The organism is Actinomyces sp. HMT897 (genome assembly GCF_016626125.1).
Lineage (GTDB): Bacteria > Actinomycetota > Actinomycetes > Actinomycetales > Actinomycetaceae > Actinomyces.
The window spans coordinates 1,032,881-1,090,551 of sequence record NZ_CP067336.1; the positions used below are offsets into that span (position 1 = coordinate 1,032,881).

At 69.8% G+C, this 57,671-nt stretch carries 38 protein-coding genes (2 of these 38 running past the window's edge); 3 read left to right on the forward strand and 35 right to left on the reverse strand.

Annotation, left to right across the window (positions count from 1 at the left end; genetic code table 11):
• The 18 genes from rpsC to JJJ15_RS04400 all read right to left on the reverse strand — a co-directional run.
• Nucleotides 1–331 carry the 5' portion of a 30S ribosomal protein S3 gene (gene rpsC / locus JJJ15_RS04315; RefSeq protein ID WP_106109621.1) on the reverse strand. The gene continues 476 nt to the left of window position 1, outside the view, so the window shows 331 of its 807 coding nt (coding positions 1–331); it begins with the start codon at nucleotides 329–331; the stop codon falls past the left edge of the window.
• Nucleotides 331–708: a 50S ribosomal protein L22 gene (gene rplV / locus JJJ15_RS04320; RefSeq protein WP_106109622.1), complete on the reverse strand. Its 378-nt coding sequence runs from the start codon at nucleotides 706–708 to the stop codon at nucleotides 331–333. The genes rpsC and rplV overlap by 1 nt, the downstream gene beginning before the upstream one ends.
• A 31-nt stretch (nucleotides 709–739) precedes the next feature.
• The gene (rpsS, locus tag JJJ15_RS04325) at nucleotides 740–1,018 is read right to left on the reverse strand and encodes a 30S ribosomal protein S19 (protein ID WP_006548387.1); all 279 of its coding nucleotides are present in this window, start codon (nucleotides 1,016–1,018) and stop codon (nucleotides 740–742) included.
• A 12-nt stretch (nucleotides 1,019–1,030) separates the two neighbouring features.
• Nucleotides 1,031–1,867, reverse strand: a complete 837-nt coding sequence (gene rplB, locus JJJ15_RS04330; RefSeq protein ID WP_106109623.1) for a 50S ribosomal protein L2 — start codon at nucleotides 1,865–1,867, stop codon at nucleotides 1,031–1,033.
• 20 nt (nucleotides 1,868–1,887) lie between these two features.
• Nucleotides 1,888–2,193, reverse strand: coding sequence for a 50S ribosomal protein L23 (rplW, locus tag JJJ15_RS04335; RefSeq protein WP_106109624.1), 306 nt, complete (start codon nucleotides 2,191–2,193; stop codon nucleotides 1,888–1,890).
• Nucleotides 2,190–2,849 (reverse strand): 50S ribosomal protein L4, encoded by a 660-nt coding sequence (rplD, locus tag JJJ15_RS04340; RefSeq protein ID WP_106109625.1) that lies wholly within the window; start codon nucleotides 2,847–2,849, stop codon nucleotides 2,190–2,192. Before rplD ends, rplW begins: the two co-directional genes overlap by 4 nt.
• Nucleotides 2,850–2,853: 4 nt before the next feature.
• Nucleotides 2,854–3,522, reverse strand: coding sequence for a 50S ribosomal protein L3 (gene rplC, locus JJJ15_RS04345; RefSeq protein WP_106109626.1), 669 nt, complete (start codon nucleotides 3,520–3,522; stop codon nucleotides 2,854–2,856).
• An 8-nt stretch (nucleotides 3,523–3,530) separates the two neighbouring features.
• Nucleotides 3,531–3,839, reverse strand: coding sequence for a 30S ribosomal protein S10 (gene rpsJ / locus JJJ15_RS04350; RefSeq protein WP_005987219.1), 309 nt, complete (start codon nucleotides 3,837–3,839; stop codon nucleotides 3,531–3,533).
• Nucleotides 3,840–4,155: 316 nt separating this feature from the next.
• Nucleotides 4,156–5,106, reverse strand: a complete 951-nt coding sequence (locus tag JJJ15_RS04355) for a class C sortase (protein ID WP_200511551.1) — start codon at nucleotides 5,104–5,106, stop codon at nucleotides 4,156–4,158.
• 99 nt (nucleotides 5,107–5,205) lie between these two features.
• Nucleotides 5,206–6,816 carry a SpaH/EbpB family LPXTG-anchored major pilin gene (locus JJJ15_RS04360; protein ID WP_200511552.1) on the reverse strand — a complete coding sequence of 537 codons (1,611 nt, stop codon included), beginning with the start codon at nucleotides 6,814–6,816 and terminating at the stop codon, nucleotides 5,206–5,208.
• Between the two features lie 69 nt (nucleotides 6,817–6,885).
• A complete protein-coding gene (locus JJJ15_RS04365; RefSeq protein ID WP_106109629.1) occupies nucleotides 6,886–9,879 on the reverse strand; it encodes a CshA/CshB family fibrillar adhesin-related protein in 2,994 nt (997 codons plus the stop codon).
• A gap of 608 nt (nucleotides 9,880–10,487) precedes the next feature.
• Nucleotides 10,488–11,678 (reverse strand): elongation factor Tu, encoded by a 1,191-nt coding sequence (gene tuf, locus JJJ15_RS04370; protein WP_106109630.1) that lies wholly within the window; start codon nucleotides 11,676–11,678, stop codon nucleotides 10,488–10,490.
• 279 nt (nucleotides 11,679–11,957) lie between these two features.
• Nucleotides 11,958–14,093, reverse strand: a complete 2,136-nt coding sequence (gene fusA, locus JJJ15_RS04375) for an elongation factor G (RefSeq protein ID WP_200511553.1) — start codon at nucleotides 14,091–14,093, stop codon at nucleotides 11,958–11,960.
• An 86-nt stretch (nucleotides 14,094–14,179) separates the two neighbouring features.
• Nucleotides 14,180–14,650, reverse strand: a complete 471-nt coding sequence (rpsG, locus tag JJJ15_RS04380) for a 30S ribosomal protein S7 (RefSeq protein ID WP_106109632.1) — start codon at nucleotides 14,648–14,650, stop codon at nucleotides 14,180–14,182.
• Nucleotides 14,650–15,024: a 30S ribosomal protein S12 gene (gene rpsL / locus JJJ15_RS04385; RefSeq protein ID WP_106109633.1), complete on the reverse strand. Its 375-nt coding sequence runs from the start codon at nucleotides 15,022–15,024 to the stop codon at nucleotides 14,650–14,652. The genes rpsG and rpsL overlap by 1 nt, the downstream gene beginning before the upstream one ends.
• A gap of 607 nt (nucleotides 15,025–15,631) precedes the next feature.
• Nucleotides 15,632–17,155 carry a hypothetical protein gene (locus JJJ15_RS04390; protein WP_200511554.1) on the reverse strand — a complete coding sequence of 508 codons (1,524 nt, stop codon included), beginning with the start codon at nucleotides 17,153–17,155 and terminating at the stop codon, nucleotides 15,632–15,634.
• A 1,258-nt stretch (nucleotides 17,156–18,413) separates the two neighbouring features.
• A complete protein-coding gene (locus JJJ15_RS04395; RefSeq protein WP_200511555.1) occupies nucleotides 18,414–19,850 on the reverse strand; it encodes a hypothetical protein in 1,437 nt (478 codons plus the stop codon).
• Between the two features lie 1,463 nt (nucleotides 19,851–21,313).
• Nucleotides 21,314–22,411 (reverse strand): hypothetical protein, encoded by a 1,098-nt coding sequence (locus JJJ15_RS04400; protein WP_200511556.1) that lies wholly within the window; start codon nucleotides 22,409–22,411, stop codon nucleotides 21,314–21,316.
• 724 nt (nucleotides 22,412–23,135) lie between these two features.
• Here JJJ15_RS04400 and JJJ15_RS04405 point away from each other — a divergent pair.
• From JJJ15_RS04405 to JJJ15_RS04415, 3 genes are all read left to right on the forward strand, one after another.
• Entirely contained in the window at nucleotides 23,136–23,522 is a 387-nt protein-coding gene (locus JJJ15_RS04405; RefSeq protein WP_200511557.1) for a hypothetical protein, read from the forward strand.
• 76 nt (nucleotides 23,523–23,598) lie between these two features.
• Nucleotides 23,599–23,886 carry a hypothetical protein gene (locus tag JJJ15_RS04410; RefSeq protein ID WP_200511558.1) on the forward strand — a complete coding sequence of 96 codons (288 nt, stop codon included), beginning with the start codon at nucleotides 23,599–23,601 and terminating at the stop codon, nucleotides 23,884–23,886.
• 82 nt (nucleotides 23,887–23,968) lie between these two features.
• Complete coding sequence (locus JJJ15_RS04415; RefSeq protein ID WP_200511559.1) at nucleotides 23,969–24,283, forward strand: hypothetical protein; 315 nt, start codon at nucleotides 23,969–23,971, stop codon at nucleotides 24,281–24,283.
• A gap of 214 nt (nucleotides 24,284–24,497) precedes the next feature.
• On the opposite strand, the gene JJJ15_RS04420 is transcribed toward JJJ15_RS04415, so the two are convergent.
• The 17 genes from JJJ15_RS04420 to JJJ15_RS04500 all read right to left on the reverse strand — a co-directional run.
• A complete protein-coding gene (locus tag JJJ15_RS04420) occupies nucleotides 24,498–24,791 on the reverse strand; it encodes a WXG100 family type VII secretion target (protein WP_200511560.1) in 294 nt (97 codons plus the stop codon).
• 126 nt (nucleotides 24,792–24,917) lie between these two features.
• Nucleotides 24,918–25,376, reverse strand: a complete 459-nt coding sequence (locus tag JJJ15_RS04425; RefSeq protein WP_200511561.1) for a hypothetical protein — start codon at nucleotides 25,374–25,376, stop codon at nucleotides 24,918–24,920.
• 3 nt (nucleotides 25,377–25,379) lie between these two features.
• Nucleotides 25,380–26,015 (reverse strand): hypothetical protein, encoded by a 636-nt coding sequence (locus JJJ15_RS04430; RefSeq protein WP_200511562.1) that lies wholly within the window; start codon nucleotides 26,013–26,015, stop codon nucleotides 25,380–25,382.
• 45 nt (nucleotides 26,016–26,060) lie between these two features.
• Nucleotides 26,061–27,392, reverse strand: coding sequence for a putative T7SS-secreted protein (locus JJJ15_RS04435; RefSeq protein ID WP_200511563.1), 1,332 nt, complete (start codon nucleotides 27,390–27,392; stop codon nucleotides 26,061–26,063).
• A gap of 38 nt (nucleotides 27,393–27,430) precedes the next feature.
• Nucleotides 27,431–28,954: a hypothetical protein gene (locus tag JJJ15_RS04440; RefSeq protein WP_200511564.1), complete on the reverse strand. Its 1,524-nt coding sequence runs from the start codon at nucleotides 28,952–28,954 to the stop codon at nucleotides 27,431–27,433.
• A gap of 161 nt (nucleotides 28,955–29,115) precedes the next feature.
• Nucleotides 29,116–33,567 carry an FtsK/SpoIIIE domain-containing protein gene (locus JJJ15_RS04445; protein ID WP_200511565.1) on the reverse strand — a complete coding sequence of 1,484 codons (4,452 nt, stop codon included), beginning with the start codon at nucleotides 33,565–33,567 and terminating at the stop codon, nucleotides 29,116–29,118.
• The gene (locus JJJ15_RS04450; RefSeq protein ID WP_246742149.1) at nucleotides 33,564–34,400 is read right to left on the reverse strand and encodes a hypothetical protein; all 837 of its coding nucleotides are present in this window, start codon (nucleotides 34,398–34,400) and stop codon (nucleotides 33,564–33,566) included. Before JJJ15_RS04450 ends, JJJ15_RS04445 begins: the two co-directional genes overlap by 4 nt.
• Nucleotides 34,397–36,043, reverse strand: a complete 1,647-nt coding sequence (locus tag JJJ15_RS04455) for a serine/threonine-protein kinase (protein WP_200511566.1) — start codon at nucleotides 36,041–36,043, stop codon at nucleotides 34,397–34,399. The genes JJJ15_RS04450 and JJJ15_RS04455 overlap by 4 nt, the downstream gene beginning before the upstream one ends.
• Nucleotides 36,040–38,370, reverse strand: a complete 2,331-nt coding sequence (locus JJJ15_RS13390; protein ID WP_281433033.1) for an FHA domain-containing protein — start codon at nucleotides 38,368–38,370, stop codon at nucleotides 36,040–36,042. The genes JJJ15_RS04455 and JJJ15_RS13390 overlap by 4 nt, the downstream gene beginning before the upstream one ends.
• Entirely contained in the window at nucleotides 38,367–39,308 is a 942-nt protein-coding gene (locus tag JJJ15_RS04465; protein ID WP_200511567.1) for a protein phosphatase 2C domain-containing protein, read from the reverse strand. The genes JJJ15_RS13390 and JJJ15_RS04465 overlap by 4 nt, the downstream gene beginning before the upstream one ends.
• Nucleotides 39,305–40,765, reverse strand: coding sequence for an RDD family protein (locus JJJ15_RS13395; protein ID WP_200511568.1), 1,461 nt, complete (start codon nucleotides 40,763–40,765; stop codon nucleotides 39,305–39,307). Before JJJ15_RS13395 ends, JJJ15_RS04465 begins: the two co-directional genes overlap by 4 nt.
• The gene (locus tag JJJ15_RS04475; RefSeq protein ID WP_200511569.1) at nucleotides 40,762–43,485 is read right to left on the reverse strand and encodes a transglutaminase-like domain-containing protein; all 2,724 of its coding nucleotides are present in this window, start codon (nucleotides 43,483–43,485) and stop codon (nucleotides 40,762–40,764) included. Before JJJ15_RS04475 ends, JJJ15_RS13395 begins: the two co-directional genes overlap by 4 nt.
• Complete coding sequence (locus tag JJJ15_RS04480; RefSeq protein WP_200511570.1) at nucleotides 43,482–45,044, reverse strand: DUF58 domain-containing protein; 1,563 nt, start codon at nucleotides 45,042–45,044, stop codon at nucleotides 43,482–43,484. Before JJJ15_RS04480 ends, JJJ15_RS04475 begins: the two co-directional genes overlap by 4 nt.
• Before the next feature lie 9 nt (nucleotides 45,045–45,053).
• Nucleotides 45,054–46,016 carry a MoxR family ATPase gene (locus tag JJJ15_RS04485; RefSeq protein ID WP_106109649.1) on the reverse strand — a complete coding sequence of 321 codons (963 nt, stop codon included), beginning with the start codon at nucleotides 46,014–46,016 and terminating at the stop codon, nucleotides 45,054–45,056.
• Nucleotides 46,017–46,048: 32 nt separating this feature from the next.
• Nucleotides 46,049–52,048, reverse strand: a complete 6,000-nt coding sequence (locus tag JJJ15_RS04490; protein ID WP_200511571.1) for an Ig-like domain-containing protein — start codon at nucleotides 52,046–52,048, stop codon at nucleotides 46,049–46,051.
• Between the two features lie 270 nt (nucleotides 52,049–52,318).
• Nucleotides 52,319–55,378, reverse strand: coding sequence for a tetratricopeptide repeat protein (locus JJJ15_RS04495; protein WP_200511572.1), 3,060 nt, complete (start codon nucleotides 55,376–55,378; stop codon nucleotides 52,319–52,321).
• 85 nt (nucleotides 55,379–55,463) lie between these two features.
• On the reverse strand, nucleotides 55,464–57,671 hold the 3' portion of the coding sequence (locus tag JJJ15_RS04500) for a tetratricopeptide repeat protein (RefSeq protein ID WP_200511573.1). It continues 1,890 nt past the right edge of the window; 2,208 of the gene's 4,098 nt are visible here — the last part of the coding sequence; the start codon falls outside the window, past its right edge; its stop codon occupies nucleotides 55,464–55,466.

Below are 57,671 nucleotides of genomic sequence, written 5' to 3' on the forward strand. Positions count from 1 at the left end.
GCACCTCGAGGATATTGAGCTGGACCTGCTTGCCGGTCAGCTTCTCCAGCGAGGCGCGCAGGCGCTCGGCCTCGGCGCCGCGCCGGCCGATGACGATACCGGGGCGGGCGGTGTGCAGGTCCACGCGCACCCGGTCGCGGGTGCGCTCAATGTCGACCTTGGAGATGCCGGCGCGCTCCATGCCGTCGCCCATGAGACGGCGGATCTTGACGTCCTCGGCCACGAAGTCGCGGTAGCGCTGGCCGGGCTTGGTGGAGTCGGCGAACCAGCGCGAGCGGTGGTCCGTCGTAATGCCCAGGCGGAACCCGGTCGGGTTGACCTTCTGCCCCATTACCGGGCTCCTTCCTTCTTGGCGGAGTCGGCCTTCTCGCCGACGACGATCGTAATGTGGCTGGTGCGCTTGAGGATCCGGCTGGCGCGCCCCTGGGCGCGGGGCCGGAACCGCTTGAGGGTGGGGCCCTCGTCGGCGTACGCCTCGACAATGAACAGGTCGTGCTCGTCGAACTGCTCCCCGTCCCGCTCCGCCTTGAACCTGGCGTTGGCGATGGCGGACTCAATGACCTTGCGCACCGGCACCGCAGCGGCCTGCGGGGCGAACCGGAGCACGTTGACGGCCTCCAGGGCGCGCTTGCCGCGGACCACGTCCACGATTCGGCGGGCCTTCATGGGCGTGGTGCGCACGTACTTGGCCTGCGCCTTAGCTTCCATAGTTCCTAAGCCTCTCTACTTCCGGCGCTCGTCAGCGGCGCGACTTGCGGTCGTCCTTGACGTGCCCGCGGAAGGTGCGGGTCGGAGCGAACTCGCCGAGCTTGTGGCCCACCATGGACTCGGTGACGAAGACCGGGACGTGCTTGCGGCCGTCGTGGACGGCGAAGGTGTGTCCGAGGAAGTCCGGGGTGATGACCGAACGGCGGGACCAGGTCTTGATGACGTTCTTGGTGCCCTTCTCGTTCTGGGCGTCCACCTTCTTCATGAGGTGGTCGTCGACGAAGGGACCCTTCTTCAGGCTGCGCGGCATATCAGGCTCCTATCAGCGCTTCTTGCCGGTCCGACGACGACGCACGATGAGGCGGTCGCTGGACTTGTTGGGACGACGGGTACGGCCCTCGGGCTTGCCCCACGGGGACACGGGGTGACGGCCGCCGGAGGTCTTGCCCTCACCACCGCCGTGGGGGTGGTCCACCGGGTTCATGACCACGCCGCGGACGGTCGGGCGCACGCCCTTCCACCGCATGCGGCCGGCCTTGCCCCAGTTGATGTTGGACTGCTCGGCGTTGCCGACCTCACCGACGGTGGCGCGGCAGGCGGCCTCCACGTTGCGGATCTCCCCGGAGGGCATGCGCAGCTGCGCGTACTTGCCCTCCTTGGCGACCAGCTGGACGGAGGTGCCGGCGCTCCGGGCGATCTTGGCCCCGCCCCCGGGACGCAGCTCCACGGCGTGGACCACGGTGCCGGTGGGGATGTTGCGCAGGGGCAGGTTGTTGCCGGGCTTGATGTCGGCGCTGGGACCGGCCTCGACGATGTCACCCTGGGCAAGGTTGTTGGGGGCGATAATGTAGCGCTTCTCGCCGTCCGCGTAGTGCAGGAGGGCGATGCGGGCGGTACGGTTGGGGTCGTACTCGATGTGGGCGACCCGCGCGGGCACGCCGTCCTTGTCCGCGCGACGGAAGTCGATGAGACGGTAGGCGCGCTTGTGGCCGCCGCCCTTGTGACGGGTGGTGATGCGGCCCGAGGAGTTGCGCCCACCGGTCTTGTGCAGGGGGCGGACCAGAGACTTCTCCGGCTTGGAGCGCGTGATCTCCACGAAGTCGGCTACGGAGGCGCCGCGTCGGCCCGGTGTCGTGGGCTTGTACTTACGGATTCCCATGTCAGTGTCCTACCTTCCGGTCACTGGGCCACGTTGCCGAAGATGTCGATGGTCCCCTCGCGCAGCGTGACGATCGCGCGCTTGGTGTCCTTGGACTTCCCGATGCCCGTGCGGGTGCGGCGCGTCTTGCCCTTGCGGTTCTGGGTGTTCACCGAGGCGACCTTGACCCCGAAGATGGCCTCGACGGCCTGCTTGATCTCGGTCTTGTTGGAGCCCGGAGCCACGATGAACGTGTACTGGCCGCGGTCCATGCAGGCGTAGGACTTCTCGGAGACCACCGGGGCGATAATGACGTCGCGGGGGTTCTTGGACTTCTCAAGGCTCACTTGGACTCCTCCTTGCCCCTGCCCAGGAAGTCCTCCAGGGCGCTGGCGGTGAAGACGACGTCGTCGGACTTCAGGACGTCGTAGGTGTTGAGCTGGTTGGCGCTGAGCAGGTGCACCTCGGGGACGTTGCGCAGGCTGAGCCGGGTCAGGTCGTCCTCGTGGGAGACCACGACCAGGGCCCTCTTGCGGCTCGTGAGGTGGCGCAGCGCGGCCAGCGCGGACTTGGTGGAGGGCACCTGGGAGGTGACGAACTCGGTAATGACGTGGACGCGGGCGTTGCGGGCGCGGTCGGACAGGGCGCAGCGCAGCGCGGCGGCCTTCATCTTCTTGGGGGTCCGCTGGGAGTAGTCGCGCGGCTGGGGGCCGTGGACCGTGCCGCCGCCCACGAACTGGGGGGCGCGGGTGGAGCCCTGGCGGGCGCGGCCGGTGCCCTTCTGGCGGTAGGGCTTGCGGCCGCCGCCGCGGACCATGCCGCGGGTCTTGGTGGCGTGGGTGCCCTGGCGGGCCGCGGCCAGCTGGGCCACGACGACCTGGTGCATGAGGGGGATGTTGGGCTCGACGTCGAAGATCTCGGCGGGCAGCTCGACCGTGCCGGTCTTGGCGCCCGTGGGGTCCACGACGTCGATCGTCAGCGCCGAGGTGGTGGTCTCGGTCATGGTGTCAGGCTCCCTTCACCGCGGTACGGACGACGACGACCGCGCCCTTGGGGCCCGGGACGGCGCCGTTCACGAGGAGAACGCCCTTGTCGGCGTCGACGCCGCGGACCTTGAGGTTCTGGACCGTCGTGGTGGCGTGGCCCATGCGGCCAGCCATACGCAGTCCCTTGAAGATGCGGCCGGGGGTGGCGCAGGCGCCGACCGACCCGGGCTTACGGTGGTTACGGTGCGCACCGTGGGAGGCCGAGACACCCTTGAAGCCGTGACGCTTCATGACGCCGGCGAACCCCTTGCCCTTGGAGGTACCGGTGACGTCGACCATCTGGCCGACCTCGAAGATCCCGGCGTCCAGCTCCTGGCCGAGGACGAGCCCACCGGTCAGGGGGGTGCGGATCTCGGCGACGTGGCGGCGGGGGGCCACCCCGGCCTTGGCGAAGTGGCCGGCCATGGGCTTGGTCACCTTGCGCTCGTCGATCTGCCCGAAGGCCAGCTGGACGGCCTCGTAGCCGTCGTTCTCAACGGTCCGGATCTGGGTGACGACGTTGGTGTCCACGCGCACCACGGTGACGGGGCGCAGGACGCCGTCCTCGTCCCAGATCTGCGTCATGCCGAGCTTGGTGCCGAGCAGCGCCCTGACGGGCGCGCCGGCAGCCGGCTGGTTAAGCGTAGTCATGGCAGTCCTCAGAGCTTGATCTCGATGTTGACGTCCGCCGGGAGGTCGAGACGCATGAGCGAGTCGACGGCCTTGGGCGTCGGGTCGATAATGTCGATCAGCCGCTTGTGTGTGCGCATCTCGAAGTGCTCACGGCTGTCCTTGTACTTGTGCGGCGACCGGATGACGCAGAACACGTTCTTCTCGGTCGGCAGCGGCACCGGGCCCACGACCGTCGCACCAGCGCGGGTCACGACATCGACGATCTTGCGCGCCGAAGAGTCAATGACCTCGTGGTCGTAGGACTTGAGCCGGATGCGGATCTTCTGTCCCGCCATGGCGCCAAACCTCTCTCGTACTTGCTTTGACTGGTCCACGCACTCGGGCGTGTCGCCGCGCGACAGCGTCGAGAACTCCACTGTGAAGAAGAATCGGGACCGGTCCTGGCACATGGAAGCCCACGGCAGTGGGTCCATCAGACTGGTTCCTGGGACGACCCCAGGAGGTGGCCGACCCTGGCCCCGTGACACCTGGTGCGCCCCGGTTCAGGCCGACCTGCACTAAGGTACCAGCCCCTCCACGCACCCAAAACCCCAGTGGGTGTGAGTCCTCCCACCAGCCCCCGCGCTCGGGCGTGTCGCGCCTCCCGGCCGCTCAGGAGCCGGGAGCGGACCTCCTGCGGTGGGCCCCGGCGCGGTGGGCCCCGGCGCGGCGGCCCGTCCGGCCCCGGGAGGGAGGGTAGCCGGCCCGCCAGAGGTACAGGCCGACCAGGAGGGTGCCGCCCCCCAGCCACACGGCCCACCACGGGAAGCGGGGGAGCTGGGAGACCCCTCCGGCGGCCTCCAGGTCCGCGACGGGGGTGGGCGTCACGCGCTCGGCGGTGACCAGGATGCGGTGGGTGTTAATGCCCAGAGGGGTGCAGGTCACCAGGGTGACCAGGTCGCGCCCGGGCTCGGCGCGCAGCGCCTCGGTCTCGTCGGGCTCCACGACCCGGCTCTCGGTGACCCGGTAGGTCAGGACCTCGCCGAAGACCTCCAGGGTCAGGGTGTCCCCGGTACGGACCCGGTCGAGGTCGGTGAACATGGTGGCCTCGGCCAGGCCCCGGTGGCCGGTGATGACCGAGCGCGTGCCCGCCCCGCCCACCGGCAGGCTGGTGCCCTGCAGGTGCCCGAGCCCGGCCAGGAGCACCGAGTCGGAGGTGCCGTGGTAGACGGGCAGGTCGAGGTCGATGCTGGGGATGCGCAGGCGGGCCATGAGCCCGGCGGGGTTGACGCTCAGGATGCTCTCGTAGTCCAGGGCCTGGTCCCCGGTGCCCGAGCCGGTGGGGACGTTGGTGTTGGCCTCCAGCACGGCGCCCACGGACAGGGCGTCGTTGTAGGCGTGGGCGGCGGCGAGCTGGGCCGCGGCCTCGGGCTGGGCCTGGTCCACCTGGGCGTGGTAGTCCGAGACGATCCGGGACTGGTTGTACTGGGAGACCCAGGCCGCCACGGCGGGGTAGGAGAAGACGAGCATCCCCGCCAGGGCCAGGACGGCGGGGAGCGCGGACAGGGCCGAGAGCCGCCAGCGCCGGGCGGGCTCGGCGCGGTGGCGCCTGGTGTGCGGCATCGGTTCTCTCCTGCTTCTACGGGGTGGGGACACGCCGGTGGCGGGGAGGCTGACCTCCCCGCCACCGGCGGACGTGGTCGGCGTCGGGCCGTCGCCCGCTCAGCCGTGCCGACGGCGGGAGCGGACCACCAGGGCCGTGCCCGCGCCCAGGAGCACCAGGGCGCTACCACCGAGCATCATGAGGACCTTGCCGGCGGCACCGGTCAGCGGCAGCCCCGGGACCCCCTGCTTGGTGTTGTTGACGGTGATGTCGGTGCCCACGGTCTGGCCGGCGTTGACCTTGACGGCGGTCAGGGCCTGGTCGCCGGTGGGCAGGACGAAGCCGGCGGGGGCCTGGACCTCCTCCAGGACGTAGCAGCGTGCGCTGTGGTCCAGGGACGTGGTCGGCTTGGGGTCGCCCACGTTGTACTTCTGGCCGACCTTGGAGTCCACGAACAGGCCCTCGATGTTCACCACGCCCGAGGCGTCGGACTCGAACTCGGTGACGTCGTTGACGGCAATGGGGTCACCGGTCTTGGTGGAGGCGTCGCAGGTGGCGGCGAAGGGGTCGGAGGAGGCGTAGACCTTGAACTTGGCGCCCGTAAGGCCGGTGTCGGCATTGTCCGCGTCGGCCTTGAGGACCTTGAGGTCACCCCAGCCGGTGACGACCTCGTTGGTGGGGACCTTCTTGCCGTCGTCGGGCTGGTCGGGCTCACCGGGCACCGTGCGGGTGTCCACGTTGAAGTAGCCGGTGTTGGGGATCTGGCCCGTGGCCGGGACCTGGTCCACGGTGGCGGTGAAGGTCACCGTGACGGTGGCGTTGGGCTGGCCCTTGAGCGCGGTCAGGCCCTCGGCGGTGAAGGACACCGTCGGGTTCTGCCCCTCGGTCGTCGTGTACTGGCTGGCGGGCACGTCCTGGGTGGCGCCGCCCGCGGTGATCGTCACGGACTTGACCTTGCCGTCCTTGAGCGCGCTGTCCAGCGGGTCGGAGATGACGAAGTAGGAGAAGTACTGCTCCTGGGGCGTGCTGGCCAGGCTGGGCACCTTAGCGCTCACCGGGAAGTCGACCTGGTCCCCGGTCTTGATACCCGCCTTGTTGAGGACGAAGTCCTTGGTCGGGGCCTGGACCACGGTGTTCTTGGGGTAGACGTTGACGTCGTAGAGCCAGGTCCCGTCGCCGTTAGCGGCCTCGGCGGCGGTGTTGGGGAAGGGGACCGTCACCAGGAAGGGGGCCGCCTTGCGGATGACGCTGGCGGGAGAGGTCGTCTCGCACACCAGGTAGGCGGCTACGGGCAGGTCGGCCAGGGTGGTGGAGCCGTCGGCACCGGTCATCCCGGCCGTCCCTGTGTCGAAGGTGGCGGCCAGGCCACCGGGCAGGGTCAGCTGGGGGCTGGCCCAGTCAGCGCCGCAGGCGTCCTCGGGGACCGTCAGGGTGTCCAGGCCGTTCCAGGAGGCCTGGGCGGTCAGGTCCAGGTTGGTGACCCGGTAGGCGGTGAAGGTGACGTCGGGCACGGGGGTGCCGGTGACGTTGGTCTTGCCGTCAGGCGTGCCCTCCGGGGTCTGGGAGCCGGTCTCGTGCTTGTGCACGGTCAGGGAGCCCTTGGCGGCGGGGTCGATATTGCCGAAGCTGGGCTCGGTGGCCTGGGCCACGGAGCCCAGGCCGATCAGGCCCAGGCTGATCGCCATGGCGGCGCCCAGGAGACTGTTGCGCCTGGAGTGGGTCCGTGTCATAAAGCAGTCCTTTCGTATGCGCGTCGAACGCGGAACGTGGTGGTAATTCATTGCCGGTGCTACTGGTGGTCAGTGTGTGTGAGAGCGGTACCTCCTGATAAGGCCGGCGGCCAGGGCCACGCAGAGGAGGACCCCTCCCGCCGCGAGGAACAGGTAGGCTCCGCGCCCTCCGGTCAGGGGGATAGAGGGGACCCCCGACTTGGTGTTGGTAAAGGGCGTGTCAAAGGAGTAGTCCAGCGCGTCGGCCCGGATGGCGAAGGTGTGCACGGTGGCATCGAGGCTGTACCCGGCGGGGGGCCGGGCCTCCACCAGCGTGTAGTCGCCGTCGCCCCAGGGCAGGTCGGTCACCTTCAGGAAGCCCGCACGCGGGTCGCTGTCCCGGTAGGTGCCCTGGGCGGAGGCCGGGCACCGGTCGGCGGAGTCGGCCACGCAGTCCTCGACCACGGCCTGCAGTCCGGTGCCGGACGGGCCGGTGAGGGTCCACGCCGAGCCCGTCAGGGGCGCGCCGCCCTCGTCCGCCTTCCCCCAGGTCACCGAGCCGGGCAGACGGGTGTTCCTCACGTTCCCGTCACGCACCACGTCCGTGGGGCTGCCGTCGTCGCCATAGGTGTCCTGGAGGCCCACCTCCAGCGACGTCCGCGTACCCGCGCCCGGGGCCCGGCACCCGGGGTGGGCGGACCAGTCCACGCCCTTGGGACCGGTGCCGGGGGCGGCCAGGTCGAGGCACAGGGTCTGCGTCAGGACCTGGTAGCCGGCGGGGGCCGCGGACTCGGTGACGGTGTACAGCCCCCAGCTCAGGCCGGTGAGCCTGAAGGCGCCCGGGGCCGGGTCGGTGTCCGCGAAGGTCCCGGTGGCGCAGGGGGCGCCGGTGCAGTCCGCCACGACGGTCCCACCGGGCACGCCCGGGCCGGTCAGGGTCCAGCTTGTACCGCCCAGCGGCGTCGTCCCGTCCTGGTCCACCTTGTGCCAGGTGAGCGTGGCTGGCTTGCTCGTGTTGACGACGCGGCAGGTCACCCGGTCCTGGTTGGCCACGGTCAGGGTGGTGCCGCTCACGGTGGAGCTGTAGGGGACGCCGGGGGCGTCGAGAGTGCCGGGGGTCTGCGCGCACTCCCACGCCCCGGCCTGGTAGCCGTCGGCCTCGGGTGAGGCGGAGGACTCCGACAGGGTGTAGCCGCCGGGGCGGACCACCGTGACCGGGGCGGCGCCGGACCCACGCACGAGGCCGGGCGGGGCGGTGGAGCCGTCGCTGGCCTGGAGCGACCACTGGCTGGCGTCCAAGGCGGGGACCTCGGCGGTGGCGTAGTGGGCCTCCACGGTCTTGACCAGCTCGATGGTGGGCACCCGCACGGCGACCTTGTAGTCCTCGACCTCCCCGCTCATGGTGACGCCCTGGGGGCGCAGGGGCTGGCCGTCGTCGCTAATGCGCACCCGCAGGTAGGTGTCCGGCTGGCTGCCGGTCTCCCCGTCCACGGAGCGCACGACGTCGTCGGGCACGGTCCAGTGCAGGGTGGCGCCGCCCGCGGAGCAGGGCTGCTCGTCGCTCTTCTCGGCGTCGTCGAAGACCTGGTTGTGGTTCCAGTCCACCCACCCGGCGACGACGCCCTGGCTCTGGCAGGTCACCGCCTGCTCGACCACGGCCCCGGGGGCGGTGCTGTAGCCGTCCGGGGGCGGGCTCACGCCGTCCTCGTCACTGACCACGGGGTCGGTCGGGCCGTTGACGTCGTCACCGTCGGCGCCCGTGGAGTAGAACTGGTAGCCCTCGGAGTCCAGCAGGGAGCCCAGGCGCGGCCCGGAGACGCTCATACGGGTGCGCTCAATGGCGCTGGAGTCGAACAGGTCCGCGCTGTTGGAGTGGGTGATCTGCCCGCCCTCCCAGGTGGGCTGGATGAGGGCGGAGGCGCTGCCGTAGCTGGCGGGGGCGTCACCGTAGTCGGTGGCGATGACCAGGCCCAGTGCGACGGCGGAGTAGCCGGAGCCCTGCATGGTAATGGTCGCCTTGGTGGCACCCTGCATGAAGACGGACACCGCGGGGCCGCCCAGGCCGTTGGGCCGCGAGTAGCTGCCGCCGTCCTGGTAGACGCACTCGCTGCCGGTGTTGTCCAGGCGCAGCGTCCGGTCGTTGTCGGACAGCGTGCCCACGGTGGTCACCTGGGTGCTCTTACCCGCCCGGGTGTCCTTGCAGTGCTCCGAGCGCATGCCGTCCAGGAGGCGCCAGGTGACGTCCTGGTCGGCGGGGACCGTCGCCTGGATCCACTCCCCCGCGTAGGGGTCCGTCACGCCCTTGGGCGCCGGGTTGGAGGCCTCGGCGTCGGCGAGGACGAGCCCGTGGAGCGCCACCGGGGTCTCGGTGCCGTCAGAGGCGACGATCTTGGCCGAGCAGGACATGTCGAAGCTAATGCGCGAGTACCCGCCGGTGGGGGTGCGGTCCGCGTTCGCGTCGTTCTTGTCCTTGCCGTCCCAGGTCTTGTCACCGTTGTAGGCGTAGCCGTTGGCCAGGCCGATCACCATCTGGTTGTTGTTGCGGTAGTCGGCGGGGTACCTCAGGCCCGTGTGCCACACCTTGCTGCCGTCGGACCAGTCGGCGGCGCCGCCGATGTTGTACAGGTTGTCCAGGACGTCGCCCGCCCAGGTCCCCGGGCGGGTGGCCACCAGGGGCCCCTTGGCCAGGTCGGCGGGGAAGTTGGAGGCGTGCCCCAGGTGCTGGAGGTCGGAGAGCGTGCAGGTGGTAAAGAGGTAGCCCGCGTCGCCCATGTCGCGGTAGTTGACGAAGACCTTGCTCTGGCCGTAGTCGAGGACCGGGACGTTGGGCCGGTCCCGCCCCTTGAAGTCCTTGTCGTAGCTGGCCCACTGGAGCCACTGGATCGTGTCCCGGTAGTGGCTCGTGCCGCCGGTTGCGAACACGGCGGGCAGGGCGTCGTCGGAGAGGCTGGCGGGCAGTGCGGCTGCGGGCGGGAGGGAGGGCGCCCCGGCACCCGCCAGGGTGAGGAGGACGGCAGCCAGAAGAGCACAGACGCCTGCGCCAGCCCTCCGTACGGAGGAGAAGCGCGGAACAGAGAGCATCATGGGACTCCGGTAAGAAAATAGGGGAAGAAAGAATACGTGGCGAGTCCGCCTAAGGCACGGGATGCCAGGCGGTCGCGATACCGGATACCACCCTAACCAGGGCCCCCCGCCCCGGCGCAAGCCAGAAGCGGTTTCTTTACGGAATTGCAACCAGGAGGGAGGTGAATTGTCTCGACGTGATTACAACGGGCACCGGGCCGTAACGACCCAGTTGCACGCCAGTAACGATAAAGGCGTGAATGAGAATAGCGTCATACAACGGGTCGGCACTGGGGCGGCTGCCGGGCTGGGGCGGCGCCGGGCCGGGCTGGGGCGGCCAGGCTAGTGGCAAGCCGCCACTCCCCCACGCCGCCCCGCCCCGCAGCCGCCAGGCCCGCCCAGTAACCGTCCACAGCCAGCAGGCCAGCCGACAGCTGTCCACCCCCCGCAGCCGCCCTACAAGCCCCGCCCACCGGCGCGCAAGGCCCCACGGGCCCATGACGGCCCGCCCCCGGCCCCGCGAAGGTGAGAAAAAAGGTCTGCCCCGGATCGTGGGTACGATCCGGGGCAGACCCTCGGGCTGAGCTGCTGCTCAGTCAGGTAGGCGGAGAGACCCGCCGGTCAGGACCTCACTTGAGGACCTTGGTGACGCGGCCGGAGCCAACGGTGCGGCCACCCTCACGGATGGCGAAGCCGAGGCCCTCCTCCATGGCGATGGGCTGGATGAGCTCGACGGTCATCTCGGTGGTGTCGCCGGGCATGACCATCTCGGTGCCCTCGGGCAGGGTGATGACGCCGGTGACGTCGGTGGTCCGGAAGTAGAACTGCGGACGGTAGTTGGAGTAGAAGGGGTTGTGGCGGCCGCCCTCGTCCTTGGTCAGGATGTAGACGTGGCCCTCGAACTGGGTGTGCGGGGTGATGGAGCCGGGCTTGCAGACGACCTGCCCGCGCTCGACGTCCTCACGCTTGGTGCCGCGCAGGAGCAGACCGCAGTTCTCGCCGGCCCACGCCTCGTCCATGGACTTGTGGAACATCTCGATACCGGTGACCGTGGTCTTCTGGGGCTCACGGATACCCAGGATCTCGACCTCGGAGTTGATCGGGAGCTTGCCGCGCTCCACACGGCCGGTGACGACGGTGCCGCGACCGGTAATGGTGAAGACGTCCTCAATGGGCATGAGGAAGGGCTTGTCCATGTCACGGACCGGGGTCGGGATGTACTCGTCGACCGCGTCCATGAGCTCCTTGATCTTGCCGGCCCACTCGGCGTCGCCCTCCAGGGCCTTGAGAGCGGAGACACGGATCACAGGGGCGTTGTCGCCGTCGTAGTCCTGGCTGGAGAGCAGCTCACGGACCTCCATCTCGACCAGGTCGAGGAGCTCCTCGTCGTCCACGGCGTCGGCCTTGTTGAGGGCCACCAGCAGGGCGGGCACGCCGACCTGGCGGGCGAGCAGCACGTGCTCGCGGGTCTGGGCCATGGGGCCGTCGGTGGCGGCCACCACGAGGATGGCACCGTCCATCTGGGCCGCGCCGGTGATCATGTTCTTGATGTAGTCGGCGTGACCGGGGGCGTCCACGTGCGCGTAGTGGCGCTTGGCCGTCTGGTACTCGACGTGCGCGATGTTGATGGTGATGCCGCGCTGGCGCTCCTCGGGAGCCTTGTCGATCTCGTCGAAGGGAGTGAAGGGGTTGAGGTCCGGGTACTCGTCGTGCAGGACCTTGGAGATCGCGGCGGTCAGCGTCGTCTTGCCGTGGTCGACGTGACCGATCGTTCCGATGTTGACGTGCGGCTTGGTCCGCTCGAACTTGGCCTTGGCCACTGGTGTCCTCCTGGGACTCGGGTAGTGCTCTTCGTCGGGTCTCGACCAGCCTATGCTATCGCTGGTCTCCGCGCGGAGCACACACTAATGGATTGTCGGGAATCTTACTGGACATGGCACCCACTGGCCTAACCCAGTGGGGTGGTGCGACGGCCGGAGCCGTACTGGTGGCCAGCCGTCGCGTGAGGGGCGAGGTGCCCGGGCACCGCCCCGGAGGCGCGGGCGGGCCGGATGCGGGGCCCGCTGTGGGCCAGGCCGGACCGCCCGCGGCCGGGCGCCTCAGAGGCCCTTGGCCTTGGCGATGATCTCCTCGGCCACGTTCCTGGGCACCTCGGCGTAGGAGTCGAAGCTCATGGAGTACACGGCGCGGCCCTGGGTCTTGGAGCGCAGGTCACCGACGTAGCCGAACATCTCGCTCAGCGGGACGGCGGCCTTGACGACCTTGACGCCCACGGCGTCCTCCATGGACTGGATCATGCCACGGCGGGCGTTGAGGTCGCCGATGACGTCACCCATGTACTCCTCGGGGGTACGCACCTCCACGGCCATGACGGGCTCCAGGAGCACCGGGGAGGCCCTCCTGGCACCCTCCTTGAAGGCCATGGACCCGGCGATCTTGAAGGCCATCTCGGAAGAGTCGACCTCGTGGTAGCCGCCGTCGACGAGGGTGGCCTTGACGTCCACCACGGGGTAGCCCGCCAGGACGCCGGTGAGCATGGCGTCCCGCACGCCGGCGTCGACGCTGGGGATGTACTCGCGGGGCACGCGGCCGCCGGTGACGGCGTTGACGAACTCGTAGTGCTCCTTCTCCTCGCCCTCGGCGGCCTCCTCGGCGACCAGGGGCTCGAAGGACATGAGCACCTTGGCGAACTGGCCGGACCCACCGGTCTGCTTCTTGTGGGTGTACTCGACCTTGTCGACCTTCTTGCGGATGGTCTCGCGGTAGGCGACCATCGGGTTGCCCACGTTGGCCTCGACCTTGAACTCACGGCGCATACGGTCCACGAGGATGTCCAGGTGGAGCTCGCCCATCCCGCCGATGACGGTCTGGCCGGTCTCGCTGTCGAGCTCGACGGTGAAGGTCGGGTCCTCCTCGGAGAGCTTCTGGATGGCCGTGCCCAGCTTCTCCTGGTCGCCCTTGGTCTTGGGCTCGATGGCGACGTGGATGACCGGGTCGGGGAAGGTCATGGACTCCAGGACGATCGGGGCGCCCTGGGCGCACAGGGTGTCACCGGTGGTGACGTCCTTGAGGCCGATGAAGGCGTAGATGTGCCCGGCGTGGGCCACGTCCACCGGGTTCTCCTTGTTGGAGTGCATCTGGAAGAGCTTGCCGATGCGCTCCTTCTTGCCCTTGGTGGCGTTGAGGACCATCTCGCCCTGGGAGACCTTGCCCGAGTAGATGCGCACGTAGGTGAGCTTGCCGTAGAAGGGGTGGGCCGCGATCTTGAAGGCCAGGGCGGAGAAGGGCTCGTCCTCGCTGGGACGGCGCACCAGGACCTCGTCCTCGTGACCGGGCTTGTGGCCCTCGGTGGCCGGCACGTCCAGCGGGCTGGGCAGGTAGTCCAGGACGGCGTCGAGCATGGGCTGGACGCCCTTGTTCTTGAAGGCGGAGCCGGCCAGGACCGGGAAGGCCTTGCCGGCGATGGTCAGCATGCGGATGCCGGCCTTGAGCTCGGCGACGGTCAGCTCCTCGCCCTCCAGGTACTTCTCGGTGAGCTCGTCGTCGGCCTCGGCGACCGTCTCGACCAGCTGGGCGCGCAGCTCCTCGGCCTTGGCCACCAAGTCGGCGGGGATCTCCTCGTACTCCACCACCGAGCCGCGGGTGTCCTTGCCGTCGGCGTCCTTCTCGGGGAAGCGCACGGCACGCATCTCCAGCAGGTCCACGACGCCGGAGAACTCGCTCTCGGAGCCGATGGGGAAGTTCAGGACGATCGGGGTGGCGTGGAGCCGGTCACGGATCGTCTGGACGGAGAACTCGAAGTTGGCGCCCAGCTTGTCCATCTTGTTAATGAAGCAGATGCGCGGGACGTTGTACTTGTCGGCCTGGCGCCACACGGTCTCGGACTGGGGCTCCACACCCTCCTTGCCGTCGAAGACCGCGACGGCGCCGTCGAGCACGCGCAGGCTCCGCTCGACCTCCACCGTGAAGTCCACGTGGCCGGGGGTGTCGATAATGTTGATCTGGTTGTCGTTCCAGAAGCAGGTGGTGGCGGCGGAGGTGATGGTGATCCCGCGCTCGGCCTCCTGCTCCATCCAGTCCATCGTGGAGGCGCCGTCGTGGGTCTCACCGATCTTGTAGTTGATGCCGGTGTAGAACAGGATGCGCTCGGTGACGGTGGTCTTGCCGGCATCGATGTGGGCCATAATGCCGATATTGCGGACCTTGGTGAGGTCGGTCAGCACGTCGAGTGCCACTAGAGGTGTCCTTCTTTCGGAGTGTGAGCAGAGGTGTCGGCCGGGTCCCGCGGGGACGGTCCCCGACCGACGTGCCTACCGGGGGATTACCAGCGGTAGTGGGCGAAGGCCTTGTTGGACTCGGCCATGCGGTGCATGTCCTCACGGCGCTTGACCGCGGCACCCAGGCCGTTGGAGGCGTCGAGGATCTCGTTCATGAGGCGCTCGGTCATGGTGTTCTCGCGGCGCTTGCGGGAGAAGTCCACCAGCCAGCGCAGGGCCAGGGTGGTGGCGCGGCCGGGGCGGACCTCGACGGGCACCTGGTAGGTGGCCCCGCCCACGCGGCGGGAGCGGACCTCCAGGGCGGGGCGGATATTGTCCAGGGCGCGCTTGAGCACGGAGACCGGGTCCTGGTCCGTCTTGGCGCGCACCCCCTCCAGGGCGCCGTAGACAATGCGCTCGGCGGTGGACTTCTTGCCGTCCAGCAGGACGCGGTTGACGAGCTGGGTGACGACCGGGGAGCCGTAGACAGGGTCGACGGCGAGCGGGCGCCTGGGTGCGGGACCCTTACGAGGCATTACTTCTTCTCCTTCTTGGCGCCGTACTTCGAGCGGGCCTGCTGGCGGCCCTTGACGCCCTGGGTGTCCAGGGCACCGCGCACGATGTGGTAGCGGACACCGGGAAGGTCCTTCACACGGCCACCACGCACGAGCACGATGGAGTGCTCCTGGAGGTTGTGGCCCTCACCGGGGATGTAGGCGGTGACCTCAATGCCGCTGGACAGGCGGACACGGGCGACCTTACGCAGGGCGGAGTTGGGCTTCTTGGGGGTGGTGGTGTACACGCGGGTGCACACGCCGCGTCGCTGCGGGCTGCCCTTGAGCGCGGGCGTCTTGGACGACGTGCGCTTCGTCGAGCGGCCCTTGCGGACCAGCTGCTGAATGGTTGGCACTGAGACTCTCCATCTTGACGTGCATCGAGAACTGTCGCTGCTCTCACGCTGACCCCACCCCCGGGGCGCACGGCACCGCGGTGAGGGCCGGCCCGCCTGCGTCGGCCGGGGGCGCGACTGATGACGTCCGGAGCCCCGCGGATGGGGCCCGTCGGTTCCCGCTGCGGCAGACCCGCATCACGAGGGGGTCGCGTGAGGCCCGGCCTCGCTGGGAACGGAGAAGTGGCGGCCCGCGCTCGGGCACCGCAGGCCAGGGTACGTGCTCGACGCCGTCGCCCGCCATCCCAGGGCGGCCACGGTTTCAGTGGTCCTCACCACTGGAACGGTTTCAGTGGTCCTCGCTGCTGGAGGCGTCCCGGCGCACCGGCCGCCCTGCACCCGGGCGGACCTACCCACCATGTGCCGCACCCCTGACGGTCCCACGGGCCGCCCTGCACCCGGGCGGCCCCGGGCGCGCTGGCCGCCCGCCCGGGGCCGCACCCAACCCGTGAGAACGGTACTTGTTGGCCGTGAGAACGGTACTTGTTCGTCACGAGAACGGGCTTGCCAGGCCTCGCGCACCTGGCCGGCGGCGCGATCGGGACGAGCCTCGCTCCCCCGCACGCTCTCAGGAGCTGCCCCCACTCGGCCGCCGGGGCTGCACAGCGGGGATGTAGTCGTTGTCGCCCATGATGGAGACATCCACCACCATGAGGTCCTTTCGAACTGGAACGAGGGACACAGCAGCGACCCAGAGGTTGTAGGTCATCGTCTGCTTTCCCGTCCCGAGGTCGTAGGCGATGATCGTCATGTAGTCGTTCACCCCTTTCCAGGAGCCGAGCAGCGTCCTACCGTCGGACAATAGGTAGAAACTGTCGAGGACTGGCACGCCCCCCTTGGTGGGGCCGTCAAGATGCTTGCCATCAAGATACACATCCGGGAGAGTCTCCATACACATCGAGCCCTCCGTATCGCAGCTGAAGTCAAGGACGTGTATCTTGCCTCCCGGGCCGACGAGATTCACATCCCACTCACCCTGGCTCATCTGGGGCAGTGCCTGGTGAATATCGTCAGCGGATACCTCCGCCTGAACACTGAACAGCCAGCGGCCCGTCTCAGACCACAGCTCCTTGCCCCGGCTGTCGAAAGCGCTCATGGTACCACCGGTGAGATCGGAGTCGTAGAACGTCGACACGACGACACCTCCACCGGAGAGCGGCCCGATATTGAATTTGTCACCATAGGTCAGCATGGTCCCAGTCGTCGCGCTGAGCAGCGCCGCAGCGGGAGAGTCCTTGACCGCGCCATCGCGTGGAATCACCACATTATTGTCGAACTTCAGCCCCGCCAGCGCCATCACGACAGGAGCCTTGGAAGAGCAATTAACAATACCAAGATACGTGTCATTACTTCCGTCAGCATTCCACAGCCGTGTACCATCGGCAGAGTACCCCTCGATATCGTCGGCATTCTCAGAATCCGTCGGGGGCGAGAAGATGCCGACATCACCGGCAACACAGTGCAGCTGCATATTCGCTGTCCAAGCAAGGGGCGTGACGTCGCCGCTGGTCCCATCAACTAGTTTGTAGGACGCGACCGACATACGGTCCGCTGTCGGAACCGCGCACATGACGTTGTTTCCCCAGAACACAGCCTGGATCTGGATACCACAGTCCCCGGACCAGATCTCCCGCGGCTCAGCTCCGGAGATGTTATAGAGGTGGTGCTTGTCATAGTCGTGGGCCAGCAACATGGAACCGTCATCGGAGACCTTATCGAACTGGATGTTCTTGCTCTCAATCTGCCATGTCACGCTTGCCGCCTCCCGGTAGTCGGCGCTCAGGTCGCTCGGCATGAAGCGGTGCGACCCGGAGTCGCCGTCGGCCCCGTGCGAGCCATCCTGCTCACTGGCGACCGGGCTGATTCCCAGCCAGCCCTGCGTGAAGGCCAGGGCGGTGACCGCGGCCAGACTGACGACCAGTGCCGCGATGGTCGGTACGATCCACCGCCGCGAGGCGCGGGACCGCCTGCTGTTGGCGGGCCCGGTTCCTGGCCCTGCCGCAGGGCCGCCGACGCCGGGTGCGGGCGGAGGCGGAGGAGGAGGAGGGGGCATCGCAGGCTCGTGAGGTGTTAAAGAAGAGGAGCTAGTCATGAGCTGACCGTAGATCGTGCGGAGCCCTACCGTCTGCCTGTCACAGGGGCAAGTTCTGGTACATCTTCAGGCCCCTGAGTACGAGTGCACCGACCCCGCGCTCCCGCCCGGCGTGCAAGCTGACCGTGACCGTGCCCCTGACGAGGTGCTAGGGAGCGGCCGTAGCCCAAGGCGCAGCTGCCGATGGCGGAGTCGTTCGATGGCGGTCTTGATCTTCTCGTCACCCAGGTCGGCCCGCGAGGATGACCACGGTGCCCTACTTATTCGTCGTGAGAACGGTACTTGTTGGCCGTGAGAACGGTACTTATAACGTGGACAGGGCAAGGACCTGGTTGCGGGAGTCAGGCCGTCAGGTTCAGCCTCCCTGTCGGGGTGTCCGCCAGCTGCGTAGGAGTCGGCCCCTCATCGGCTGGTCCCCGTGCCGCTACGTGGGGGTGTCTGCTGGTGGTGCGGGGGCCGGGACCAGGGCCGGAGGTGGCCGGGGAGGCCGTGGTGGCTGCCAGTGGTGTGTTCATCGGGGGCCTGGGTGGCGGTGTTGCACATTCATCCCGGGGTGCTGGTCGGGGTGGTGGCGTCATTCCAACGTTTTCCCGCCCCGGGAGGCGGAGGTGAGCAGGATGAATGTGCAACGCGGGCGCCGTTGCACATTCATCCTGGTTCCCAGGCCCAGGCCGTCAAGCAGATCCGCATGATCCCGCCGTTTACTGATCGCGGTTTGTAAAAAGAATGTGCAACTCCGCCAGTTGAGCCGGTTGACGGCCTGCCCGTAACCGTCAGCAGGCCCGGCTGGCGCCAGCCGCCCGAGACCGCCAGCTGGCCCGCCACCAGACCGCCAGCTGGCCTGCCACCGGGCCGCTAGCCACCACACCCAGACACGCGACACGACCAGAACAACCCCACAATCAGGTTCTGCTCCGTTAGCGCCACGCCTGCCAGGCCCCAGCTCCCGGTCGCGCCCGGCACCGGGCCGACAAGGGCGGCTGCAGGCGCCTCTGTCTCCTACCGCACCTGGCCGCGGTCCCGGCAGTCACCCACACGGCGTGGGTCCCACACACCTCCTGAGTCAGGCCTGGCAATGCCCATTGTGCGGACCATCACACCAACTCACGCCCTGCACCTCCTGCGGTGGGCCGGTGGGCCGGTGAGCCTGGCCCTACCGTCCGAGTCACGGTCACGAGGCCCGTACCCTGTACCTCCTGCGCCGGGCCCAGCACCTCAGCTGGGCCCGACTGCAATCCGTACCAGCTTGCCGCATCGCTTACTGCGACTCCCCCCGGAGGATCTCCATGAGCTCCCCGCGCCAGGGGACGTTGATCCCCAGGTCCTCGACCTGGCCAATGAGGGCATCGACGTCATCCGGGTTGACCGTCCCCGCCATCTGGCGCGCCTCGGCGAGGGTGTTCTCCTTGAGCACGGGCCACCCGTAGTGGACACCTGCGGCACAGGCCCCCAGGGGCAGGAAGAAGGCGCCCAGCATGAACGTGAGGGCCGCCGTCTTGGGCTTGGCGCGGGCCACAGCGACGAAGCTCACGATTACCGTGAAGAAGGCGAGGACGGCGCCACCTATGACCGCACCTCCTGCCGTCCAGATGGTTTTGTCAACGGTGCCCTGGACGAGGTCGAGGATGTGGAGGGAGGTGAGGAAGGTGTAGGTCCCCCAGCCCAGGAGCCCGATCGTGACGACCAGCATGAGGGTCCCCAGCGGTAGGGCGGCGGTGTGCCGTCTGGCCGGGGGCGGGGGCAGGACGGGTCGGGGGCTCTCGACGGGCCCTCCCCACGGGGCGGGCTGGGGCTCGGCTTGAGGGCGGGCAGCTGGCTGGTAGGCCTCCTGGGGTCGGGGCGTCGGCTGGGGGGCTCGCCAGCTTGGAGACTGGGACGCAGGCTGTGCCGCCTGGGACCACCTGCCCGCCGAGGACTGCGTACCCGTCTGGGGCCGGGGCACTGCTGGTGGCAGAGGCGACTCGACGGGCTCTCCCCACCGGGCGGGTGGGGGTGCCGCCTGGGAGCGGGGCCGGGATGCTGGCGGGGGCGCCGCCTGGGACCACGTACCCGCTGGGGACCGCGCCCCCGCCTGGGCCCGGTGGTCGGGCATGATCGGGGTCCGCACCGGTCCGCCGCCCGCAGGCGCGCCCCGGCTCGGGAAGACGGTGGTCGGGTCGGGGGTGGACATGACTGTGGTGCGGTCGCCTGAGGAGGGGAAGCCCTCGTCGTAGTCGCCTGCGGGCAGGGCGGTGGTTGGTGAGGTGCCTGCGGGGAAGGCGGTGGTGGGGTCCGGCGAGGGGTAGGCCTGCGTGGCCGGACCAGGGGCGGGCACGACCGTGGTGCGGTCCCCCGAGGAGGGGAAGCCCTCGTCGTAGTCGCCTGCGGGCAGGGCGGTGGTTGGTGAGGCGCCTGCGGGGAAGGCGGTGGTGGGGTCCGGCGAGGGGTAGGCCTGCGTGGCCGGACCAGGGGCGGGTACGACCGTGGTGCGGTCCCCCGAGGAGGGGAAGCCTTCGTCGTAGTCGTCCTGCCACTCCTCCCTCCACTCCTCCAGCTCCTCGGCCGGGATGGAGGTCGTCGGCTCGTTTGAGCCGGGAAGGTCACCAGAGGAGGTGGCGTGCCGGTGCGGCCTCGCGCCCGCGGGCGGGGTGCCCTGGGCGCCCTGGCTGAGGGACTGCGTGGGTTGTGATCCTGGATCGCGGGAAGGCAGGCGCACGGCGATTAGCTCCTCATGTGGCGACGGCCTGTCAGCCTGTGCAGGCTCCAGGCCGTCTACTGGTCCTCGGTCCCCAAAGCCTACGCGCCCGAGCAGGCCGGGAGAAGACACGCCGCCCCGCCCGGGGCCCGGCCATGGCGCTGGTGCGGCCAGGAGACGCCCCGCCCTGGGGCCGGATCAGGCTCTATACACGGTCCCGGTGAGGCCAGGTACCTGGTTTTGTCGCAATCTGAGGATCAGAGCCGGACCCACCCCGTTCCCAGCTTTGTACACCTAATGTCCACGCAGCTCAGAGGCCTGAGCTCTGATGAGGTCGGGAGTGCCCGCCGCTCTGATCCTCAGATTGCGACACGTGCGCAGAACACGGCCAGCAGACAGGCGGCAGGGTACTCAGGGCATCGCATAAACCATTAAGGTTCGCGTCCACGAGACAACTCGCCACCCAAACAGAATCTATTCACAACCTGACGAGGGCAGTACCCGGCCACAATCTGAGACCACAGGGCAGGGCAGCGCGCTTCATCTGCCAGCAGCCAGACGCGCACAAGAGGGGTTGGGCGAGACTCGCGGCCTCGCCCAACCCACGTCATGAAAACCCTGAACCTGCCTCGTCTCAACTACCGAGCGCAAGGGCTGGTCGCCAGCGTGCGGACTGCACCCGATAGCGGAGGGCGGTACGACGAGCCCAGGTCTTCAGTCAGTTATCCCTGCAGGTCAGAGCATATCCGACTAGCAGGGCGGTAGTCACCCCTGCTTGACGTTGCAATGGGGGCACCTGTAGTTCTGGGCATTGAACGTGACGTAGAAGACGCCACTGCGGTTCCCGCATACTCGATGGATGTTGACGTTCCCGTGGGGCGAGGCGTCTGCGACATAGGTGAACATGAGATCTCTTTACTGAGAATGAGTCCCGATACATTTTGGTCTTAGTCGGCATTGGGAATCTCGGCTCTTGCCGACCCACTCGCGCTATCACGCTCCTATAGGCGAACGTTGATCTCAGAAGGACAAGAAGTTGTACTGATTGACGCTTGACACCAACACCGTTCAGAGCAAGTCCTGTTCGTAGCCAGGGGCCTCTGGAGCGACGCGGAATCCCGACGGATAAGGCAAAATGGAACCTACGCGCAAGCATCAGGCCGCTGGCGGCAGCATCCCTGACCGATGAGATGAGACACCAGATCTGGTCAGCCACGGCCCGCGGCCGCGCCAATGCGCCTCAGTAGCTGCCAACTTCAACCTCACGTGGCCGCGCCCACGGCCACGCCGACCTGTACAGGCCAGCACCGCTGGTTACCCAGGCGGGTGTCCGCGCACAGGACCAAGGTCTCTGTTCACTTTGCGGACGACGCCGGTCCGTAGAGCCAGTGAGCAGATCCCCAAGCCCATTCAGAGCCGCGCGACCTGTCAGGCCGATCTGTCAACGTACCCGACGACATACCCACCGCAGGTGAATGACACTCTCAGTACCCACTCGACATAATGAGCACAAAGACCAGGACGTAGCACGCGATCCACGCGGCCATGCCAATGAGCCAGCCCTTGAGGAAGGCGTGGTTGTACTGATTGGTCACAGCACCGAGCCTGGCCGCCATGGAGTTCGCCATTGACATGGGAATGAGTCCGAACAGACCGAAGAAGAAGCTTATCCAGAACGTCGGTGCGGTGGACGGCAACAGGGCGGCAACCTGCGGGCTCACCGGCGCCCCCACAACGGGAGCAGGCTGCCCACCCGCGTACTGCCCGGCGTACTGCCCGGCCACAGGGACGGCGACAAACGCAACCTGGTGCGACACAGGCTGCCGGACTCTCGGCTCCCACCTCCCAGCGAACCATTCCGCGCCCGAACGCCTCAACGGCATGAGCGCCAGAGCAAGGAAAATGACGATACCAGCGACTGTTATCATCACAAAACCCCACACGTCTGCAAAACCAGCCAATATCGCGCAATAAAAATTCGCCATAAAAACAGGGAACACTGCTCCGATCGTAGTCATTAGCATAAGTACGCGACTTCGCTTCCGCAGCCCTGCCAGCACCGACAGGATCGACGCGACAACCATAATAATGAGAAGAAGCAGACCAATAAAATAATTAATAGTTGGCACACCTTCCAGACAGTTATAATGAACCGGTGTAAGCCATTCGATATAATTGACACAGAGATCCTCTCGATTCGGAAAAATCGCGATCTGGACGAACGTTCTAATTATCTGCCTCAACGCATACACCCCGAACGCCTCAGCGACAGCCAGACTGCAGGATACGGATACCGGCCTTCCATTAAACATCCTAGCACCAGCGAAGCAGGTAATAATGCCAATAGGACAACACAAGATCGTAAACAACAAACTAACAGGATCCACAACAACCTGTCCCACACTCACCATCATAAACAATGACGACAACGCTACTGCCAGAACGATGGAGGTCGGCCGACGTCTCACAAGGATAGCGAATCCAATGACGAAGAGAAGAATAGGCGTAGGATCATAGAAATCATATCCATAACTTTGCCAGTAAAAAACAACTGTGAGCGCAACCTCGATAATGAGCGCCACAATCGTTAGGACAATGGAAGCAATCTCAAGGCCTGACCTCTTCACGCGGTGTGCTGGGGACGGCGGTTGGCCAGCTGCCGCCCCCTGAAATACATACGGGACAGGAGCCATCGGGACGGGAACCTGCGAGGTGAGAGTCGGAGGCAGCCCAGGCTCAGGCGGAGGAGCAGGAAACCCACCAGGAGGGGGAGGGAAAGAAGAGGTCATGCATCTATCCTACAGCCGGGTCCAGCATGGTCTGTACGAGCACGGCACTACCACTTCCTGCCCTCCTCTCCTGTTGCACGCCGAGTCCACATGATGCTATAGGAGCCAGCAGCACCACAGCCACCCAGACGCTACCTTCACCACCTCAGCCGCCAACTCTCCCCCGGGAACTGGTGCGGCAACCTTCTACTGCATGCCGGAAGACACGGAGTGCCTCCAGGCCACCTGGGCACACAGGCCGCACCGGAACGTCAAACCTCCTTTAACACATAAGAAGACCTGATGCGGTTGCAGGACAGGAACTTGTCACGGAATCTTTCTGCCCCACCTCAACGGGACATAGGTCCCGGAAATGCTCGTCTTAGCTGCGGATATACCCGAGGAGCACCTGCCCGGACAGGGCGGTAAAGCTCAGTTCCTGTCATACCGCCAGAAGCCGCGCCCACAGCAGGCAGGCACCTCTACACTAGTGGCGTCCCACCCAATCACAGTCTCCTGCCAAGATTTTGGAGCCGTAATGACTAACATCCTGACACCTCGTCGTGCAGTCCTCACCCTGCCCCTGGTCGTGGCCGCAGCAGCCAGCCTGGCATCCTGCGGATCCTCCGACAAGTCCGGCAAGTCCGACGTCTTCGACATCACCGGCACCTGGAAGGTCAGCTCCGGGTCCTACGGAATCGTCAGCAAGGGCGACGTCGTGTCGTTCAACGGGTCGAAGACCGCGCTGTTCAGCCCGTCGGACACCTACGCCTTCTACCAGGAGAGCGGCACCTACCACCTGGACCTGACCGGCTTGCTGGGATCCGGGAACAAGTTCACCGTGGAGGTAGTCAACAACGACACGATCAAGCTGTACCTCAGCAAGAGCTCCGAACCAAAGCTGAGCCTGTCCCGGGTGAGCTGAAGCCAACGGTGCGAGGCCTTGACAGGCCCTCTGGACAGGCACTCCCTATCATCCTCTCAACGTAAGAAAGGACCTCATGAAAACGCCAACCAAGATTCTGACGGCATCAGTGATCGCCGCTCTGTGCCTGCCTCTGAGTGGTTGTGCCAGCGCAGGCGACACCACCTGCTCGGAGTTTAAGAAGCTGGACCGCGAGGAGAAGAACGACCTCTTGGAGTCACTTCTGAGGCAGCACGATCTCAGCACCTCCTCAATGAGCAACGTCCTGGGCGTCAGCGCGGCCGTTGAGAGCTACTGCTCAAGGTCCTCACATGCCGCTGACCCCGTTGACAAAGCCGTGAACTGGGAATCCTCGACGTGGTGAGCGCTAAGATCACAGGTAGCAGTCCGGGCACCCACTCAACCTGCTTCCTATTATCCACACATATCTTCTGTAAGGAGTCAAGATGACAACGTTCCTCTCCGTCCTTATTTTTGTCAGCGTGTTCACCCTGATCTGGAACTGGGACAGCATCAAGTCGCGCCGGGGAGCCACTGGGGCGACGGCCCGGGGGATCTCTGCCGTCGGACACGGGATCCGCTTCCTGTACATCAAGGGACTGGGTATCCTGTGTACCTGCGGCGGGATCATGCTCCTCGTGAACAGCTTCCAGCCCACGTTCTTTGATTGGAAGCTCTTCTTCACCGGGCTGCTCGGAGGGGTCTACGGCATCTACCTGCTGGCCCCTGGCGAGAGCAAGTGGGTGTGGATTCCCTTCTAGAACCTCACCACCGGTGACATAGCACGTGCGGGCGGGTGCCCCGAGGACTCCCTCAGGGCACCCGCCCGCATGGTGCAAGTCAGCTGACCCTGCCACGAACAAGCTTCTTCCCGGCACCCATTGCGGGTGCCGGGAAGAAGCTTTGCACAGACCTCCAGGCCAGGAGGCGCCTGTCACTGCCACAGACCCGGGAGCCTGGTGGCCAGGACAGGAGTCAGCGCAGCTGAGCGGCCAGAGACTTGTCCGTATCCTCCAGGGTGCGGACGACCTGGTCCAGGTTCTGGGAGATCGTGGTCAGCGCGTCAATCGTCTTGGTAGCGCTGGTAGTGAACTCCTGGTAGGAGGTCTGGAATGCGCCCGAGGCCGAGTCCGTCACGAACCCGGAGGACACCAGGTTGTCTACCTGCATGCGGGCACGCTGCAGCTCCTGGGTAATCTGGTCGCGCGTGTTGCGCAGCGCCTGGGCCTGCTGACGCATCTCCTCGTACGAAGCGCTGATGTTAGCCATAGTGGCATCCTTTCGTGTGGCGAGGTTGTTCCTCGAGTTATCTTTGGTCAGAGTCTGCCCCAGAATCCACCCACTTGTCAATGGGGATCGCCTCATCGACGCCACAGGAGGTACTGGTAAGCAGAATCAGGAGACCCCGTCTTCGACCGTAATCGAGTCCAGGAGCTCCTCGATGGGATCAATAAGTGCAGGCAACAAGTTTGGGCTCAGGCCGAGCCAGGTACGGGCGACTACATCGACATCCCCCATGCGCACGGCATGGCAGCAGAAGTACACGGCTGGGGACTGAGGAGCAGCCGGATCCGAGGGAAAAGATCCTAGTGAACGATGCGCAGTAAGTCCACTGGCGAGCTGGACGGTATCGGGCTCATGCGGGCCACGCTCATTTTTCCCTACGGTAATAAGAGCAGGGAGGGTCTCAGCCTCTTCCCCCTGAGCCTCAAAGACAAGCAGATCCACGGTTACCACCGGCCCGTTCTCCCCTAGAATGCCGAGAGTCGCCGTAGGAGTCGGACCATCATCGTTCTCCGCCTCAACGGGGAGATCTACCCAGAGGTCCCCCAGATCCATCGTCAGCTGCTTCATCGGTCACACCAGCCTCATCGTCTCGATGATGGAGTCGCATACACCGATAATGGCATTCATGAGCTCACGGCTCTCTGCGTCATCCCTGCTGGTGACGGCGCCGACGACAATCCTCCAGTTCTCGGCGCTATCTGGGTCCCCTAGCAGGTACTGGATATTGACGCGACGGACGCCAGTACGCGGCGGTACGTAAGAAATGTCTAGATCGTACTCTTCCTGAGCCGCAGCAACGTCCTGAGCTATCCCAGTGCTTACGTCGTCAACCGTCGTGGTACGCAGTGCGACCAGGCCGTTGGCCTCCAAGACCACCGCGTCTGGCGTAGACGAGGCGACAGCAAGGAGCCTGTCCATGGGATCCGTCCTATCCTCGGTCTCCAATGGCAGGATCATGAGGAAAGTACCCGTTCGGACACCTCCCACAGGGTCAGCCTCCATGAGAAGGAACTCCGCCCCGGCCTCGGCAGCACTGCGCAGCTGAGCCAGTACCTGACCTTCCACGGCGGCACGGATTCGCGCCGCCGAGTCATTGGTGGTAGGGCCTGCAGTCAGGCGCTTAGCTACCTCTCGTGCCTGGGCAGGCAGATCCCCGCCCATGTCAACAGCAGCCCAAAAGTTAGGTACAATGAAGTTAATTGACATTGTTAAGTCCTTCCGGACAGTCAAGGTCAAGCATGTCAGGCCACATCACCGACCCCTCGTTCCAGCAATTCGCTCACCCACCCCTGTGACATATTTGGCCCCAATGTTCAACGGGTCGATTACCCCCCGCCGGAACTCCTTTTTGAACTCATCTTTAGCGTCGTTGAAGCCCCCCTTGGTGATGTCGGTAACTGGCTTCAGATATGGTTTGGCGAGCGCCCCCACGCCCTTCGTGTAGACACGCTTCTGAGCTTCAAGCAACGCCGACTTCCCAAGCTTGTCGATTCCGAAACGCTTGCCGTAAGCATTAAAATCTCTGACAAACTGCGACTTTGCGGCGCTCTTCACTCCCTCGCCTGCGGGATCCTTCAGCCACTTAAAGGATTTTACGGTCTTACTAACTACATCCTTCGCCTTGCCCAGAAGACCCTTCTTAGCAGCCCCTCCAACCTTCTCTGCCGCCTCAACAGCCCCCTTGAGGCCCTTGCCAGCACCAACAGCCTGTTTGGCAGCCTTAGCCACCTTAAAGGCCTTGCCAGCAGCGACAACCTCCGCAGCGGCCCCAATGACGTCCTTCGCTGTTTCAAACAGGAAACTGCCTACGTCCATTTTCCCGTCGGCACATTTGTCTGCGTTGCTAATAATATTGCAAGCAGCTGTGGCAACAGCCAAGCCAGCACCGATGGCCAGCATGGCTGGAGCAGCCACAGGGAATACTGCGCAGACCACTAGCGAGACAACCGCGAACACGGTACTGATCTTCTCCAGGATCGGCTTGAACGCCTCGGCCACCTTGGCCAGTTGATGGAGTGCGTCCTTGCACTTATCCCAGAAAGAGTCCTTGAGCTCGCTGCTGGCATTGGCGTCCTTGAGGATGACAATAGCTCTCTCAGCAGCCTCGTCGCGTGAACGCTCAGCAGCTTCAAGCATACGGATGGCTGCCTGCTGGTCATTATTTGCTCCAGCCAGCCTGCCCTTAACAGCCTTCAGCTCCTCATTGAGGTGCTTAAGGCGCCTTGGGTCCTTGACGCACATTGCTTCCATGGCAATCTGACTGATGCGAGAAGCACAAGCTTTTTTCCGCTTAGCTGCCGGCTTAGCCCTTTCCAAGGCAACAAGCGACCGCCTTTGCGCGTCTTCAAGCGCCGGATGATAGACCTCAAGGGCCTCAGCGGCCTTCTCACAACGACCCTGCGCCTTCTTGACCTCCGTAGCAATCTCGCGGGCACGCTCCTGTATCTTCTTAACCGCCTCGCCTTTAGACTGGTAGGAAAGCCTGTTGAGAGAAGCGTGAGCACGCTCAATATCTTGAGCAGCCTGACGGTAGCGTCGCGCGGCTGCGCTGACCGCGGAGGGATCACCCGGGATCGGGTCCACGCTTCGCAAGAGTGGCATCCAGTTCTGCGCACGTGCCATCAGTTCGTCTCCTTCTTCGCGCTGGCGGCCAGTCGTTCACGCAGACGTCGTGCCAGGCTGGCTCGTTCCTCATCCCGCCGCGTCGAGCTCTGCCCGGCGCCAGCACCAATACCGGCAGCCATTCCCATACCGCCGTACATCATACTGCTATCACGACGCTCCTCGGCAGAGCTGGTTCCCTCCGTCGAGGTGGTAGTCGTGTCCGTGCTGTCGTCTGACGCCGTCGTACCATCGTCAGAGGACGGGTCGACCATGCCGTCCGTGGGGTTGGGGATCAGTGGGTTATCCGCGCTGCCCGGCAGGGAGCCTCCCGATCCGACGTCGAGCCCACCAACACCATCGTCATCACTGACGCCCTGACCGAGCGCTGTCCTCAGGGCAGCAGTCGCAGAGAGGTCCGCCGCCCCGCTACCTGGCGACGCACCACCCTGTCCTGCCCCAGCGTCACCACTGGCATCAGCCCCCAGGACCTTACGAAGGTGGTCCTGGGCGTCACTACCACCGACCTCACGGCCCTCCTCCGCGCCATCACTCCCCTCGGCGGAGCTGACAATGCCACTGGCCCCACCACGGTCTGCCCCGACCTCACTGGCACCGTCCCTGTCCGGCTGAGAGTCAGAACCGGTAGGAGCGTCCTGAACCTGCCCGTGCGGCACTCCTTCCACGGCGCCGGGAGCAGTCTTTCCGGTACCGGTCACCAGGCCCAACGCCTTCCTCAGGGCACCGGCCGCACCGGTCTCGGCGTCAGCGGCATTGACAGCCCCGTCTCCCGCCTCGGCCTTCCCTCGACGTGCCATGAGGGCAGTCAGCGCGATAAGGCTCAGACCGGAGACGGAGCCGACTCTGAGAGTGACCCCGCCGTCAGGATGGGACTCCAGGACCACGTCCACAGCCTGGCCCAGGAGTTCCTTGAGCTTAGCGACCTCAGGGTACTTCGTCGGGTCGAGGTCAGGATTCGCCGTAGTGTCAGTGACCTCAGGAGTCTGGCCTGGATCGACAACGTCCGTGGGATTAATGGTCGCGGTAGGGCCAGCCGTACCGGTCACCGCACCAGGATCCTTGGCAGGTTCAGTACGCGGATCCGAAATCCCTCCCCCGGAAGAAGAGCCTCCACCTACCGGAGAAGCATTGTAGTCATCCGTGAACCAGTTACGCCCTCCACCGGAGGTGCCGCCACCAGGGCTGGGAGCCGGGCTCGGACTGGGTGCAGGATCTTTATTGTCCTGCCCCCCATTATTGCCAGGATCCATACTGTCGCCTATGCCCTTGTCCACTTTTTCAAAAGTGTCGCGGACGGCTTCCAACGACTTGGCGTGAGCTTCGATACCCTCGCTTAGCTGCTTACGCTTGACCCGCCATCCCTCATTGAACAGCACGATCTGAACACCGAGAGCAGCATGACCGACACTAAATCCCAGACCAGCGTCGTCGTACCGCATGGACTCAAACATTGCGTGGACCGATTTCAACGACGAGATCGCAGCGTCGAAGTCCTCGTTGACGATCTTCAGATCTGCCGTCATCGGGCTTCTCCTCTCATTGACCAGAAGGACAGGAAACAGGTCCTAGCGTCTACCAGGCACGAGGCTAGAGCAGCAGGCCCGTGGTGTCGATGGGGAGAGATCCCCATCGAGCCCACCGCGGCGGTCGGCCCGAGCGAACCGGTACCGGCTGCGAGCGCGCCTCACTCCACGAGCGGGATCTGGACCTTCACGGCCTTGCCCGCACTCACCCAGTAGCCCCGCCCGGGGGGCATCTCGCCGCGGCGGACCTTGGGGATGTCGGTGCGCAGGAGCATCTCCCCGTCCATGGAGTCGGGCTGGAGGAGCAGGCCGGTGCGGGCGTTACGGACCTCCTGGAGCAGAGGCCAGGAGGAGTTCCACTGGAAGGTCTCCCCCTCGGCCACCACCAGGTGGCCGTTGCGCTTGGCCTTCTTGACCGCGTCTATGAGCGGCATCTCCACCGGGGTCTGGAGGAACTCGGGGTAGCCCTCAATAAAGAGGGCCACCTGCGGGTGCCCCTCAGGGGCCTCGGCGGACAGGACCTCACTGGCGGCGGTCAGGGCGTCACGGATCCGCTCATCGCCTGTGACAGAGGTGTCCCACAGGCCCTCGACGCGGGCCAGGGACGAGCGGCGGCCGGAGATGTGGATACGTACCACGTCCGGATCCCAGGCCCTGAGGGTGGTGGCCAGCCAGCGCAGGGCGGTAACGCCACCGGACTCGGCCTGCCCGGCCACCAGGACCGCCCCCACCGGGGTGTAGCCCCACGGCCCCAGCGTGTCAGAGGACATTCCCAGGGTCGGCAGGCCTGCCACGGTCTTGGGCAGCGCGGAGGCCGAGAGCTCGTCGGGCAGCTTGCCCACCCCTGTCGGCCTGGTCCGTCCCCGGCGCTCCAGGTAGTGGCCAAAGGACTCCACCAGGCGCGACTGCGCCAGGACATTGACATTGTCGCCCAGGATGGCCAGCTGGAGCTCCTCGTCCTTGCGGTCCACCTGCATGGCGCGTCCCGGCGGGCTCTTGGGGGACAGGACGTCCTTGGGCAGGTTGAAGTACATGTAGCCCTCCTCGTCCGTCTGGCGTAGGACCACCTTGCGCTGGAAGGTCCCTGCCATGGAGGTGGAGATCGCCTGGGGGCGCTCGGCCCCGGCCGCCACGTGCACCCCCACGCCGCGCCCGTCCACCAGGATCCGCTGGAACAGGTCCAGGACGGCCAGGCCGTCGGAGTTCTTCTCGTACTCGGTCCTGAACGACCCGATCCCGTCCACCAGGAGCAGGATGCGCGGCTCCTCCTGGTTGCCCGAGATACGCCGGTAGTCGGTGATGGTGGCGGCGCGGGCGGCGGCGTAGCGCTCGCTGCGGGTGTCAATGAGGTCGGTGAGGTAGCGCAGCAGGCGGGTGACGCGCTCGTCGTCGTCGGCCTCCACCACCGCCCCCACGTGCGGCAGGGACTCCAGCATGGCCAGGCCCCCGCCGGCGGCGTCCAGGGCGTAGACGTCCACCGGGCCCGAGCGCGGGGTAATGGCCGCGGCGATCGCCAGGGAGCGCAGCGCCGTGGACTTCCCCGAGCCGGAGGCCCCGTAGAAGGCAATGTGCCCCTCGTCGTCGGGGCGGAAGTACTCCGGGTGCTGGTCCTGGTGGTCGGGGTCGTCCACCACCCCCAGGAGCAGCTCGGTGTCGCGGCGCTGGGGCAGGCGGTTGAGGTCGTAGGTGGGGGCCAGCTCCTCCAGCCAGGGCTTGCGGGGCGAGGGGATCCGGGCCGACTCCGAGGCCGCCCTGATCGTGGCCACCACCCTGTCAATGTCCTGGGGCACGGACTCGGTGGAGACCTCCACGCGGGCCACCTGCCAGGGGCGGGGCATCCCGAAGGTCATCTCGTCCACCCCCACCGGGGCGGTGGACACCTCCGAGGTGGTGCGCGCCCCCGGGTAGGCGGACTGGAACTGGGTGATGCGCCCCGGCCCGGTCTTGGCGGCCGCGCGCCCGGGGATCTCGGGCGGGAAGTGGGCGGCGGTCTTCTCCCCCAGGACGTCCTGGGAGTCGGACTCGTCGGCCATGCGCAGGGCCACCCGCAGGTTGGTGTTGGCCCGCAGGTTGTCCTTGATGACGCCCGCCGGGCGCTGGGTGGCCAGGATGAGGTGCAGGCCCAGGGAGCGGCCCCGCTGGGCCACGTCCACGACGCCGTCGACGAACTCGGGGACCTCAGTGGCCAGGGCCGCGAACTCATCGACCACGATCACCAGGCTGGGCGGGCAGTCGGGGTCACCCATCTTCTCCAGGGTGACCAGGTCCTTGGCGCCCTTCTCGTTGAGCAGGTGCTCGCGGTGGCGCAGCTCGGCCCTCAGGCTGGTCAGGGCCCGGCGAACCAGGTAGGGCGACAGGTCCGTGACCAGGCCCACGCAGTGGGGCAGCTCGGTGCAGCGGGCGAACGCGCTGCCGCCCTTGTAGTCCACGAACAGGAAGGTCAGGCGGTCCGGGGACAGGGCCTGGGCCATGCCCAGCACCCAGGACTGGAGGAACTCGGACTTGCCCGCGCCGGTGGTGCCGCCCACCAGGGCGTGGGGGCCGTGGGTGCGCAGGTCCAGGGCCAGGGGGGCCTCCGCCCCCTGCCCCACCAGGGAGCGCAGGCTCAGGGCCTGCTTGAGGGGCACGGCCGGGCCGTCGTGGTCGATGACGGAGTGGTTGGCCCGCCACCGCCCCACCTGGGCGTCGGCGGAGTCGGCCAGCTCCTCGCCCGTGAGCCCCACGAAGGAGATGGAGCGCGGCAGGTCGGAGTCGTCGTCCACGGGCACGCCCATGTCCACCACGGGGGCCAGGTGGCGTCCCAGGTGACGGACCTGGTCGTGGCTCAGGGACTCGGGGACCACGTCGGTGGCGGCCCGGGAGCGGCGCACGTAGCCCACGGTGCCGCCCACGCCCTGGCCCGTGGGCGCGAGCTGGAGGAAGCTGCGGCAGGCGGCGGGCAGCTCGGTGACCTGCGGGGCGATCCAGATGGTGTGGACGCCCACGTCGGGGCCCTGCTCCACCACGCGGATGAGCCGGGCCCGGTCCACGGCGGGGTTGTCCACCACCACCACGACGGCGGGGACGTGGGCGTCGTCACCGCTGTCGTCGTCCTCCTCCTCGGTGGGGCCGCGACGCGTCGGCTCGGTGGCGCCCCGCTGGGCGATGAGCTCCTCGAGGCGGGCCAGCAGGACCATGCCGGTGGCGCCGTCGGAGGCCAGGTGGAGGTCACCCAGGGGCGAGTGGGGCGAGCAGGTGTGGGGCAGCCACTCCACCCAGTCCCAGCGCCCCCGCCCGGTGGTGTCGGTCAGGCACACCAGGGCCACCTCGGCGGGCGAGTGGAGGCTGACGAGCTGGGCGACCACGGCCCGGGTGGCCCCCTCCAGGTCGGGGGCCGCGCCGCACAGGCCCAGGGAGCCGTCCTCCCGCAGGTTGACCACGATCGGCACCTGGTCAATGGTGGAGAACCGCTCCCGCAGCACCATCAGGGCCTGACGGTGCTCCTTGACGGCGTCCTGGGCGTGCGGCTCCTCGATCTCGGTGCGGGGGGTGTCGGTCCCCAGCCCCAGGCGCAGCTGGAGGAACTCGGGGTGCTCGGGACGGCGGCACCACAGCGCCGGGCCCAGCCCCATGACGTCGGCGTAGACGTCGTTGACCGACGGGTACTGGGCGGTGCGTGCCTGGCGCTCTCGGGCGAAGACCCGCACCAGGTTGGCGCGCGCGTCCACCACCGCCTCAGCGAAGCGACGCCGGTCACGTTTCCACTCCTGCCTGCGCCGCAGCCGCTGCTCCGCCCAGGTGCCGATCATGAGCACCGGGGACAGGCCCACGAACACCAGGCTCATCACGTTGCGGCTGAACAGGTACATGCCCGCCCCCATGACCAGGGGGGCCACCAGCGCCAGCAGGGGGAAGCGCTGGGCCGGCTGGAAGCGCGGCGGGGTGGGCAGGGTGATCTTCTCGTGCGGGGTGCGGGGTATCACCCGTGGTGAGCGCAGGTAGGGCACGTCGGTGCTGCCTGAGCCCGAGCGGGTCCCCGGGACGTTGCTGGCGGTGGTCAGCAGGCTGATCCGCAGGCTCGTCTCCCCTACCGTGACCACGTCCTGGGTGCTGACGGCCAGGCGCTGGACCCGCTGGTCGGCCACGGTGACGCCGTTGGCCGAGTTCAGGTCGTGGACCTCCACCTGGGTGCCCACGGTAATGCGCATGTGCCGCTTGGAGACCAGGGGGTCGTTGAGCACGACGCCGCAGTGCCGCGAGCGCCCCACCTCCGTGGAGCCCGGGGGCAGGGGGAAGGAGGTCCCGGCGTCGGGCCCGCTGAGGACCTGGACGACGGCGGCCTCCATGGCGTGCGCGTGCTCCTTGGGCACGGGGGCGAGGTCGACGACGTCGCCGCTGCCCAGCCCCGACTCGTCCAGGGGGGTCACGGGGGTCAGGACGGTGGGCGGGTGGGCGCCGTCGGGGTCCAGGACCCGCAGGGTCACCGTGCCGGAGTCCACCGGGTCACCGGCCTTGAGCGGGCCGGCGCTGGCCAGGGCGGCGGCGACGTCGCCCACGGTGGCGGTGGCGTCGGCGGTCACCTGGAGGTTGGTGGCCTGGCCGGCGCGGCCGCGCACGCTCAGACGGATCTTCATACGGTCTCTCCTGTGCTCTGCGGGCGGGCGGGGGCTGCGGTGCGGGGCCCGGACGGGACAGGGCGGGGCCCGGGCGGAGTGGGGCGGGGCCCGGGTGGGGCGGTAGGCGAGGTGGGCGGGGTGGAGCCGTCAGCGGCGTGATCCAGCAGCGGCAGGTCCCTGACCGTGACCAGGCGCGCCGCCAGGGCGTACTCCACCAGGGCGTTACGGCGGTAGGAGGCGTGGGAGCGCGGCCCGCCCCGCATCCCCTTGACCCCCAGCCGGTCCAGCTTGTCGCAGACGTTGTCCAGCTTGCGGTTGAAGCGGGTCATGGACCAGCCCAGGCGGGCGGCGGCGTCGGCGTTGCGGGGCAGGTCCACCGGCCCGGTCCCGGTGCGCCGCAGCCAGGGCTCGGCCAGGGACAGGATGAGCAGGTGCTGGCTGGGGGTGAGACTGACCTGCCCCACCGTGGTCTCCCCCTGGGAGGGCCCCGGCTCAGGGGGGTTGACCTCGTACAGGGGGCCGGGGACCTCCAGGAGGATCTCGTAGGTGGTCGCACCCGCGGTGAAGACCAGCGCCATGCGGGGGAAGACCAAGGGGACCCGGGCGCCGGGGGCCACCCAGGAGCGTGAGCTGCCCTCCGCCTCGGCCACGGTGGTCCCCAGGCGGCTGCCGACGTTGACCACCCACCACAGCCCGGACTGCCACTGCAGGACAAGGAAGCGCCGGTGGAGGAAGAGGTTGTCGTCCAGGGCGAGGTCCCCCTCCCGCCCGATGGTGAAGGCCTGGTCGCGGGGGATCCGGTGGATCTCCCCGGCGAAGTCGAGGACCAGCGCCTCGTCCTGCCCGCTCATGGCGTGGGCACGCAGGTGGTCACCGGGGCCGAGGTGGTCCCGTCCTGGGAGCGGGCCACGACCTCCACGCAGGTGCGCCCGGGCAGGGGGTTGACCGTGGCCGTCAGCTCGGTGGTCTCCTGGACCGGCTGGGGGGAGGCCGGGTCGTTGACGCGGTACAGGAAGGTCACCCCCTGCGTGTCCCCCTCCCACATCCAGGTCAGGCGGACGACGCCGTCCCTGAGCACCGCCGTGAGGTCGGTGACGGCGGGGCCGTTGGGGACCCCCGGGGGCGGCTTGAGCTTGGAGGTGGCCGAGGGCCGGGCGGTGGAGGTGGCGTAGGTGGTCGGCTCCTGGCGCACCAGCGCCCGGTAGGCCAGGAGGCCGACGCCCGCGGCCAGGAACACGGCCAGGAGACTGACCAGGACCGTCCGGGGCCGGGGACGTCGGTCGGCGTGGTCCTGGCCGTCGCCCCCGCCACCGGCGTGCTGTGGGCCGTCAGGGGCCTGGGCGCCGGGGCCGTCCTGAGGGGGCTCAGGGCGGTGCCGCGCGGCGTCCGCCCCGTCGGGCGACGAGGGCGGGAGGGCACCGGGGGGCGGGCCGCCGGACGGCAGGGCGGCAGGCGGCATCCCCGGGCGCGGGGCGCGGGGCACCGAGCGGGTGTCGTCGCTGCCGGTGGGGCCCGGCCGGGTGCCAGCGGGGCCCGGCCGGGTGCCGGTGGGGTCGATCGAGGTGACCGGTCGCAGGACGGTGGCGTCCGCGCCGTCGGGCCCGGGGGCGGGGGCCAGCTCCTCCTCCATGACGTCCAGGGCCGTGACGCCCAGGTGCAGGTCGGTCTGGATCTGCTGGAGGGCGCGGGCGAAGGCGTAGGCGGTGGGGTAGCGCCCGGAGGGACGCACGGCCATGGCCGTGCGCAGGACGCGCTCAAGCTGGTCGGGCACGTCGGGGCGCCCGATCGGCGGTATCTGACCGGCCAGGGCCCGCCGGTACAGGGCCATCCGGCTGTCGTCACGGCCGGTGGCGTCCGCGTGGGGGGAGCGCCCCGACAGGAGGGTGTAGACCGTCGCCGCCAGGGAGTACACGTCCGCGGCGGGGGTCAGGGCCTCCTCGTCGGTCTGCTGCTCGGGCGACGCCCAGGGCGGGGAGGCGCCGCCGAACTCGTCGCCGACGACCTGGTCCTTGATCGGGGTGGCGATCCCGAAGTCGGTGAGCACCGGGTGCTTGAAGGAGGTCAGCAGGATGTTGGCGGGCTTAATGTCCCGGTGCAGGTACCCGGCCCGGTGGATGGTCTCCACGGCACCGGCCACCTGGATCCCCACCTCCAGGGCCTGGGCCACGCTCAGGGGGTGGGCGGCCGCACGCCTGCCCAGGTGGGGCGGCGGGCAGTACTCCATCATGAGGTAGTTGCGGCCGCCCTCCACGGTCCCAGCCCCGTAGACGGACAGGATCGAGGGGTGGGAGGACATGCGGGCCATGAGGTTGGCCTCGGCCTCGAAGTGGGCGCGCTGGGCGGGCGTCGTCCCCTGGCGGATCACCTTGACGGCGACGTCGCGGCGCGGGACGGCCTGCTCGTAGAGGAAGACGTCGGCGAACCCTCCTGCCCCCAGGAACCCCTTGGGGGTGGCTCCGGGGACGGCTGGGGCCTGGGGCTGTGCGGTACTCACCGTGCCTCCTCAATCGTCAGGGTGACGTCCTCACCGAGGTCAATGACGTCGCCTGTGCGCAGGAACGTGCTGCCGTGCTCGGGGACGCGGTGGGGGGCCTCACCGGGGCGCAGCAGGACCGTGCCGTTGCGTGAGCGCAGGTCCTCCACGGTCAGGTCCCAGCCCTCCACGCGGATGGCGCAGTGGGACTTGGAGATGCCCAGGTCGGGGCTGGCCACGGCAATGAGGTGGGGGGTGGGGCCCCCGGAGCGGGCGGTGACCTGGGGCCTGCGCCCGACGACGACGTCGGCGTCCAGCACCGCGGTGGCGCCGGTGGACGCGCGCAGCAGCCCCAGGGGCGGACGCCGGACCATGCCGGTGGCCGAGGTCACCTCGGCGCCGCACTGCCGGCACCTGCTGGCGTGCACGGGGTTGGGGTGGTTGGCGGGGCAGAAGGCGGCCAGGACCATGGGCGCGGATCCGTCCGGCACCGTCCCCGTCCCCGGAGGCAGGGGGAGGCCCGTCCCCAGGGCCTGGTGCTCCGCACGCAGCCGGGCCGAGGAGACCGTGCACCCGTCATGCCGCCAGTCACCCCCCGCAGCCGGGAGCCCGCCGGGCGGGTCCGGGACCTGGCCCGGGAGTTCGCCTGGGGTCCCGCCGGGCAGGCCTGTGGCGCCCGCCGGGGCTGGCGGGGCAGCGGCGTCGCCTCCCTGGGAGAGGGCGGCCTGGTACTCCGCACGCAGCCGGGCCGAGGAGACCGTGCGCCCGTCGTGCCGCCAGCCATCCCCCGCGGCCGGGGCCCCGCCGGGGGACCCACCCGGGAGCCCGCCGGATGGGTCCGGGAGCCCACCGGGAGGCCCACCCGGGAGTTCGCCCGAAGCCCCGCCGGGCGGGTCCGGGACCTGGCCCGTCCCCGGCGCCTGGGGGTCGCCCTGGGGCTGGTGGCGTGCGCTGACCGCATCCAGGGGGCTGACGTCGTCGCAGTGGACCTGGCGGATGGCGGCGTCCTCGACCCGGTGCGGGGTCAGGGACGTGGCATCGAAGAGGTGGCCGAAGTAGTCCTCCTCGACCTGCTCCACGCTGGCCGGTCCGGGGTCCTGGGGCGGCCGGGCCGGAGCCGGAGGTGCGGCCGGGACCGGAGGTGCGGCCGGGACCGGAGGTGCGGCCGGGATGGGAGCCGGGGGCGCGGGCAGGGGTACGGCCGGGACCGGGACTGGGAGCACGGCCGGGACCGGAGGTGCGGACTGGGCCGGGTCCGGGGCGTAGGACGGCACCCCGGGGCCGGGCTGGTCCCCCGGCCCCTCGAGGCCGGCCCCAGGCGCCACAGGAGCCCCAGGAGCACCAGAGACCTCAAGAGCCTCAGGAGTATGAGGCACATCAGGAGCCTCAGGCATTCCAGGCGTTCCAGGAGCATCGGAAACCTCAGGAGTCCCAGGCGTCTCAGGAGCACTGAGGCTGCCGACCTGGTCCTCAGGGCCGGGAACCGCGGTCTCCTGGGCACCCTGCGCCCACCGGGGCCCGGCGTAGGGGTCCACGTCCTCCGGCCGCAGGGTCGCCCCGGCGTCGCCAGCGGGCGCGGGCTCCAGGGACGCCGGCTCCGCAGGCACAGGCTCCGGGACGGGGGCCGCAGGCCAGGTCGCGGGGACGCGCCCCGCCGGCTCCGCGGGCGCGGGCTCCAGGGGCGCGCCTCCCGGGGAGGGGAGCGCTGGCACGCCCGCCACAGCAGGCCCACCCAGCACGGCAGGAGGCCCGGCCAACACGGCCGACTCGGCGGCCACGACCGGCCCGGCCACCACCGCGGGGGCCGTGACGGGCGCCCCGGGGCCAGGCACCGGGTTGGGCACCGGGGTGACCGGGTCGGGCACCGGCTCACCGGCCCCCCGGTCCGCGGGCACCGGACCGGTACCCGGCTCCTGCCAGGTCAGGGTACTGGCCTCCACCAGGCCCGAGCGCAGCGGCAGGCCCGGCGTCGTCCCGACGTCGGCGGACTCCAGGACCACGGTGAGGTCCCGGACGCCGGTGAAGCAGGCCTCGTCCCAGACCACCACCCTGGGGGCGCTGAAGACCTGCTCGCCGCCGTCGGCCACGACCCGGACCTGGAAGGCCCCGCGCCCCACGACCCGCACGGCGTCCTCCTCCACGGACACGGCCAGGAAGTCGGGCAGGGTGAAGACGTCGTTGCCGTGGGCGCGCACCAGGACCTGGAGGACCTCCTCCAGCCCCTGCCCGGCCTCCGTCTCCTGCCACATGCTCTCCAGGAGCCCCAGGTCCTCACGCAGTGCGACCAGGCCGCGCGGGGACACTGCCAGGGGCACGCCTCCCGGGATCCACCTCGGTGTCGTCCTCATGGCTCCTCCGTCTCCTGGTGCTGGTGGCCGTGGCTGCGTGCCGGTGGCGCGAGGTGCGCCGGGTGCCCCGCCCGCCTGGTGGGCAGCCGGGGGATGGTGTCGTCGCTCACACTGGGGGCCGTGGACTCGTCCATGTCACCCGCCTCCCAGGGAGGCAGGGCCTGGACGACGTCGACCACCACCACCGTGACGTTGTCGTGACCGCCGGAGGCCAGGGCGTGGCCCACGAGCTCGCGGGCCGCCTGGCCGGGGTCGGCCACGCCCCGGGCCACCGCCTCGATCCGGGTGGCGGCGACCTCGTTGCTCAGCCCGTCGGAGCAGATGACGAACCGGTCGCCCGCACGGGCCGGCAGGAGGAACTGGTCGGCGTAGACCTGTGCGCCGCCACCGGCCCCCAGGGCCCGGGTAATGACGTTGCGGCGCCCCGAGGTACGCGCCTGCTCCGGGGTCAGGCGTCCGGCGTCGACCAGCTCCTGGACCTCGGAGTGGTCGTGGGTGACCTGGCAGAAGGAGCTCTCGGAGACGTGGTAGGTGCGCGAGTCCCCGACATTGACCACCCGCAGGCAGGGCCTGCCGCTCTGGGAGGACAGGACGACGCCGGTCAGGGTGGTCCCCGGCGCGAACCCGGCCCGCTCCAGGCCGGCCACGCTCACCGCGGCACGGTCAATGCGGTGGGCCAGCGCCCGCGCCCCCACGAGGTCCTGCCCGACCAGGTCCCGGAAGGCGTCCAGGGCCAGGGCGGAGGCCACGTCACCCGCCTCGTGACCCCCCATGCCGTCGGCCACCAGGAAGACCGGGGAGCGCGCCAGGTAGGAGTCCTCGTTGTGCCTGCGTACCAGCCCGGCGTCACTGGCCGCGCCCGAGCGCACGCGCAGGACGGGCCCCGCGGGGCCGGGCGGCTGGGGCGGGGCGACGGGCGGGGGCACGGACACGCTCACCAGGCCTCCACCCTCAGGCTGCGGTCCCCGAAGCGCACGGTGGAGCCCGCCGGGGCCTCGAGGACGTCCCCGGGCACCGCCACCGTGGCCGACCCGCCCGGGGAGACCACGACGGTGCCGTTGGTGGAGCCCAGGTCGTGCACCAGCACCCGGGATCCCTCCAGGCGCAGGGCCACGTGGGTCTTGGAGACGGAGTAGTCGGGGACGGGCACCAGGACGGCGCCGGTCCACGGGGGCACGGCCACGGGGTCACGTCCCAGCAGGACGGTGCCGCCCAGTACCACCTGCTGCCCGGTGTCCAGGAGGAGGCGGGCGGCGCCGGACCCGCGCGCCACGGTGCGGTCCGCCTCCTCCGACGACGGCGCGGGCCCGGGGCCGGCGACCTGGGCCGCACGCACCTGCAAAGGGACCACGACCGGGTCGCTGGCGCTGGTTCCGCGCTGGATGGGGACGGGGGCCAGCGGCGAGGAGGGCGGCTGGGCCGGGGCGGGCGGGACCAGGGAGGCGGGCGGCTGCGGGACAGGGCCTACCGGGGCGGGCGGGACCGGGCCCGACGACGCCGAGGGCTGGGAGGGCGTGACCGGCGGGGCGGGCGGGACAGGGGAGAGCGCCGGGGATGCCGGGGCGGGCGTCGCCTCGGGGCCCTGGCCGCCAGCTCCCTGCTCCCAGGGCACGGCGGTAATAAAACCGGGTGAGGCCGCGGGCGCCGAGGACGTAGGCGCCGGAGGGACCGCAGGCGCCGAGGAGGCGGCCAGTGCCGGGGAGGCCGCGGGGGGCGGGGGGACCGGAGGACGGCGCCCGGCCAGGTCGAGGCCGCCGACGACGGTGTTCTCCAGGCTCTCCTCCCCGGCGGGGGCCGGGGACGACGCCCAGGCGCCCAGGGCCGCCTCGTGCCCCTGGGAGGCGCCGGCCTGCGGAACCACCCCGGTGGCCCGCACCGACGCGGTTCCCCGGACGACGCCCCGCCTAGCTCCTTCCGGCCAGGCACCGGCCCTGACGTCAATAATGTAGATCCCGGCGCACCGCTCGTACCAGGACCGCCTGAGGGGGTCCAGGGTGCCGAAGAAGACGACGAGCGGCACCAGGCCGAAGCTCACCAGCCCGGTCAGCGCCCCCAGCAGGGTCCAGGCCAGCACCCTGGGGAGCACCTGCCCGGGCCGGTCCCAGCGCACGTAGGCGACCCCAAGCAGCCGCATTCCCGGGGTCTGGCCGGAGATGCGCACCGGCCAGAAGAATATGGCGAAGACAGCCAGGAGGTATACCGCTATCACTACGTAGGCAAGGGGCCCCGGGTGCCCACTGAGGAGGGCGGAGAACACGACCACCAGCATGATCCCCGAGACAATGTGCAACAGCACATAGTCCACGAACCAGGCCGCCCAGCGTCGGCCTATGCCCGCGGGCACGGTCTGACGCAGGTGGGCGGGCAGCACCCCGGGGGCGGTGGTAGGGCTCATGACCGGCCTCGATTCGAGTGGGGGCGCCGCAGGCGGACGCGGGGACGGGAGGGGGTGGGACGGCGGGTGCGCCCGGCGGCCCGGCGCTCGGCACGCCGGCGGGTGCGCCGCTCACGGCGGCCGGCCCGCAGGGAGCGCAGGGCGACCACCGCCAGGACGCGCCGACGGCGTCGGGTCGCCGCACGCAGCCGGGCCAGGACGGCGTCGGCGTCCTCCCAGACCTGCTCGGAGCGGATGTGGGAGGCGTCGGCGCCACCGAAGACCGACCCGTCCACGGACACCGCCAGGGCACCCACACTACCCGGGGCAGGCTGGGGACGGAACACGCTCCCGGGTACCTGCGCCCGCCCGTCGGTGAACGCCTGGAGGAAGCGGGCCTGCTCCGGGCGGGTGGCGCTACGCGGCACCCCGGTGCCCAGGTCGGTGGCGCGGTCAATGAGCTCGTCCCAGCCGCCGCCGACCTGGTCCAGGCCGGTGCCCCCGGTACGGCGCCGGTGGCGGCGGCGCGCCTTGAGCCCGACCACCACCAGGAAGGGCGAGCTGACCACGAGCAGGCCGCCGGCCAGGCGGGCCGCCAGGAGGAGCCAGTACCTCCAGGCGGAGGCGTCGTCGGTGTCCCGGTCGTGGTCGTCGGTAATGTCGGGGGGCAGCTCGGCGGGCTCCTGCGGGGGCACCGGGGGCTGGAGGACCTGGGGACGCGGGTTGGGCTTGGGCCTGGGGACCTCGGTCTGCGGGGTCCGGTCGCGCGGCGGGGTGGGGTCGAAGGGGACCCAGCCGGCGCCGTCGAAGCTGACCTCGACCCAGACGTGGGCGTCGGTGCCCAGGATCCTCTGCTCGCCCTCGGAGTAGGTCTGCGGGTAGAAGCCCATGACCACCCGGGAGGGGTAGCCGGCCTGGCGCGCCATGAGGGCCATGGCGACGGCGTACTGCTCGTCGTCCCCGATCATGGCCGCGTTGACGTCCAGCAGGCTCTCCAGGCGGGCGGTGGAGTGGCTGGGCAGGCTCAGCCCGTCCGACCCGTTGGAGAAGTAGCCCTGGGTGGAGAAGAACTGCTGCATGGCACGCACCCGGGAGACGGGGGTGTCGGCCTCCCCCACCGCCTCGGACAGGCGCTCGCCCACGCCGTCGGGCACGTTGGTGAGCTCGGGCTGGACCAGGGTGCTCCCGGCGCGCCCGGTCAGCTGCTGGTCGCTCCACACCGGTGGAGTGACGAGAGTCACATTATAGCTGTCCCCGCTGCTCAGGCCCCGGGTGGTCAGGGCCGAGCCCAGGGACGAGGAGTAGTACAGCCCGTCCATAATGGCCGCGGAGTCGGCGCTGGTGACGTCAATGGTGCGCAGCTCCCCGCCGCCGGGCATCCAGTAGCCGGAGTAGTCCTTGATGGTGATGCCCAGGGTGGAGGTCGTGGCGTCCTCGGGCAGGGCGTCGTCGGTCACGGTGGTCCCGGTGCGGTAGAAGCTGTCGGAGCCCTGCCCGGTGCCCACCCGCATGACGACGCCGTCGTAGGCGTCCAGGGTGGCCAGGCGGATCCGCTCCCCCTCCTTCAGGCCGGTGACGGTGAACAGGGTGGCGTCCTTCTGGTTGTCCACCCAGTAGTGGAAGCTCGTCAGGGGCGAGGCGTACTCCTCCAGGTCCAGGGGCGGGCGGACGTGGTCACGCAGGACGTCGCGGTGCTCCCCGCCCTGGAGGACGGGGGCGGCCAGGGCGGACGCCACCAGGGCGACAGCGACCATGGCGAGCGACCCGGCCACCGTGAGCCAGCGCCTGCCCTGGCCCGTGGGGCTGCCCACAATGCCCCGGCCGGCCTCCCGCCGGCGCCGGTGGGCCAGCCAGGAGGTCCACAGCAGGCCCGTGGCCAGGACGGTCCCGGCCGCGGGCAGGGCCAGGGGGGCGTTCTGGGAGCCCCACAGCACGCCGACCAGCCCCAGGGCCGCCACCGGTACCAGCGCCCAGGCCTGGCGGCGGGTAGTGCGCAGCGCAGTGGTGACCGCGGCGACCGACGCCAGCAGCCCGGCCAGGTAGGGCACGATGGCGGGGCCCACGAAGGCCCCTGCGGGCGGGCTCAGGGTGAGCAGGTCCTTCCAGGCCTCCACGGCCCCGGTGACCAGCCCCTGGAGGGTGGCGAGGGTGGGGACCAGGCGTGAGGTGGTCGTGGCGGGCAGGGCCAGGGCGCCGCCCGCCAGGAGGTAGGTCAGGGTGGTGGCCAGGAGCGTCTCCAGCAGGCTCCACCGCCACCGGGCCCCGGCCAGGCCAATGAGGCTGCCCAGGGCAATGCCCCCGGCCACCGCCGTATAACCGCTGGTGTCCCCGAATACGGCGCCGTGGGTGGCCCCGGCGGCCCCCAGGAGGAGGACGACGGCGCCCAGGCTCACCCAGTCCACGCCCCGGGCGGGCGCCTGATCGGCCTCAGGCCCACCCCCGGCCTCAGGCCCGCCCCCGGCCTCAGGTCCGCCCCCGGCCCTGGCGGCGCGCCGAGCCTGCCGGCGGGCCTGGCGTCGGGCTGCCAGGCTCACCCGTCCCCCGCTCTCACCGGCGGGCCTGCCAGCGGCCCCACCGGCGCTCTCACCGGCGGGACTGCTGGCGGCCCCACCGGCGGGCCTGCCAGCGGCCCCACCGGCGCTCTTATCCCGGGGCCCGTCGGTGGTCCCGGTCTGCCCGGTCACGGGCTCAGGAGTGTCAGTGCTCTGCCCGGTCACGGGCTCAGGGGTGTCGGCGCTCACGAGTCGACCTTTCTCATGGCCCGGCCCAGCAGGTCGAGCTCGGGCAGGGTCAGGACGGGCAGCCCGGCCAGGCGCTGGGAGCGCAGGGCGGCGTCGCCGTCCACGCGCAGGGCGATAGACCGGGTGCTCAGGGGGAGCTCGACGTGGGCGCGGTGGATGCTGGCAATGGGGACCAGGGAGCCGGTGACCAGGACGGTGACCGAGGCGTCGGGGACGGCTGCGGCGGCGCAGCGGGTGACCTCCATGAGGTCACCGCGGTCGGCCAGGCGCTCAATGGTGGTCAGCAGGTCCAGGACCCGGGTGGAGGTGGGCAGCAGCGGGACGCCCGCCTGGGTGACCAGGCTCAGCTCACGGTGCTCGCGCAGGGCGGTCAGGGCCAGGGAGGCGGTGACGCTGACGGCCGTCTCAAAGTCCTCGTCACCGGCCCAGGAGGCCGGGTCCAGGTCCAGGACGAGCAGGAGGTGGGCGCGGCGGGTCTCCTCGAACTGGCGGACCATAAGGCGTCCGACGCGGGCGGTGGTGCGCCAGTGCACGTTGCGCCGGTCGTCCCCGGGCACGTAGTCGCGCAGGGCGTGGAAGGACACGTCCGAGCTGGACAGATCCTGGGTGACCGCGCCCTCAATGTCACGGATGAACCCCAGGGCAGTGGTGTCCAGGGCGGTGGTGCGCGGGTGGATGTAGAGGTCCAGGGGGTCGGTCCAGCGCTGGGTGCGCCGCACAAGCCCCAGGGCGTCCCCGCGCACGGAGGTGACCGGGCCCACGGTGACCAGGCCGCGGCGTCGGGTGGGGACGGTGAAGACCTCCTCGTGCGTCTGCCCCGCGCCCAGGCGGGGCACCCGGAAGACGGCCAGGCCCCGGCCCACGGGCATCTCAATGGTGCTGGAGCCCACGGCCCGGCCCGCGGCGCCACGCAGGACCACGTTGCCCAGGGCGGGCTCCCCCACGGTCACGCGGGTGGAGGCCAGGGAGACGGTGACCTGGTAGCTGGTGCGCCCCAGGGACCACAGCAGGGCCACCACCAGCAGGAGGGTCAGGGCGGTGGCCAGGGTCCAGGCCTCCAGCCAGTGGCGGGTGGCGCCAGCCCACCAGGACAGGGCCATGACGACCAGGCTCCCCCACCCCAGCGGGGTGACGGCGCCCAGGACCGAGCTGGCAAAGCGCACGACGGGCCCCAGGACGGCGACCTGCTCACAGCGGCGGGCGAGGTCGGCCAGGGGCGCCAGGAGGCGGGTGCGCGCCACCTGGGTGCCCTGGGTGCACAGGCGCCGGGCGGTGGCGACCAGCCAGGGGGCCAGGCGGGACAGGGAGCGCCACAGGCGGGCCGGGTCCAGCCGTCTCCGGCCCGTCTGGCGCTCACCCGGGGCCCCGGAGGCCCGGGCCTGGCCGGGTCCACCCCGACCAGGGCGCCACCAGCGTCCCCGGCCCCCCTGGCCGGCAGCTCCCCCGGAGGCACGACGACGCCACCTGCGCCCCCTGGCCGGCGCCGGCGGGGGCGGTGGAGGCGGGGGTGGGGCCGCTGAGGAGGGAGGGGGAGGCGGGGGCGGGGGTGGCTGGGACATGGCAGCGGCCTACCTGTGGGTGGGTGCGGGTACGGTGGTCAGGGCGTGGTCGATGACCTGCTCGGGACTGGCCCCGGCGAACTCCGCGTCAGGATCCATCACCACACGGTGAGCCCACACACTACGAGCCAGATCCTTGACGTCATCAGGCACCACGTACGCCCGACCCTGGGCAGCCGCCCACACCCGCGCCACCCGCACCATCGCGATCGCCCCACGAGTCGACACCCCCAACCTCACCGAGGCATCCCCCCGCGTCGCCTCCACCAGAGCCCCCACATAGTCCAGCACCGAGTCCTCCACATGGTTACCCGCCGCCAGATCCGCCATCGAGGCCACCGCCGAGGACGCGATCACCGCCCCCAGCGACCGAGACCGGTCCGGACGAGCCGACCCCGCCAGCACCCGACGCAGAGCCACCCGGTCCGGGTACCCCACCGACGTCTTGACCAGGAACCGGTCCAACTGAGCCTCAGGCAGACGATACGTCCCCGCCTGCTCAATCGGGTTCTGCGTCGCGATCACCATGAACGGACGACCCGCCGCATGAGCCACCCCGTCCACCGTCACCTGCGACTCCTCCATCACCTCCAACAGGGCCGACTGCGTCTTCGGACTCGCCCGGTTGATCTCGTCCGCCAGCACCACCGACGCGAACACCGGACCCGCGTGGAACTCCCACTCCCCACTCCCCTGGTCGAACACCGTCACCCCCGTGATATCACTAGGCAGCAGATCCGGCGTGAACTGGATCCGCGAGTGCGTCCCCTGCACCGTCGCCGCCACCGCCCGAGCCAGAGCCGTCTTCCCCGTCCCCGGCGCGTCCTCCAGCAACAAGTGCCCCTCAGCCAGCATCGTCACCAGAGCCAACCTCACCACCTCCTCCTTACCCAACAGAGCCAGACCCACATTACCCACCATCCGCGCAAACGTCTCCGCAAACCAAGCCGCATTCTCCTGAGTCATAGCCATAGGATATCCGCCTTTCTCTCCGCTACCGGGGGTCATCTGCAGCTAAGGCTGTCAATCATGTTCGCCCACTGGGCTTCTCCATATTTGGTGTCGGCACCGAGCACGCCTATATTCCACTTACCCTCATAGGAGGCGTTTCCGGCCCCGTCAACGGGGATGGAGGCAGAGACTCTGTAGCGACTGAATTCGCCGGAGCAGCTGACCGTGGTATTGGGCGGCCAGTCCGTGAGCCTCAGGCCCACCACGTTGCAGGTCGCTACGGCGCAGTACCCTATGCTCGAGCCCCCGCCGAACTGCCCTGCCGCCTTATAGGTCCCTGCCGAGCGCGCATAGGTCCGGGTCCTGGCCTCCGCGCAGCTGTCGGAAGTCGGCGACTCGCCCTTCTCGGAGGAGTGCTGGACCGCCTTGACGCACAGGCGGACGTAGCCCCCCTCGCCGACGTCCCACGACCTGGACCCTGAGGGGCCCACCGACGCGGACTCATGGCCTGAGAGCACGAAGCTGGTGTCCCGGCCGTTGCCGTTGCCCCCGCTCCAGCTGCAGTCCACACGCGTACCGTTGGCCGCGCAGCTCATGGTGGGGCCGACCGGGGGCCCGAAGGGCGTGACCGTGCCGGCCTCGGTGGGCGTCGAGCAGCTCTGGGTGCCGGTCTTGGCCCCGCAGGCCCGCACCCTGACGCTCGCGGGCTGGCCGTTGGACAGGCCGTTGCCGCTGAGGTTGGACACCGACTGCCAGGCGCCCCCGCCCACGCTCCACTCCAGGGACAGGTCGCTGGTGCGCCAGCCGTTGCCGGCCACCGCCGAGGTGGTCATACTGATCTGGTTGTCGCTGCCGGTGGCCGCCAGGCCCGAGGCGTTGGGGGAGGCGGGCACGCCCACCACCCAGGTGCTGACGCAGGTCTGGGAGGAGGTCCGGGCCGAGGCGTTGGCGCCGTCGTTGGTGGCGGTGACGCAGAAGCTGACCTGGTCCTCGGCGGTGCCCACGCCCTCCAGGGTGGTGGACCGCGAGCCCCCCTGGACCGTGGTGCTGGCGCCGTTGGAGGAGGTCACGGTGTAGTACTCGACGTCCTTGCCGTTGGTGCTGCTCACCGGGCCCCAGCTGACGCGCACCGAGTCCGACCCCGAGGCCGTGCCCAGGCCGGTGGCCTCCGCGGAGACCGTCCCCACCGGGCCGGGGCGGCCGAAGGGGGTCACCGCCACCGACGGGGAGGACCACTCCTGGGACTGGCCCTTGGCGTTCTCGGCCTTGACCACCACCGTGTAGGCGCTGCCGTTGGTCAGGCCCGTGAAGGTGGCGCTGGTGCCGGTGACGCTCTGCTGCTGGCCGCCGGGGGACAGCGCCACCGTGTAGCCCTTGAGGGCCGAGCCCTCGTTGCTCGGGGCCGACCAGGTCACCGAGAGCTCACGGTCGCCGGGCGTGGCCACCGCCTGGGGCACGGTCCCGGGCACCACGTCGATATTGGTGGTCGCCGAGGCGGAGGCCGGGGAGTCGCCCACGGCGTTGCGGGCCACCACGTGGAAGGTGTGGTCCACGCCGTTGGTGCGCCCGGAGAACAGGCAGCTGGTGACCACGCCGCAGTCGGTGGAGTCGCCCTGGGTGTCGTCGTAGAGGGTGAAGCCGGTGACGTCGGCGCCGTTGGCCGGGCCCGCGGTCCAGGAGACCAGGGCCGTGGCCGGGGAGTTGGAGGTGGCGCTCACCGCCGTGGGCGCACCCGGCCTGTCGCGCACGGTCACGGTGACCACGCCCTCGACCTCACGGGTGGGGTCGTCGGTCTTGTCGCCCACGCGGTAGCTGACCGTGGCGGTGCCGTTGGTGCCCGACGGCGGGGTGATGCTCAGGGTGGTCCCGGACACCGAGACCGTCCCCCCGTCGGAGGAGGTGGGTGTGCCCACCAGGTGCAGGGGGGTGTCGGGGAAGGGGTTGGAGGCGTAGGAGGAGACGTCCACGCTCACGGGCCTGCCGGCGTCGGTGGTCACCGAGGCGGCGGAGAGCTGGACAAGGGGCCGGGTGGAGCCCACCACGCTCACCGGCACGCTGGCGGAGGTGCTCGCGCCCCCGGCGTCGGTGACGGTGAGGGTCATGGACCCCGCGCTGCCCCGGGGGGCGTCGGCGGACACGCCCACCGACAGCGAGGAGCCCGACGCCGAGGCGCTGACCGCGGCGGGCACGTCGGACAGGGTGTAGGTCATGGAGGCGGGGTCCTCGCCGTCGGGGTCGGTGACCCACTGGGCCATGGAGACGGCGGGGGAGGTCTCCCCGGCGGCCACCTCCACGCCGGTGGGCGTGACCACGGGGGGCCGGTTCTCACCGGGGGTGACGGTGATGGGCAGGGTCAGCGGGACCACGTTGCCCGCGGGGTCGTTGAGGTCGGCCCCGTCGGTGACCTCGAAGGTCACCGAGGAGGGCCCGGAGTAGTCCGCGGCGGCGCCGAAGGTCAGGGTGGTGGCGTCCTTGACCAGGGACGAGCCGTCCCAGCCGACGGCGGCGCTGACCTTGTCGGGGTCCGTGATCTGGACCTTCTTGCCCGGGGCGGCCAGGACGTAGTCGCCCAGGGGGATGGTAGCGGTGGTGCCGGCCCTGACGGTCACGGCGCCCTTGGTGGCGTCCAGGCGCGGGGCGGTCACGGTGGTGCCGGGCACGTTGACCACCGCCGAGGAGGTCAGGCCGTCGGGGTCGGTCAGGGTGTACAGGACGAAGCGCTGCTGGTCGCGCACCTCCACGACGAGCTTGCCGTCCTGGACGCGCACGCCGTCGTCGGCGGAGGAGATAGTGTCCGCGGCCACGTCCCCGTCGGGGTCCTCGTCGTTGGCCAGCACGTCCACGGGCACCCAGGCCCCGGCGCGCACCTGGTCGGCGGGGACCTCGTCGTCGCGCGCCACGGGCGCGGACAGCGGGGCGGTGGGTGAGACGGTGAGGGTCAGCAGGCCGGTGACCGGGTCGGACCTGCCGTCGGTCACCCCGTACTCCATGGTGTAGGTGCCCGGGGTCGTCGGGGAGCGCAGGGCCACCCGCGAGCCGCGGGCCGCGGGGGCCACGGCCGGGTCCTGGGAGGCGATGAGGCTCTCCACCAGGGACAGGGAGTCGCCGTCGGGGTCGACGTCGTTGGCCAGGACGGGCACGGCCACCGCCACGTCGGGGCGCACGGTGACGGCGTCGGCCACCGCCACGGGGCGCTGGTTGCTGGTGGCGGCCGGGGCCACGCCCACGCGGACCTGCGCGGTGGCGATCTTGCCGAGGCGGTCGCGCACCGTGTAGGTGAACACGTCGGTGCCGACCTTGTTCGGGGCGGCCGTGTAGGCCATCTCGGCGGTGCCCAGCTCCACGGCCCCCAGCCTGGGGCTGGTGCCCAGGCCCATGAGGGTCACGGAGTCCCCCTCGGAGTCGATACCCTCCAGGGGTACGGGGATGGTCACGGTCTCCCCGGCCACGGCCCAGGCGGTGACGTCCTTGGGGTGCGGGGGCGTGTTGCGCTCCTCGTCCATGGCCACCACCGTGACCCGTACCACGGCGGAGGCCACGTTGCCGGCGGTGTCACGCACCGTGTAGATAATGTTGCCGCTGCCGGGCTGGTCCCCGGCGCGGAAGCGCACCTGGTTGCCGGAGGTGAAGGGGGTGCCCATGGCGGGGGCGATCTCGTGCTGGAGGTCCCCGCTGACGCTCATGGTCAGGCCCGCCGGGGAGCGGTCGTTGGCCAGCACCGAGACGGTGCCGATGTCACCGGCGCGCACCACCAGGGTGTCGTCGGTGAGCTCGGGGGGCGCGCTGGCCGAGGCCGCGGGGACGGGGATGACCATGACGTGCCCCTCGGTGGTGCCGTAGGCGTTGGCCACGGTGTAGGTCACCTGGGCCGGGGCGCTCAGGCCGCTGGGGGCGGTGACGCGCAGCAGGTGGTGCTGGAGGAGGGCCGCCACCAGGGGCGAGCCCTCGGGGGTGCGCACGGACTGCACGGAGAGCACGCCCCCGTTGGGGTCCATGTCGTTGTCCAGGACCGCTACCAGGGCCTGGCCCCCGGCGGGCAGGGTGGTGACGTCGTCCATGGCCACCGGCGGCAGCGAGACCGCCGGGTCCACGGCGTCCACCCGGATGAGGCCGTCGGTGGACGAGGGGCCGTCGCTGACGGTGTAGGTCAGGTAGGTGGTCCCCGGGGCCGACGGCGTGACGGTCACCATGCCCAGGTTCTGGTCCACGCTGACGCCCACCCCGGCGGGGGCCTGGCCGACGGAGACCAGGCGCAGGGTGTCGCCGTTGGCGTCGGTGTCGTTGAGCAGCGGCATGACCTGGACGCCCACCCCGGCGGGGGTGATGACGTGGTCGCCGTTGGCCACCGGGGGCACGTTGTCGTTGCCGCGCACGTCCACGCGCAGCACGCCGTCGGTCTCGGCGGTGCCGTCGGAGTAGGTGACGGTCAGGTCGGTGGTGCCGGTGGCGGAGCCCAGGTCACGGACGTTGACGGTGCCGTCGGCCCGCCAGGTGACGTCGAGGTCGGCGGGGAAGGCCACGCCCTTGAGGTAGACGGGGTCGCCGTCGGGGTCGATCCAGTCCCCGGACACGTTGAGGGAGACCTGCGCCCCGCTGGTCAGGGCCAGGGTGGAGGTGCGCAGCTGGGTGGGGCCGTCGTTGACGCTGAAGGGGTGGACGGTCAGGGTGACGGTGGCCTGGTCGGTGTCCTGGCCGTCGTCGAGGGTGTAGGTGAAGGTGGACTCCCCGGTGGCCTGCTCCTGGACCTGCGCCTGGAGGGCCGCTCCCCCGCGGACCTTGCCCACGGTGGCGAAGGAGGGGTCGGCGTCGGGGGTGGCCACCAGGACGTCGCCGTCGGGGTCGGTGTCGTTGGCGACCACCGGCAGGTAGGCGGTGCGCCCGGGGCGCACCCCGAAGGAGTCGTCCACGGCGTCGGGGGGCGTGTTCTCCTCCTTGCGCTCCTGCTGGGCCTCGTCCTGGGTCCGGGTGGAGTCCTCGTCGCTGGTCTCCTCCTTCTCGACGTCGGAGTTGACGGCGTCCCAGTTGTCCACCTGGACCATGTTCCTGTCCGGCAGCCACAGGCCCCCGGACTCGACGTCGTTGAGGACGATGACCTCGCGGTTGACCCGGAAGACGGCCCGGGTGGCGTCGTCGAGGCCGGCCACGGCCATGTCGACGTCGTCCTGGGAGCCCTCGCAGTCGCGCAGGAAGGAGCCCTTGCCGCCCCAGGCGGCGTAGGCGCACCCGGCGTGCTGGGCGGGGCGGGCGGGGGTGCCCCCGGCCAGGGTGGGCGCGACGGTGGTGACCTCGCCCTCCAGGGACACGCGCAGCAGGGCCTGGCTGGTGGACACCAGGACCTCGCCGGCGGCCGGGCCGGGGATCTGGAGGCGCCAGGAGTCGCCGGGCAGGGTGACGGTCCTGCCGCCGGGCAGGACCAAGGTGCCCGAGGCCGTGTCCAGGACCGCGGTGGCCGAGCCGACGGCGCTGACCTCCAGGACGGCCTCGGGGCCCAGGGCGGGCAGGTCGGTCTGGGTGACGTCGTAGGTGGAGCCCGCCGGGGTCAGGGTGCGCAGGGTGCCGGTGCGGGTGGAGGCGACGTGGACCGAGCCGTCGGTGCCCATGGCCAGGACCGCGCCCGGCATGTCGGTGACCAGCGGGCTGGAGGAGGCGGGGTCGAAGCTGGCGTACCGGGAGGCGGGCATGACCCAGACCTGGCCGCTGTCGGGGGCGGCCACGCCCACCGAGCCCCCGCCCAGCTCCATGCGGGCCGAGCCGGTGGCGCTGGAGGCGGTGAGGAGCTCGCTGCGGGCCACGTCCACCTGGGTGTAGGTGTCGGACTCGGTGTCGGAGACGAAGACGTCGGCGGCGGCCTGGTCCACGTCGAAGGAGGCCGAGCCGGCCCGGAACCCGGAGTCCAGGGCCTGGGAGGGGTAGTTGAGGTGGGCCACCAGGCGCATGCCGGCGTTGGTGACCCACACGCCGCCGTCGTGGAGGTCCACCTCGTGGGTGGCGACGCCGGGGTTGAGCAGCACCAGGACCACCGCCGCCGCCGTGAGGACGCTCGTGACCCACACGGTCAGCCTACGTACCGAGAGACGCCGCAACAGCCGACCTTTCCACGGGGACGGGGATCCTCCGGCCGTACGACGCCGCAAGTCACGGAGGAGACGAAAAACGTCGCCGTGAGTATGCCACAGCACCAGGACGCCTCAGGGACCTCGAGGACCTCGGATACAGACAAGTTCTGACCCATGCCCAGGTATTTCAATGTGTTTTGATCACATTATTTTATCTTGAGGCTCTTTGTTACGTAGAAGTAACGTCCCGTTCTCCTCCGCTGGACCTCACAGGCACCTGCGGAAGCGTCGCGAGTGGGTCCGCTCCCTGGCGAAGCACCAGGCGCTCCAGGCGGTGCGCAGTGTTCCCTCGTCCTGCCCGAACTCCTCACGCAGGCCCGGGTAGAGGGCGACGGCGTCCTGGAACGCCTCCTGGACCTCCTCGTAGCGTTCCAGCTTGGCCATCTCGCTGCCCGCGCGGTACAGGCAGACGGCCTGCTGGCGCCCGGTACCCCCCACCTTCCGGTAGAGGTCCAGGGCCTGGCGGAAGGAGGCGGCCGCCTCCTCGTGGCGCCCTGCCGCCCTGAGGGCGACGCCGGTGTCGTACAGGCAGTCCGCCTGGTCCTGCACGGCGCCCGGCAGGTCCCGGTACAGCTCCAGGGACCCCCTCAGGGCGTCCAGGCCCTCCTCGTGGCGCCCCACCGCCACCAGGGCCGTGCCCATGTCGTGCAGGCAGCCTGCGCGCTGGCGCCCGGTCACGAGCAGGTCGGGCGGGCCCTGCCGGGAGGGCTCCGCCTCCTTGTGCCCCTCGTCGGCGCCGGTATCCGGGCGGTCGGCCTGCTCCTGGTCCCCGGGCAGGTCGCGGTAGAGGTCCAGGGCCTGGTGGTAGACCGTCAGCGCCTCCTCGTGGCGGTCCGCGTCGTCCAGCGTCAGGCCGGTGCTGTACAGGCAGTCCGCCTGCTCCTCCTGGGTGTCCGGCAGCTCCCGGTAGAGCCCCAGGGCCTGGCCGAGCCCGGCCAGGGCCTCCTTGTGACGGCCCGTCTCCGCCAGGGCGCTGCCGGTACCGTACAGGCAGCCGGCCTGCTCCGCCCGGGTGTCCGGCAGCTCCCGGTAGAGCCCCAGGGCCTGGCGGTAGGCCTCCAGGGCCTCCTCGTAGCGCCCCACCCGGTCCAGTGCGTCGCCCACGCCGTACAGGCAGTCGGCCTGCTCCGCCTCGCACCCCGGCAGGTCGCGGCAGAGGTCCAGGGCCTGCTGGTAGGCCTCCAGGGCCTGCTGGTAGGCGGTGCGGGCGTCGTCGAACCGGCCCAGGGTGCGCAGGGTGACGCCGACCTGGCCCAGGCAGTCGGCCCGGCAGTGCTCGGCGTCGGACAGGTCGCGGTAGAGCTCCAGGGCCTGACGGAACCTGCTCAGGGCCTCCTCGTAGCGCCCCATGGCGTGCAGGGCCAGGCCGGTGTCGTACAGGCAGTTCGCCTGGTCCTTCTCCGTGCCCTTCATCTGCCGGTAGAGGTCCAGGGCCTGACGGAACCTGCTCAGGGCCTCCTCGTGGCGGCCCTCGGCGCTCAGGGCCACGCCCGACTCGCACAGGGAGTCGGCCTGCTGGTACTGGGTGCCGGGCAGGGAGGGGCAGAGATCCCGGGCGTCCCGGAAGGCCTCACGGGCCCGGGCGTAGCGGCCCGTGGCGTGCAGGGCCTTGCCGATGCCGTTGAGGCACTCGGCCTGGCTCTTCTCCGTGCCCTCCACCTGGCGGTACAGGCCCAGGGCGTCCCGGAAGGAGGCCAGGGCCTCCTCGTGGCGCTCCATGCTCCCCAGGGCCAGGCCGATATTGCGCAGGCAGCCGGCCTGCCGCAACCCGGTGCCCTCCACCTGGGCGTACAGGTCCAGGGCCTGGCGGTAGGCGGCCACCGCCTTCTCGTGGCGCTCCATGCTCCCCAGGGCCAGGCCGGTGTTGTACAGGCAGCTGGCCTGGTCCCTCTGGGTGCCCTCCACCTGGCGGTACAGGCCCAGGGCCTCCTGGAAGGCGATGCAGGCCTCCCCGTAGCGTCCCACCTGCCGCAGGGTGTTACCGGTGCCGTACAGGCACAGGGCCTGGTCCTTCTGGGTACCGTCCACCTGGTGGTACAGGCCCAGGGCGTCCCGGTAGGAGGCCAGGGCCTCCTCGTGGCGGCCCATGGCGTGCAGGGCCAGGCCGGTGCCGTGCAGGCACAGGGCCTGGTCACGCTCGCTGCCCTCCACCTGGCGGTAGAGCTCCAGGGCCTGACGGTAGGCCTCCAGGGCCTCCTCGTGGCGGCCCGTGACACGCAGGGTGTTGCCCGTCTGCCCCAGGCAGTCGGCCTGGTCCTTCTGGGTGCCCTCCACCTGGCGGTAGAGCTCCAGGGCCTTGCGGTAGGCCTCCAGGGCCTCCTCGTGCTTCTCCAGCCCGTGCAGGGCCAGGCCGGTGTTGCGCAGGCACATGCCCTGCTCACGCTCCGTACCGCTCTGGCTGCGGTAGAGCTCCAGGGCCTTGCGGTAGGAGGCCAGCGCCTCCTCGTAACGCCCCACCGTGCGCAGGGCCAGGCCGGTGTTGCGCAGGCACATGCCCTGCTCACGCTCCGTACCGCTCTGGCTGCGGTAGAGCTCCAGGGCCTTGCGGTAGGAGGCCAGCGCCTCCTCGTAACGCCCCAGGCGGCGCAGGGTGTTGCCCGTGTTCTCCAGGCAGATACCCTGCTGGCGCTCGGTGGCCCCCACCTGGAGGTACAGGTCCAGGGCCCGCCGGTAGGCGCTCAGCGCCCGTGCGTAGCGCCCCGCGTCGTCCCAGGTGTTACCGACGTCGACCAGGCAGACGGCCTGGTCCCTCTGGGAGCCCCTGACCCGACGGTAGAGGGACAGGGCGTCCTGGAAGGCGGCCCGGGCCTCCTCCTGACGGCCTACCGTGCGCAGGGCCAGGCCGGTGTTGCGCAGGCACATAGCCTGCTCGCGCCCGGTACCGCTCTGGCTGCGGTAGAGCTCCAGGGCCTGGCGGTAGGAGGCCAGGGCCTCCTCGTAGCGACCCAGGCGGCGCAGGGTGATGCCGGTGATGTTCAGGCAGCCCGCCTGCTCCTTCTCGGTGTCCTCCACCTGGTGGTACAGGCTCAGGGCGTCCCGGAAGGAGGCCAGGGCCTCCTCGGGGCGGCCGGCCTCACGCAGGACCAGGCCCATGCCGTGCAGGCAGTCGGCCTGCCTCCACCTGGTGCCGTGCAGGCCGCGGTAGAGCTCCAGGGCGCTCGTGAGCTCGGCGAGCGCCTCCTCGTGGCGGCCCTCACGCCTGAGGGCGACGCCGGCGTCATACGTCTCGCGCGCGCGCCTGCGTCCCTCCTCATCTTGGCTTGGCATCCTTATCTCCCGCCTATCATAGACAACAATATTTTAACATATGATGCATGTGTCCGGTGTCGGGTAGGGCGTACCCGCGGAGGCCTCACGGCAGGCCCCTGTCCTCGGCGAGGCTCCGGGTGCTCCAGGCGCGGTGCAGGGTGTCGTCGTCCACCCCGGCCTCCTCGCGCAGGCCCGGGTGGAGGCCGACGGCGGCCGCGTAGGTGCTCGAGGCCTCCTCGTAGCGTCCCAGCTCAGCCAGTGCGCCGCCAAGACGGTACAGGCAGGTGCCCTGCTGACGCCCGGTGCCGGCCAGGGTGCCGTAGAGGTCGGCGGCGGCGCGGTAGGAGGCCGCCGCCTCCTCGTAGCACCCTGCCGCCCCCAGGGCGACGCCGGTGTCGTACAAGCAGGCGGCCCGGTCCCCCACGGAGCCGGCGTCGTAGAGCTCCGAGGCCTCCTGGAGGGCGTCCACGGCCTCGGTCAGGCACCCCACCTCCGCCAGGGCCCTGCCCACCTCGTGCAGGCAGCGGGCCTCCTGCGCCTCGGCGCCGCCCAGGGCGCGGTAGGCCCTCAGGGCCCGGCGGTAGGAGACCACGGCCTCCTCGTAGCGCTCCTGCCCCATTAGGAAGCGGGCGGCCTCGTGCAGCTGGTCGGCCTTCTGGCGCCCGGCCCCGGGCTGGTCGGGCTGGGCGGCGTGGTCAGGCTGGGGGACCTGGGCGGCGTGGTCGGCCACCACGTCACCGGCGGGATCCGGGGCCTCGTCCTGCGGACGCCCCAGCGCCTCCAGGCAGTGGCGGATGCCCCTCAGGCAGTCGTCCTGGTCCGTCTCGGTGCCCTCCACCTGGCGGTAGGCCTCCAGGGCCTGGTAGAAGGCCGACAGGGCCTCCTCGTGGCGCTTAAGGGCGTCAAGGGCCCGCCCGGTATTAATGACGCAGTCCGCCTGGTCACGCTCACTGCCCTCCACCTGCCGGTAGGCCTCCAGCGCCTGCTGGTAGGCCTCCAGGGCCTCGGTGTAGCGGCCCAGGCGGCTCAGCAGGACGTTTCCAATGTTGTACAGGCAGTCGCCCTGGGCCCGCGTCGTGCCCTCCAGCTGCCGGTAGGCCTCCAGGGCCTGGTGGTAGGTGGCCAGCGCCTCGGTGTAGCGGCCCACGTCGCCCAGGGCGTTGCCGATGTCGAGCAGGCAGACGGCCTGAGGGCGTGCCGTGCCGGGCAGAGCGCGGTAGGCCTCCAGGGACTGGCGGAAGGCCTCCAGGGCCTTCTCGTGGCGCCCCAGGCCGCGCAGGGCCCGCCCGATACCACCCAGGCAGTCCGCTACGTCCCTCTCAGCGCCCTCCGCCCTGCGGTAGTCCTCCAGGGCCCGGCGGTAGGAGGCCAGGGCCTCCTCGTAGCGGTTCAGGCGGCGCAGGGTGTTGCCCGTGTTCTCCAGGCAGAGCCCCTGGGCCCGCGTCGTGCCCTCCACCTGCCGGTAGGCCTCCAGGGCCTGGCCGTAGAGGTCGACCGCCTCCTCGTAGCGCCCCAGGTCGTCCAGGGCGTTGCCGGTATCGAGCAGGCAGACGGCCTGGGGGCGCTCCGTGCCGGGCACGGCGCGGTAGGCCTCCAGGGCCTGGCAGAAGGCCTTGTGGGACTCCTCATAGCGCCCCAGGCCGCGCAGGGCCCGCCCGATACCACCCAGGCAGTCGGCCAGGTCCCGCGTCGCGCCCTCCGCCTGCTGGTAGGCCTCCAGCGCCTGGCGGTAGGTGGCCAGGGCCTCCTCGTAGCGGTTCAGGCGGCGCAGGGTGTCGCCGGCGTTCCTCAGGCAGGTGCCCTGGACCTGCGTCGTGCCCTCCACCTGGCGGTAGGCCTCCAGGGCCTGGCGGTAGGAGGTCAGGGCGTCCTCGTAGCGCCCCAGGTCGTCCAGGGCGTTGCCGGCATCGAGCAGGCAGAGGGCCTGACGACGTAGCGTGCCGGGCACGGTGCGGTAGAGCTCCAGGGCCTGGCGGTAGGCGCTCAGGGCCTCCTCGTGGCGCTTAAGGGCGTCAAGGGCCCGCCCGATACCACCCAGGCAGTCGGCCTGGTCCCGCTCACTGCCCTCAACCTTGCGGTAGGAGGCCAGCGCCTTACGGTAGGAGGCCAGCGCCTCCTCGTAGCGCCCCAGGCGGCGCAGGGTGTTGCCCGTGTTCTCCAGGCAGATCCCCTGGTCCTCCTGGGTGCCCTCCACCTGGCGGTAGGCCTCCAGGGCCTGGTGGTAGGTGGCCAGCGCCTCCTCGTAGCGACCCACGTCGCCCAGGGCGTTGCCGGTATCGAGTATGCAGACCGCCTGGCTGCGCTCGCTGCC

Excerpts from the sequence above, each read along its gene's own strand:
- rplV (WP_106109622.1), bottom strand. The coding sequence starts at position 708 with ATGGAAGCTAAGGCGCAGGCCAAGTACGTGCGCACCACGCCCATGAAG.
- JJJ15_RS04440 (WP_200511564.1), bottom strand. The coding sequence starts at position 28,954 with ATGACGGCAGATCTGAAGATCGTCAACGAGGACTTCGACGCTGCGATC.
- JJJ15_RS04480 (WP_200511570.1), bottom strand. The coding sequence starts at position 45,044 with ATGTCCCAGCCACCCCCGCCCCCGCCTCCCCCTCCCTCCTCAGCGGCC.
- JJJ15_RS04430 (WP_200511562.1), bottom strand. The coding sequence starts at position 26,015 with ATGTCAATTAACTTCATTGTACCTAACTTTTGGGCTGCTGTTGACATG.
- rplD (WP_106109625.1), bottom strand. The coding sequence starts at position 2,849 with ATGACCGAGACCACCACCTCGGCGCTGACGATCGACGTCGTGGACCCC.
- JJJ15_RS04445 (WP_200511565.1), bottom strand. The coding sequence starts at position 33,567 with ATGAAGATCCGTCTGAGCGTGCGCGGCCGCGCCGGCCAGGCCACCAAC.
- JJJ15_RS04450 (WP_246742149.1), bottom strand. The coding sequence starts at position 34,400 with ATGAGCGGGCAGGACGAGGCGCTGGTCCTCGACTTCGCCGGGGAGATC.
- rplB (WP_106109623.1), bottom strand. The coding sequence starts at position 1,867 with ATGGGAATCCGTAAGTACAAGCCCACGACACCGGGCCGACGCGGCGCC.
- JJJ15_RS04410 (WP_200511558.1), top strand. The coding sequence starts at position 23,599 with ATGAAAACGCCAACCAAGATTCTGACGGCATCAGTGATCGCCGCTCTG.
- JJJ15_RS13395 (WP_200511568.1), bottom strand. The coding sequence starts at position 40,765 with ATGAGCCCTACCACCGCCCCCGGGGTGCTGCCCGCCCACCTGCGTCAG.
- rpsJ (WP_005987219.1), bottom strand. The coding sequence starts at position 3,839 with ATGGCGGGACAGAAGATCCGCATCCGGCTCAAGTCCTACGACCACGAG.
- JJJ15_RS04365 (WP_106109629.1), bottom strand. The coding sequence starts at position 9,879 with ATGATGCTCTCTGTTCCGCGCTTCTCCTCCGTACGGAGGGCTGGCGCA.
- JJJ15_RS04390 (WP_200511554.1), bottom strand. The coding sequence starts at position 17,155 with ATGACTAGCTCCTCTTCTTTAACACCTCACGAGCCTGCGATGCCCCCT.
- JJJ15_RS13390 (WP_281433033.1), bottom strand. The coding sequence starts at position 38,370 with ATGAGGACGACACCGAGGTGGATCCCGGGAGGCGTGCCCCTGGCAGTG.
- JJJ15_RS04420 (WP_200511560.1), bottom strand. The coding sequence starts at position 24,791 with ATGGCTAACATCAGCGCTTCGTACGAGGAGATGCGTCAGCAGGCCCAG.
- JJJ15_RS04425 (WP_200511561.1), bottom strand. The coding sequence starts at position 25,376 with ATGAAGCAGCTGACGATGGATCTGGGGGACCTCTGGGTAGATCTCCCC.
- JJJ15_RS04485 (WP_106109649.1), bottom strand. The coding sequence starts at position 46,016 with ATGGCTATGACTCAGGAGAATGCGGCTTGGTTTGCGGAGACGTTTGCG.
- JJJ15_RS04495 (WP_200511572.1), bottom strand. The coding sequence starts at position 55,378 with ATGCCAAGCCAAGATGAGGAGGGACGCAGGCGCGCGCGCGAGACGTAT.
- JJJ15_RS04355 (WP_200511551.1), bottom strand. The coding sequence starts at position 5,106 with ATGCCGCACACCAGGCGCCACCGCGCCGAGCCCGCCCGGCGCTGGCGG.
- rpsS (WP_006548387.1), bottom strand. The coding sequence starts at position 1,018 with ATGCCGCGCAGCCTGAAGAAGGGTCCCTTCGTCGACGACCACCTCATG.
- JJJ15_RS04415 (WP_200511559.1), top strand. The coding sequence starts at position 23,969 with ATGACAACGTTCCTCTCCGTCCTTATTTTTGTCAGCGTGTTCACCCTG.
- JJJ15_RS04360 (WP_200511552.1), bottom strand. The coding sequence starts at position 6,816 with ATGACACGGACCCACTCCAGGCGCAACAGTCTCCTGGGCGCCGCCATG.
- rplC (WP_106109626.1), bottom strand. The coding sequence starts at position 3,522 with ATGACTACGCTTAACCAGCCGGCTGCCGGCGCGCCCGTCAGGGCGCTG.
- JJJ15_RS04405 (WP_200511557.1), top strand. The coding sequence starts at position 23,136 with ATGACTAACATCCTGACACCTCGTCGTGCAGTCCTCACCCTGCCCCTG.
- rpsG (WP_106109632.1), bottom strand. The coding sequence starts at position 14,650 with ATGCCTCGTAAGGGTCCCGCACCCAGGCGCCCGCTCGCCGTCGACCCT.